The 57671-nt window shown below is 45.7% G+C and carries 20 protein-coding genes and 1 pseudogene (2 of these 21 cut by a window edge); 16 read left to right on the top strand and 5 right to left on the bottom strand.

What is annotated here, in order from left to right; all coding sequences use genetic code 11:
* A protein-coding gene (gene galE, locus AB0756_RS11085) for a UDP-glucose 4-epimerase GalE (protein WP_038071968.1) crosses the window boundary here: on the bottom strand, positions 1-472 show its 5' portion. It extends 527 nt beyond the left edge of the window; only the first 472 of its 999 coding nucleotides appear in the window; the start codon lies at positions 470-472; its stop codon lies off the left edge, out of view.
* Between the two features lie 256 nt (positions 473-728).
* On the opposite strand from galE, the gene AB0756_RS11080 reads away from it, so the two are divergent.
* Both AB0756_RS11080 and AB0756_RS11075 read left to right on the top strand, forming a co-directional pair.
* Positions 729-1412: a hypothetical protein gene (locus AB0756_RS11080; RefSeq protein ID WP_038071969.1), complete on the top strand. Its 684-nt coding sequence runs from the start codon at positions 729-731 to the stop codon at positions 1410-1412.
* Between the two features lie 198 nt (positions 1413-1610).
* A complete protein-coding gene (locus AB0756_RS11075; protein ID WP_038071971.1) occupies positions 1611-3362 on the top strand; it encodes an ABC transporter ATP-binding protein in 1752 nt (583 codons plus the stop codon).
* A gap of 246 nt (positions 3363-3608) precedes the next feature.
* Here AB0756_RS11075 and AB0756_RS11070 read toward each other — a convergent pair whose 3' ends face one another.
* The 3 genes from AB0756_RS11070 to AB0756_RS11060 all read right to left on the bottom strand — a co-directional run bounded on the left by AB0756_RS11070 (position 3609) and on the right by AB0756_RS11060 (position 5830).
* Positions 3609-3989, bottom strand: a complete 381-nt coding sequence (locus AB0756_RS11070; protein WP_038071973.1) for a clan AA aspartic protease — start codon at positions 3987-3989, stop codon at positions 3609-3611.
* Complete coding sequence (locus AB0756_RS11065; RefSeq protein WP_038071998.1) at positions 3986-4261, bottom strand: hypothetical protein; 276 nt, start codon at positions 4259-4261, stop codon at positions 3986-3988. The genes AB0756_RS11070 and AB0756_RS11065 overlap by 4 nt, the downstream gene beginning before the upstream one ends.
* A 306-nt stretch (positions 4262-4567) precedes the next feature.
* A complete protein-coding gene (locus tag AB0756_RS11060; protein WP_038071975.1) occupies positions 4568-5830 on the bottom strand; it encodes an MFS transporter in 1263 nt (420 codons plus the stop codon).
* A 273-nt stretch (positions 5831-6103) separates the two neighbouring features.
* Here AB0756_RS11060 and AB0756_RS11055 point away from each other — a divergent pair, with 273 nt between their 5' ends.
* The gene (locus tag AB0756_RS11055) at positions 6104-11575 is read left to right on the top strand and encodes a trifunctional serine/threonine-protein kinase/ATP-binding protein/sensor histidine kinase (protein WP_038071977.1); all 5472 of its coding nucleotides are present in this window, start codon (positions 6104-6106) and stop codon (positions 11573-11575) included.
* Between the two features lie 112 nt (positions 11576-11687).
* Here the strand turns inward: AB0756_RS11055 and AB0756_RS11050 are convergent, their stop codons facing one another.
* Positions 11688-14498, bottom strand: a complete 2811-nt coding sequence (locus tag AB0756_RS11050) for a TIGR02921 family PEP-CTERM protein (RefSeq protein WP_038071999.1) — start codon at positions 14496-14498, stop codon at positions 11688-11690.
* Between the two features lie 1655 nt (positions 14499-16153).
* Here AB0756_RS11050 and AB0756_RS11045 point away from each other — a divergent pair.
* The 13 genes and pseudogenes from AB0756_RS11045 to AB0756_RS10985 form a co-directional block, all read left to right on the top strand.
* Positions 16154-16516, top strand: coding sequence for an AMP-binding protein (locus AB0756_RS11045; RefSeq protein WP_038071979.1), 363 nt, complete (start codon positions 16154-16156; stop codon positions 16514-16516).
* A gap of 528 nt (positions 16517-17044) precedes the next feature.
* The gene (locus tag AB0756_RS11040; RefSeq protein ID WP_038071981.1) at positions 17045-18853 is read left to right on the top strand and encodes a fatty acyl-AMP ligase; all 1809 of its coding nucleotides are present in this window, start codon (positions 17045-17047) and stop codon (positions 18851-18853) included.
* Between the two features lie 100 nt (positions 18854-18953).
* Positions 18954-19268 (top strand): acyl carrier protein, encoded by a 315-nt coding sequence (locus AB0756_RS11035; RefSeq protein WP_038072000.1) that lies wholly within the window; start codon positions 18954-18956, stop codon positions 19266-19268.
* Between the two features lie 45 nt (positions 19269-19313).
* Positions 19314-24161, top strand: a complete 4848-nt coding sequence (locus AB0756_RS11030; protein WP_408103992.1) for an SDR family NAD(P)-dependent oxidoreductase — start codon at positions 19314-19316, stop codon at positions 24159-24161.
* Between the two features lie 17 nt (positions 24162-24178).
* Positions 24179-29068 (top strand): type I polyketide synthase, encoded by a 4890-nt coding sequence (locus AB0756_RS11025; RefSeq protein ID WP_038071985.1) that lies wholly within the window; start codon positions 24179-24181, stop codon positions 29066-29068.
* Positions 29065-32496, top strand: a complete 3432-nt coding sequence (locus AB0756_RS11020) for a non-ribosomal peptide synthetase (RefSeq protein WP_167844604.1) — start codon at positions 29065-29067, stop codon at positions 32494-32496. Before AB0756_RS11025 ends, AB0756_RS11020 begins: the two co-directional genes overlap by 4 nt.
* Positions 32489-32644, top strand: a complete 156-nt coding sequence (locus tag AB0756_RS11015; RefSeq protein ID WP_137986076.1) for a beta-ketoacyl synthase N-terminal-like domain-containing protein — start codon at positions 32489-32491, stop codon at positions 32642-32644. Before AB0756_RS11020 ends, AB0756_RS11015 begins: the two co-directional genes overlap by 8 nt.
* On the top strand, positions 32641-36108 hold the full coding sequence (locus AB0756_RS11010; protein WP_408103991.1) for a non-ribosomal peptide synthetase: 3468 nt from the start codon (positions 32641-32643) through the stop codon (positions 36106-36108). The genes AB0756_RS11015 and AB0756_RS11010 overlap by 4 nt, the downstream gene beginning before the upstream one ends.
* The gene (locus AB0756_RS11005) at positions 36101-40741 is read left to right on the top strand and encodes a type I polyketide synthase (RefSeq protein WP_038071988.1); all 4641 of its coding nucleotides are present in this window, start codon (positions 36101-36103) and stop codon (positions 40739-40741) included. The genes AB0756_RS11010 and AB0756_RS11005 overlap by 8 nt, the downstream gene beginning before the upstream one ends.
* The gene (locus AB0756_RS11000) at positions 40738-53250 is read left to right on the top strand and encodes a non-ribosomal peptide synthase/polyketide synthase (protein ID WP_408103990.1); all 12513 of its coding nucleotides are present in this window, start codon (positions 40738-40740) and stop codon (positions 53248-53250) included. The genes AB0756_RS11005 and AB0756_RS11000 overlap by 4 nt, the downstream gene beginning before the upstream one ends.
* 94 nt (positions 53251-53344) lie before the next feature.
* Positions 53345-54631 carry an MFS transporter gene (locus AB0756_RS10995; protein WP_050045146.1) on the top strand — a complete coding sequence of 429 codons (1287 nt, stop codon included), beginning with the start codon at positions 53345-53347 and terminating at the stop codon, positions 54629-54631.
* 80 nt (positions 54632-54711) lie between these two features.
* Positions 54712-54936 (top strand): MbtH family protein, encoded by a 225-nt coding sequence (locus AB0756_RS10990; protein ID WP_038092767.1) that lies wholly within the window; start codon positions 54712-54714, stop codon positions 54934-54936.
* Between the two features lie 123 nt (positions 54937-55059).
* A pseudogene (locus tag AB0756_RS10985) lies at positions 55060-57671 on the top strand (amino acid adenylation domain-containing protein); its annotated part runs 6370 nt beyond the window's last position; the annotation flags it as partial.

The raw sequence follows: 57671 nt of genomic DNA, 5'->3' as shown, positions 1-57671 counted from the left end.
TTCTTTCTACCATGAGTTTGGTTGCACCGTAAGGATTGATGGGGTTTTGGGGATGGTCTTCTGGAATAGGTACAACTTGGGGTACACCATAAGTTGCACAAGTAGAAGAAAATACAAATTTTTTAACAGACGCTGCTAGCATCGCTTCCAACAGAGTGAGAGTGCCAGTAACGTTGTTCCGGTAGTATTTTGCAGGATCGGTCACTGATTCGCCTACGTAGGCGTAGGCTGAAAAATGCATAACTGCTGCAATGTCATGTGTTTTAAATAAATTATTTAACAATGCTTGGTCGTTTGTGTCTCCCTCAATAAGTTTGACCTGTAAAACTTGTTCTACCAGATCGCGGTGACCGTAAACCAAATTATCGAGTACTATAACGTCAAAACCCGCAAGCTTGAGGGCAAGCACTGTGTGGGAACCAATGTATCCGGCTCCCCCTGTCACCAAAATAGTGGGTTTTCCTTGCGACATAAGTTTTCCTTGTATATCGTGAAACTACTAACTAAGTTAACTCAATCTACAGGAGGCAAATTACTGATGAGGAAAATTACAGATTCATTGTTCCATTTGAAAGAATTTGCTCTAAAATCACTACGACGGTAGTCGTTGTTTTGTGGATGTGAGGTATTTGATGTCAAGTAACAGTGCTTTTACAATTTGGCAGTACAATAACCCCACTACCTAAAACCTAAGGCTGACCGAAAAATTAAGATTTGAGAGTCAATCTATGTTTGTACTGTTAAGCCGAGTATTACTGTGGCTGCTTGTGGGAGCCATTATATACTCTCTGTTTCAGAGGTTTTATCCTCAAGGAAATTTCGTTGCTCGATTATTCTTGGTTGTTCTGTTCGTTGTGGTCTTGCTATCTTTTATCAACCCCAACGAACCTGCTATTGCCTCCTTGTGGAGAGTGGTGTCTTTCCCTCTCAAACCTCTAGGAGCCTCCATTTTGCTGATGATTCTGGCAGCACAAAATATGGACAAGGGTGGGTTAAAACAACCAGGAGGATATTTACTAGGTTGGGCGTTGGTGATTTTGTTATTGGCGAGTACACCAGCTGTTGCTTATTTTCTAGTGCGATCGCCAGTCGCAGCGATGGTGGTCGATCCATCCATCACCAGTCAAATGGTGTTTCAAAATAATCGGTTAACTGCTTCGGTGGCAGATTCCTTCACACCCCAAAATGAAACACTTGTAGCATCAGCATACAATGCAACAGCAGGTGTCTCAGATGTCGGAAATGGGATTGTTAGCGGAGCACCCTACTTGGCGCAAACCCCGGCTGATACTACCAGACGTGGATTGCGACTTGAAGACTTTGTGCCTAATGCCGAAACGCTGTCAATCACGTCTCGAGTGTGGGAAACTTACCTCAACTATATTTCTGGCTTCTTGCGTGGTGGAAGGTAATTTTTCGTAAAAGGATAAAGTGTGAAGTATGAAGTATAAAGTACGCCCTATCAATTGAGTTGGGGAATTCCATCGGAATACGATTCTTTTTTCATCCTTTATCCTTCATCCTTCAAACTTTATTCAAATTGCCCTACAGTAAGAAGACGGCTATATTTGGGTTTGATATAACATAAAAGAGTTGCTTTCTGGGCTTGAATGGCAAAATCACGACGGCTTGCTAAACTTGGTGCATACCTGCGTCCTCATTGGCGGGATGCAACTTTAGGGATTATCTCTTTATTGATCGTCAACGGGTTGGGCGTTTACATCCCTTTATTGATCCGTGACACCATAGAGAAGCTCTCTACAGACTTTAGTGCGAGCCAAATATCATATTTTGTTATAAGAATAGTATTGTTTACTTCAGCCATGTGGCTGATCCGTATGGCTTCTCGCATATGGATATTTGGTGTGGGACGTCAGGTTGAATTTGACCTGAAACAAAAGATTTTTGAGCACTTACTGAAATTAGAACCATCATATTTTGCCAGTCATACTGCAGGGGATCTGATTAGTCGGGCAACAAGCGATCTAGATAACATTCGTCGGTTATTGGGTTTTGCGGTTCTCAGTTTGGCAAATACCCTATTTGCTTACACGCTCACTTTACCAGTGATGATAGCAATTAGTGTGGATCTGACATTAGCATCATTGGCAATATATCCCTTGATGTTTTTGTTGGTTCATTTGTTTAGCAATCGCCTTCGGAACGAGCAACTTGCCGTACAAGAGAAACTTTCTAATATGAGCGAACTGATCCAAGAGGATATCAGCGGAATTGCGCTGATAAAAATCTACGCTCAAGAAGAAAATGAACGCCGAGCTTTTGCCGAGAGAAACGAAGAGTTATTGCAAGCTAACCTAAGCCTCGCAAAAAGCAGGAATACATTGTTTCCACTCATTGGCGGTCTGGCGACTATTAGTTCTTTAATTATTATTTGGCTGGGAGCAAACCGGATAGCAGCCGGAACTCTTGCTGTTGGTGATTTTGTTGCGCTGTTACTCTATGTTGAACGTCTCGTTTTTCCCACCGCATTGTTAGGCTTTACCATCACGACATACCAGAGGGGGGAAGTCAGTATCGATCGCATTGAAACAATTTTCACCGTTCAACCCAAAATTAAAGACACCTCAGACGCTATTCGTTTGCCAAAAGAGAAAGTTCAGGGACAACTAACAGCTAAAAATTTAAGTTTTACCTATCCTGGTTACTCCACACCCGCACTAAATGACGTTAACTTTAACATATCCCCTGGTGAATTGGTAGCAATTGTGGGTGCTATTGGTTCGGGCAAATCCACTTTAGCAAATGCTTTGCCAAGACTGTTAGATATTGAACCGGGGCAACTATTTTTAGATGGTGTAGATATTACTAAAATAGCCTTGAGCGATTTAAGAAGCGCTATTGCTTTTGTTCCCCAAGATAGTTTTCTTTTCAGTACCACTATTAAGAACAACGTTCGTTATGGAGATCCAATTATCGAACAAGTCGAGGTAGAAGCAGCAGCCAAACTCGCACAAATTCATCCAGAAATTATGAACTTTCCCCAACAGTATGAAACAATAGTTGGCGAACGCGGCATAACTTTATCTGGGGGACAGCGTCAAAGGACTGCTTTGTCTAGAGCCTTACTAGTTGATGCTCCTATCTTAGTGTTAGATGATGCCCTTTCTAGTGTTGATAACCAAACCGCTACAAAAATTTTAAATAATCTTTCTAGCGGCACGCAAAAGAAAACAGTCGTTTTTATCACCCATCAGTTGTCTGCGGCGGCGGCGGCTGACCGAATTTTTGTTATGGATAAAGGTAAGATTGTTCAGACAGGAACGCAAGTGCAACTTTTGCAGCAACCCGGTCTTTACAGACAATTATGGAGCCAGCATCAGGTTGAGGAATTGCTGCATTAGAGGCAGAGGTTTTAGTCTTTTTTACCCCACCCTAACCCTCCCCTTGGAAAGGGGAGGGAATTGGAAATCTGGTTTCTCCTTTCCAAAACATTAACGTGCAATTCTGCTAGTTTTATTTCTAGAGAAATAGGAAATTCAGTTTCTGTCAAGGCGTACTATCAAAGTACGAACTCAAAATATTCGCATTGATTTCTTTAACTTGATTTTGAGAGGACAATCGCTATGATATTTATCTAAATAAGAATCTTATGACATTGGAGATTGTATTTTTTCTAACGAAACCACACCATTGTCTTCAAAATCTATCTCTAGATGATATCCTTCCATCATCGCAGTTCCCAGTAAAGGTTTATAACCAGAAGCTAAAATTAGGACTACTTTTTCTACGTCATCCCAAACAATAGTCAATAAATGTATAGCTGATAAAGCTTCGCTACCGTCAGCTAACCTTATAGGTGTACTGGAATATAGAGGAAGATTCATTGCACTAACTGCTTGTGGTGGTAAGGTAAGATAGCCGTTGAATCCAGTATCAATGGCAAAATCCACAGAAAAATCCGGTTGTTGTGGGAAACGGAAAATCACTGGAACTATTGCCTTGTGGTCAATCAATCTTCCGTAAATCATTCAACTGTACGTTTCATAGGAGCATTGCCAAAACTAAATGCAACATCATAACCGATTCGCATAGTAAATAATCTGGCGTTTGGATTCTTCTGCTTTAAGCTTAATACTGATTCTACACCAGTTTTATCAATTCCATATTCGCCAGTTTCAGCATCAATAACAATCATTTTGCCAATATTATCGCGATGCTCGACCTGTTGCCGAATCCCATCTTCATAAAACTGTTTGGCTCTTTGGGCAACTTCCTCTACAGTCCAAAAAATAGCCTGCATAATTACACCTATTTTACCTATCATTTTCCATAGTCTCATTATAGATGCGTGCGCTCAAGTAGGGATTTTTGTAAATTCAGGCACAAATTCATCCAGAAATTATGAACTTTCCCCAACAGTACGAAACAGTAGTTGGTGAACGCGGATGGATGCAGATAAATTTATCTACCAGTATCATAAGAAATGCTCTAGTACAACACGGCGTAAATAAGGTAACCCTTAGTAACAGACAAAAAGCTTAAAATAAAAGCTTTTGTGCCTTCTGCCTTCATGTACTAGTCTTTACCGAAAGTGTTGATTCGGCAATCAGTACTGAATCATCCGTGCCAACAGAAACATTACAGTGGCTGCTAGCAAAGCACCGACAACAATACTTAAAATTGCAGCGTTAAAACTACCAGTTGCCGCCACAATTGAACCAGGAATAAGGGAACCGCCAACACCTCCAAAGAGAACGGAAAGACCATTGTACAGTCCCGTACCAGCACCCACTCGGTTGGGAGGTAACAGGCATTGAACAATTGCGTATTCTTGAGCACCATATGCACTTTGGAAGAAGACTGCGATCGCAAAGAACAGCACTAAGAAACCTAACGCATTAACACTTGATGCAATGTAAACCATAATACCAGCAACAAAAAAACCAATGCTTGCAAGCAGTATTCGGCGCTGAAGTTTATCTCCCAAGTATGCCATGACAACAATACCTGCGATTCCAGCTGCAAAAATGAATGTTAGTGGCCATCCCAATTGCTCGAAGTCAATACCTTTGGCACGGTTAAAGTAAGTTGGCAACCAGTTGAGTGTACCAAAGGCACAGAAGGCATTGAGGGTACCGCCCAAAACAACCAACCAAAATCGGCGATCGCGCAAATAACTTCCTCTTTGTCTTCTCATTCCTGCATTCTCAGCACTTCCCTGTCCGGTGCGAATATATACTAACTCCATATCGTTTACGCTATGGTTTTGATGCGGTTCATCCTGCACAAAAAACCAAACGAGTGGAATTGACACTAGCATCCCGACTGCACCTAATAACGCAAAGGTAGGACGCCAACCAATAGAGTAAATTGACGGAACGATAAGTAGGGGAGCAGATGCGGTAGCAAGGATAATTCCAAGACCCCAAATCGCATTTGCTCGCGATCTCTCCGTGTCTGGAAACCAATGGCTGGTAATTGCACTCAGCATTGGGATATGAACTCCCTCGCCAAACCCCAACAGCAAGCGCAGAACGATCAGTGCAGTGAGGGACTGTCCCAACGGCGCACACAAAATTGTGAATAAAGAAAATGCTGCTATGGCTGCAATTGTGCTGCGTTTGGGACTAAACCGTTCGGCTAGTGGGCTGAGGAGCATATTTGACAATCCATATGATAAAAAGAATGCCCCCAACAGCCATTCACCATTTGAACCAATTTCGCGATCGCTCCAACCAAAATCGCGAGCAATTTGTGGTAGTGCTAGCGAGAGATTGTTGCGATCTAAGTAGTTGACGAATACTGTGACAGCGAGAACTATTGAAATGCGCCACCGTATTTTCCCAACGGATGCTGTGGCTGTTGGCATAGCAACCTCTCTTGCTTAAGGGAACTGCAAAAAATCAATTATCTCATCTTGTGGGATGGGTTTCTGGAGAACTTTAATAGCTGGAGTTACTCGTTGATTTTTCTTAATTACATATTTGGTTTGCGTAAATTTTCCACGAACTATTCCTTCTTTTCCACATATTGCGAAAATTTAGGTAACAATTTATTAAAAAACATATATTTTTGTTTTAAAGATTACAAAACTAAACTTGCACGGGCACATTAAGAGTGCGTATTAACTTGCAAGATAAAAATGACAACAACATTATCTGGTTATCAACTTCTGGAAACCGTTCACTTCGGCAGTAAAACCGTTATTTATCGCGGACGGCGAGATACCGATAACGCATCCGTTATTGTCAAAACTCTTGTTGATGAACATCCATCTTTAGAAGACATTGCACGACTGCGCCACGAATATCAAATTCTCGAGCTGCTGCAAATTCCCGGCATTGTTAAACCCTACGAATTAAAGAATTATCAGCATAGCCTAGCTTTGGTGATGGAAAACGTTCCTGGTAGTTTGCTCAAAGAAGTCATTGCCAATCAAACAACTAACTTGATTACTTTCCTGAAAGTGGCAATTAATCTCGCACACACCTTAGGAGAACTGCACGGTCAACAAATTATTCACAAAGATATTAAGCCACACAATATTCTCATCAATCCTGAATCTGGGGAAGTCAAACTAATTGATTTCAGTATTTCCTCGCGCCTCGATAAAGAAAATCCTACCTTGAGCAATCCAAATTGCCTGGAAGGTACATTGGCCTATATGTCGCCCGAGCAAACAGGCAGAATGAATCGAGCTATTGACTATCGCACTGACTTTTACTCATTGGGGGTGACGTTGTATGAAATGCTGACAGGTACTTTACCATTTCAGACTACCGACCCAATGGAATTGGTACACTGCCACATTGCCAAAATGCCCGCTGTACCTTGTAAAGCAACAGTGTGCCGCGTTCTGGAAAATGTCCCTGAGGCAATTACGGCAATTATTTTAAAGTTGTTAGCGAAAACAGCAGAGGAGCGGTATCAAAGCGCTTGGGGACTGAAAGCCGATTTAGAGGAATGCTTGTTTCAACTACAAACGGTTGGCAAGATTACAAATTTTGTATTGGGAAGGCGGGATAAATCGGGGCAATTTTTGATTCCACAAAAGTTATACGGACGTGAAGCAGAAGTTGCCACCTTGATGGCTGCATTTGAGCGAGTGGCAGACGGTAGAAGCGAAATGATGCTTGTTTCTGGTTATTCAGGGATTGGTAAAACTAGCGTTATCAATGAAGTTCATAAACCGATTGTGGGCGCACGAGGTTATTTTATTGCAGGCAAGTTTGACCAGTTCAAGCGCAATATTCCCTATGCATCCTTAATTCAAGCATTTCGATCTTTGATCGGGCAATTACTTACCGAAAGTGAAGTCCAAATCCAAGCATGGAAAGAGAAACTATTAACTGCTTTGGGAGAAAACGGACAAATAATTATCGATGTAATTCCCGAAGTCGAACTAATTATTGGGACTCAGCCGCCTGTAGCACAGTTGGATGCGGCAGAATCGCAAAATAGGTTCAATCGTGTCTTTAGGCAATTTATCGGCGTATTCACCAGCCAAGACCATCCTTTGGTTGTCTTTCTTGATGATTTGCAGTGGGCAGATTCAGCATCATTGAATTTAATTGAGCTATTGATGACCGATCGCGATCGCCAATACTTATTATTAACTGGAGCATACCGCGATAACGAAGTTTCGCCCACCCATCCACTGATAATGAGTTTGAACAAGATTCAAACAGCGGGTGCTGTGGTGAATAACATTGTCTTATCACCGTTACAGTTAACCGATGTAGAAGCGTTAATTAGCGACACTTTGAATAACACAGAACATACTCAGTCACTAGCAGGATTGCTATTTCACAAAACTGGAGGAAACCCGTTTTTCTTAACACAACTGCTGAAAACTCTACATCAAGAAGACTTGTTAACGTACAACTTCCATTCAGGTTTGTGGCAGTGGAATATCCAACACATTCAAGCAATTGGGATTACTGACCTGAATGTGGTTGAACTGACAGCCAGAAACATTCGCAAACTTTCAATAGAAACGCAAAAAGTATTAAAACTTGCTGCTTGTATTGGCAGCACATTTAACCTAGATGTCTTGGCAATTGTTAACGAATCATCACCGCTAACTACTGCGGCGCAACTGTGGTCTGCTCTGCAAGCTGGATTAATTTTACCATTAACTCAAGACTATAAAATTCCTCTAGTGTTTGGTCAAGAAGAATCAGGCAAGATTAGCTTAACGGATGTCAAAGTTGATTACAAGTTCTTACATGACCGAGTACAGCAAGCTGCATATTCTTTGATTCCTGATGCAGAGAAAAAAGTAACACACCTAAAAATCGGTCAATTATTATTAAATAACACTTCACTAGAAGCACGACAAGAAAATATTTTTGCTCTCGTAAATCAACTTAATTACGGAAATGATTTACTAACAAATGAAAAAGAAAAACATGAAATTGCAGAACTGAATTTGATGGCAGGAGAAAGAGCAAAAGCAGCTACGGCACATGATTCTGCCATTAAATATTTGCAAGCAGGTATAAGACTATTAGCATCTGATAGTTGGGAAAGTCACTATCAACTGACATTAGCATTGTATCAAGAAGCAGCAGAAGTGGCATTTTTAAGCGGTAATTTTGACGAAATGCAGAAATTTGCTACGACGGTGCAACAACAAGCTAAAAACCTGTTAGACACAGTGAAAGTATGTGAAGTCCAGATTCAAGCTTATATTGGGCAAAATAAAATTCAACAAGCAATTAATACGGGGCTACAAGTTTTAAATATGTTGGGGATAGAGTTTCCCGAAAAGGTGGAACCTTCCGATATTGGGGAGGGGCTAGAGGAAACTGCATTACTTTTAAGTGGAAAGGAACCTTCTGACTTAATTAACCTACCTCAAATGACCGAGCCCAAGAAACTTGCAGCTTTGAGGATGTTAACACGTCTATTTAGTGCGGCTTACTTGGGTACTCCAGAGTTGGTTCCTCTAGTGGTCTGCAAACAAGTTAATCTATTGGTTCAATATGGTAATGCTTCTGTATCTCCCTATGCATACTCCCTTTATGGCTTTCTGCTGTGTGGGGTTGTGGGAGATATTGAGCGTGGGTATCAGTTTGGTCAATTAGCTTTGGATTTATGCTCAAAATTGAATGCTAAAGCAGTTTACACAAGAACTTACCAAACGGTAAATCTATTCATTCGCCATTGGCAAGAACATATCAGCAATACTTTAACAACTTTTCAATCAGTTTACTCTAACGGAGTAGAAACGGGAGATTTAGAATGGGCTGCCTATGCTGCATTTCAGTACTGCTTCCAATCATATTTGGTTGGCAAGCAACTTACTGTTGTTGAACGAGACATGGCAAGTTACTGGAATGCTATTGATAAAATCAAGCAAGAAACTGCACTTAATTATCACGAAATCCATTGGCAAGCAGTTTTAAACATCATGGGAAAGTCTGAAAATCCTTGCGTGATGAGCGGTGAAGCCTACGATGAGCAGAAAATGTTACCCATTCATCAGCAAACCAATGACCAAGTAGCTATTCAATTTTTATATTTTCATAAACTTCAGCTTTGTTATTGGTTTGAAAATTACTCTCAAGCGCTGGGACATATTACTCATATCGAAAATTCTTTGGGTGCAGCGGCTGGACAAATAATTTTTGCACTCTTCTATTTCTATGATTCTCTGGTGCGGTTAGCAGTGTATGCTAATATTCCAAAATCGGAGCAACAGGACATTATCGCTCGCGTCCAGGCAAATCAAGAAAAAATACAAAAGTGGGCGCATCATGCCCCAATGAATCATTTACATAAATTCTATTTAGTAGAAGCAGAACGATATCGGGTTTTAGATGAAAAATTAGCAGCAATTGAGATGTACGATAAAGCGATCGCACTTGCTCGAGAAAACGAGTACATCAACGAAGAAGCATTAGCCTGCGAACTAGCAGCTAAATTCTATCTTTCATGGGATAAACAAAGTATTGCCAAAACATACATGACAGATGCTTACTACTGCTATATGCGTTGGGGTGCTGTTGCTAAAGTCAAAGATTTAGAAGCGAAATATCCGTATCTAATTACGCGATCGCAAAACATACAAAACTCAGCAACAAAACATTTAGAACTGGCTCAAACGAGTTCCACAACTACCGGAGACTCTCATCTGCTTGACTTTATGACAGTGATGAAAGCTTCACAAGTGCTGTCAGAAGAAATGATGCTAACTCGCTTGCTAGAAAAATTGCTGAAAAATGTCATCGAAAATGCTGGTGCTGTCCGAGGTTACTTTATTGCTAAGCATGAAAATCAGTGGATGCTAGAAGCAATAGGAATGGTTGAAAGTAAGGACGTTAGTGTTGTCATTAGCTCACAGTTAGAAACAGATTCACCTTTACTACCAATTGCTTTATTCAACTATGTTGAGAGAACTAAAGAAAACCTAGTTTTAGATGAGGCTGTCAAAGACTTGCGTTTTGCAAATGATGCTTATATCATCACACATCAATCTAAATCGATTTTATGTTTGCCACTCATTCATTCTGGCAAGTTTACTGGTATTGTTTACTTGGAAAATAACCTGATTTCTGGTGCTTTTACTCCAGAACGGGTGAAGGTACTGAGTTTATTAACTGCACAAATTTCAATCGCAATTGATAACGCTCGTCTCTATACCAATTTGCAAACTTACTTACAAGAACTCGAAGTTAAAAACGCAGCTTTGCAAGCATCCGAAATGCGAGAGCGAGAAAAAGCTTCTCAACTTCAACAATATCTCGACAAACTCCAAAAAGCACAGGCTCAACTCGTGCAAACAGAGAAAATGTCTAGCTTAGGACAATTAGTTGCTGGCGTTGCTCATGAAATTAACAATCCAGTCAATTTTATATATGGCAACCTCAACCATGCTAACGAATACACCCGAGAGTTACTAGGACTACTGGCGCTCTATCAAACACATTACCCATCTCCTCATCCAGAAATTCAGGAAGAATCAGAAGCAATTGATTTGGAATTTCTGATGGAAGATTTGCCCAAACTACTATCTTCCATGCGAATAGGCGCAGATCGAATTCGTAAAATTGTCGCTTCTCTACGAACCTTCTCGCGCATGGATGAATCTGAAAGAAAAGCAGTGAATATTCATGACGGCATTGACAGTACTTTGATGATCCTGCAACATCGTTTGAAAGCGAAATCAGAGCATCCAGCTATTGAGATTATCAAAGATTATGGCAACCTGCCCCTAGTGGAATGCTATGCAGGAGAATTAAATCAGGTATTTATGAATGTTTTGAGTAATGCTATTGATGCGTTGGAAGATTCATTAGTGAATAATTCAGAAAAAATAACCACTCCAACAATTACTATTCATACTCAACAAGTTAATGCTCATCAAGTGGAAATCCGCATTTCGGACAACGGTATCGGGATGTCAGAGGCTGTTAGACAACGCCTATTCGATCCTTTCTTCACTACAAAACCTGTAGGTAAAGGCACTGGTATGGGCTTGTCGATTAGCTATCAAATTGTCACTGAAAAACACCGTGGTTTACTCTTTTGCAAGTCTGAACTAGGTCAGGGTACAGAATTTACTATCTGTATTCCAATTTCGCAGGAAACCAATAACAACATTCTCTAGAGAGACGGTACATTAATCTCAAAAACTCAATTTTTTCGTAGAGACGCGCCAGCACGCGTTTCTACATTAACGAAATATTTTTTGCTCCCCTTTTGACTGCTGGGCTGGCGTTCTAGTTACCGATCGCTCGCTTAGAGCGCTTAGACAAAAGTAGTAAAGCGATCGCAACAATCCCTATCATCAATCCGCTAGAAGATTCGTTGGTACTGACTTTAAACGGATTATTGGGTTTGCTCAAATCTTCTTTACCATTTTCAATTTTGCGGTTGAAGCGATCGCTTTCTGCTTCTGCTTGTTTCAATAATCTTCTTTGTTCGTCGTTAACCAGTACGAGCATTGAGGAATAGGGAGTGACTAACTCGTACTTTTTAGCTATGGCGTGAATTGCATCCAAAGTCTCCAACTGCTCTAAATTAATTTCCTTGCTCAGCCCCAAGATTAATTGTCGCACTGCCAGTTGCTGGAAATTATCTTCTTTTTGAGATGTAATCTTGCTCTCTTTGGTGTCTGATTCATTTTTATACCAAGCATAACCATCGACTACACTAACAGTAGAAGCTCCCAACACTGCTTTCGTTGCAACTCTTTGCAAAACTTCTGAAACTTGCTGAGATACTCCACCACCACTATCCTGTATTGCCTTTAACGTAGCATCATCATAAGCTGCGGGTAGTGAACCTAAATGTATCATCCATAAAGGTGCAAGTGTTGCTTTGATTTCACTCCCAGGGTTTTGCTTGGCAACTTTATCTTTTGACAACTCATAACTGCCCTCATCAGTTAATAGTAAAACACCATCATAAGCTGTATCACCACGCAACTGGTTAAACTGCTGTAGCATTTCTTGTGGTTGAATTGTGCCATAAAAAGTCATTTTTTCAGCTAAAAATTGCCCGATGTCATCTAATCGTTTAGGAACAGCACCTTTAGAAGCAGTGATGTATAAGTCAGCGTCATTATTTGCCAAGTCTTTATCTGCAAAGCCATGTTTTTGCAGCCACGTGAAAACTTGTGACAGTTCTTTCACGTGGGAATTCATACTGAAAGAACTATCTAGAACTAAGGCAAATCGTTTTGCTTGAGGTAAGGAATAATCCTTGTTTAAGAGCGGCTTGACTAAAATGCTGTGACCTTCAGGAAAGTTAACTTGATGCAACGTTGGCAGAAATTTTCCAGTTGCTGGCAAAAATGGTTCTAACCAAGGCTCGTCTTTGAGTGCTACCTCTTTACCGTTACGGATGCGCTTGGTTTCATGAGTCCAAAAGATGTTGCGTTTTTCCCCTAGAACGGGTAAAGCCCAACCGCTTTCTTGTCGCATCACTTTATAAGTGAGCCATAAATGCATTTCAGTTGGTCTTTGTTGGGGTACGCTTTGCAAGACTGGTGCTTGTGGAGGAATGGGAAATGCTCGCAAGCGATATTGACGCGGTCCGACTTGTTCGAGTAACGCCGGGTCTACTGGGCGTTCTCGTCTTACTTGTGAATTGTAAACTTTCTGAGCAGCACCGCGAGGCGCGATAACAAAGGGGAAACGTTTTTGCAAATCACCTGTATCGCCCAACCACAATCCTGTAATGACGGCGCTTTCTGGTAAGGAAAAGGAGTAGAAAATTTCTTGAACTTCAGGTGTCTGGTTTTTGTAGACTTCATAAAGTTCTAAATCCGCCCAATCACCATGTTCTGTGACTTTGATTTGTTGCGATCGCAGCCACACTTTTTTCTCATTAATATTGAGTAGCCCTGCTTTGACTTCTTGTCGGTTAAACGTGGATTGCACTGCGTGACTGACTAATTGTCGTTCTGCTTTTTGAAGTGGTGTATCAAAAAACTCGGCATAAAGTTTTTCGGCTTTCTCGGCGTCTTTGTCAGACCCATTGTACAGAAATGGCGACATGAAGGAGTTATAACTTTCTTGTACTGTATTGGCAACAGTTTGGCTCAATCCAAAGACACTGCGATACATCTCGCTAATATGATTGTTTTCTTCTTTAGTACTGAGGTAGCGATAAGAGGATAGGTAAGCGTTCACCAAACCCTCACGGATGGTATTTGACTTTGCCAAAAGTGCTTGGCGGGTACTGTCATTTGATGCTGGATGAGCTAAAAGCGAAAAGGCTTGGACTTGCGGCTGTTGTTGTAAAATGATGAATGCCGTCATCCAAGCGATCGCAACGGCACTAGCGCCAGTGAAAGTAGATTTTTTTCCCTTCTGTGAAGCAAATGCCTGTAAAATTCTTCGTCCGGAGTTAATATAGAGTGCCGCTAGTGCCAAAGGCATAACAACAAATAACGCTGTACTGAGTATCCAGAGAATTAAAAATAACAGGAAATACCATACCCCTTGTACCCACCATCCAGAAACTAAAATCTGCCAAAGACCACGCGCCCAATCGAATTTGAAAAATTCCTGTACTAAAAATGCTCCTAAAGGTAAGGCATAAAACAGCAGCACTGCACTTGCGTAGATACCAAATAACAACATCAAGCTGTGTGCTAACATTTGCAGCCACTGCAATCCACTTTTGCGGGTTGACGCATAGCCAAACAGCATTTCTAGAAAGAATGCTACGATACAGATTCCTATTGTGGCTAAAATTTGAGTACTAGCGGGAGTCAGTTCCCGAATGAGAAATAACCGCAACAGACACAGCAGAAACAGTGGCGCTTCAACTCCATAAAATAAGCGAAGGAGTTTTATGGGCTGTCGTCGAAAGTGGAAGGCTCCTAGGAAAGTACACACAGTTGGTACTGCAACTAAACCAACCAATGTTAAAAAGAACTCACTAGGGATTTCACCTGCTACCGTAGCCAGTACTAACGGTACACCAACAACAGGTAGTATCCCCATACAGACAGTTAACAAAAAAGTGACGTTCCAAACCCAGAATATAGTTTGAATTAGCCCGTTCCAAAACCACCTCACAGCTACCCTCCCTTCAAGCGCTACAGACAACCACTGCTAGACTTCTACACAAGTGTTATGTGGAATTCCGAACAAAGTCATCAGTACTCGTACTTAGCAATCCTTGAGCGATCGCTTTATGCTTTTGCTTGTTTTAACGATCTTCTTTGTTGATTGCTAGTTGAGCGGAAGCCACGTAATGGGTTGAAGCTTCTACCATATTGCATACCTTTTGACATCTGCCTTCTTCACACTTTGTTGTTCAACTTCTTCCATCTTTTTTTAGCTCATCGTCTTCAAAAGCTTACGGAGTCAGATTTTTAGCTTGCTTGTCATCCTGTTATATATTTTTCAGGATAGATAAATTAATAGTTCATCTATCTATAGACGTAAAAAAAATATGCAAAAACTTACTGCTAAAGGTATAGTAAGGAATTATAAAAATTAACAATAATAAGAATAGAGTGTTCCCAAAACAGCCATGAGTTTTGACAAAAGCTCATGCAGATCTGTTTGATTATCTATTCGACTATAAAGATGAAAAGCAAGTATCCGGTTAAAATTAAAAGTTAACTGTTACTTGATGTTCATTTATACATATAAGCTGGTCTAAAGCTAGAGGGTATGTCAATTGAAAAAATTGTTCGGATCGCTAGTAAATGTGGTTTGCTAGTGTGTCTGTGAATGGCGTATATGCAATACATATATGCAATTGTGATTGGTATCCATATTTACTGGAACGACCAAGGTTCTCAACTGAATCCAACAGTTCATACTTAGTGTGAAGAATTGGATAAATTTTAAGAAAAATCGGAGAGTATTAAATATGCCATGTTTTTTTATTTGGCATTTACTTAACCAACTTCAGATAAGATAATTTTATTGACTCCTTTTCCGCTTTAAAATTACCGAGCCTTGTAGGGTAGGCATTTCCTATCATCCTGTTTGGGTAATCTTTTCGCGTGAAGAGAGTAATAACTTAAAAATTAAGGTACAGATCCTTCTATCATCGGTATTTTAGAGTGTCAAAGATGTTTGCTCTGTCAAGGCAGCTTTGACAATAAAAGGAATAAAAACTTTACTGAGGTGGAACTAAAAATTTTCTTAGTTCTACCTTTTCTCATAGCGTTCGCACGCACAGCAATCCATTAATAAATAATCTTGCAAGCCCTACATATTAATAGTAGGTATTAACTCAAAAAGTAAGATAAGTAAGATAAGTAGAAAGAAATGAGAAAAGCTTTTATGAGTTCCCTTATCTGGGTTAAAATTTTTCAAAATTACTCTTACAACTATGCATTACGAGTTTTTTCCAAATAAATCTCGATTGCAAGAGTATTCTGAAGATACAAAACCTACTTTTCATACTATTGATTGAAAATTTAATTTAAAGTGAATTAAGAAAGTCAATTAAGAAAAATTTTAAAAAGAATAGGAAAAAATAGTATGTTTTATAGTTGCAAAATCAAGAGAAAATGATATTGTAAAATACAGGGGATTGTGATTGAGGTAAGTGTAAGAGCTTATTAACTAGCTTGGCACAACTACCATATCAACAGCCCTAAATTTTAGTTAATAGCGCACAGCAAAAGAATAATATCGTTGAACTATTTGGTTGAGATAACTTTACGCAATAAAAAACTGATAACACATAAACCTGGAGTAACACAAAGTAAATGTTGCGACAATTTTATAATATCGTAGGTGTCTTAAGGGAAAGAGCCCTATATCAAAACGACCAAAGAGCTTATAGCTTTATAAAAAATGCAGACACAGAATTAGCTAGTTTGACTTATGAGGAATTAGAGCGACTGTCACGAGCGATCGCGGCAAAACTGCAGAGCATAGGAGCTAGCAGACAACGAGCCTTCCTGGTATATCCATCGGGGCTAAAATTTATTACTGCCTTTTTTAAATGTCTGTATGCAGGAGTGGTAGCGGTTCTAGCTTATCCATCCAGACGCAATCAAAAAATGTCGCGACCCGAAGCAATTGTCGCGGATGTCCAGCTTCAGGTGTTAGTAAAAATTGAGATTTAGACTCTACAAAACCCACTTTTTTACTGGTTTCTAAAATGGAATTTAGAGTACACAAAACCTACTTCTCGTACAAAAAGGTTGAAATTTCATTTACCAGACTAAAAACAAATTTCTTAGAAAGGACTATACTTTAAGAAGTAAATATTTATCTACTTTAAGAGGTAGTTTCTAAATTAAAGTACAATGATAATGTTTACTTTAGGTGACATACATTAAGTGAATGTAAACTTAATACCGCTCGTTTAATGTGTGTCTTGACGTTAGTTACATCTAATGTCAAAGCAAGAGTTTTGCATTAGTTTACAGTCTTGTACCGTTTCCATATGAAGATGCATAAAAAGAACTCCACCGCTTGCGGCATATGCGCGAAGAGCGGAGGGGTTAGGAGGGGTAAAAATCTTGTACAGCTTCATAGAAAATTGGTATTAAGCAAGCGCTATTGAGTGTAGAGCTTGTTACTTAAATAAGAGCATTTACCATATGGCTCCACTAAATTTTTAATGTCAAATAAATTACAAGAGTGAAACAATGTTACAGAAATTTTGTACTATAGTAGACGTGTTAAGGGAAAGAGCTTTAGAGCAGAAAAGCCAAAGAGCTTATACCTTTATAAAAGATGCAGACACAGAATTAGCTAGTCTAACTTATGAAGAATTAGACCGACTGTCACGAGCGATCGCGGCAAAATTGCAGAGCATAGGAGCTAGCGGACAACGAGCCTTGCTGCTATATCCATCGGGGCTGGAATTTATTGCTGCCTTTTTCGGATGTCTGTATGCAGGAGTGGTGGCGGTTCCAGCTTATCCACCCAGACGCAATCAAAAAATGTCCCGGCTTGAGGCAATTGTCGCGGATGCCCAGCCTCAGGTGTTACTGACAACAGAGGCTTTATTAAGTAACATCAAGAGTCGCTTTTCTGAGAATGAAGGACTAGCCGACTTGCAGTGTTTTGCTACAGATAGCATCGACCGCTCTCAAGCAGAATCATGGCAAGAAACAGCTTTGTCCAGCAATACTCTAGCCTTTCTCCAGTACACTTCTGGCTCTACAGGAACTCCAAAAGGAGTGATGGTCAGTCACGGTAATGTGCTGCACAACGAACAGCTGATTCAGAAGGGATTTGAACAGAATTCACAATCTATTGTCGTTGGCTGGTTGCCTCTTTTTCATGACATGGGTCTTATTGGGAATTTACTTCAGCCTTTGTACTTGGGTATTCCATGCATTCTCATGTCTCCAGAGGCTTTTTTCCAACGCCCTTTGCGTTGGCTCCAGGCTATTTCCCACTACAAAGCTACTACCAGTGGCGGACCTAATTTTGCCTATGACTTGTGCGTACACAAGATTACTCCCGAAGAGAAGGCAACTCTCGACCTCAGTAGTTGGCAAGTGGCTTTCAACGGAGCCGAACCAGTCCGCGCCGAGACAATGAAAAAATTTGCAGAGGCTTTTGCATCTTGTGGCTTTCGTCACGAAGCATTTTACCCATGTTATGGTATGGCGGAAACGACTTTAATTGTTTCTGGTGGTTGTGCAAGCGCTCCGCCCGTCTTACAAACTGTCCAAAAAGCAGCACTAGAGAAAAATCAGGTGGTTTTAGCTGACAGCACAAAAGACAATTTCACTCAAACAATAGTTGGTTGCGGTCAACCGTTGGAGGATCTAAAGGTTGTTATTGCCCATCCGGAAACTATGACCCGCTGCAAACCTAATGAGGTGGGTGAAATTTGGGTATCTGGTTCTAGCGTTGCCCAAGGCTATTGGAATCGACCAGAACAGACCGAGGAAACGTTTCGAGCACAATTGCAAGATACTGGAGAAGGACCTTTTTTACGGACGGGGGACTTGGGATTTTTGCACGATGGCGAACTATTCGTCACCGGGCGTGTCAAAGATATGATTATCATCCGAGGGCAAAACCATTATCCTCAAGACATTGAACTGACCGTAGAAAAGAGCCATCCGGCACTACGCGCTGGTTGTGGAGCGGTGTTTACAGTCGAGGTTAAGGGTGAAGAGCGATTGGTCGTTGTTCAAGAGGTAGAGCGTAATTATTTGAGAAAACTCAATGTGAATGAGGTAGTTGGAAGTATTAATCAGGCTGTAGCGGCGGAACACGGTCTACAGGTTTATGCCACCGTACTGGTTAAGACCGGGAGTATCCCTAAAACTTCCAGTGGTAAAATACAGCGCAATACCTGTCGGTCTGAGTTCCTTCGTGGAAGTTTGAATGTCTTGGAAGATTGGAGTGAGAATCCAGAGAGCAAAACGAAATTCTTGCATTTGCATACTGAAATTGAATCACTGTTGCAACAATTGCAAGCTTCCAAGCAATAAGATCTGTGTTAGCACATCAAAGTTTGTAAAAGTCAAACATCTATCAAACACCCTGTGAAAAAACGTTTTAGTTAAACCTGTAGAGACACGAGCGATGGAAATGCTAAATGTTGAAGTCAAAGAGAATCTAACGATTTCTCCTAAAAAGGATGCACAAAAGGAGCTACTAACTGTCAAAAAAATTCAAGCTTGGCTTGTATCTCGTTTAGCAGAACAACTGGAAATTAACTCAAATCAGATTGATGTCACGATTCCTTTTGAGCAGTATGGTGTGGATTCCTTGACAGCAGTCAGTTTGACTGGTGACTTAGAAAAGTGGCTTGGATGCGAGATCGATCCTACTCTACTCTACGATTACCCAACTATTAAGGCTCTGGCGCAGCATTTATTTGAGGAAGTCGCAGTCAAGGTGTAAGCCGTAATTCGTTGGCTGACACATTAGTAATGATATGTAAAGGAAATGGAACCCATAGCAATTATCGGTATTGGCTGTCGTTTTCCCAGTGCTGACAACCCAGAAGTCTTTTGGCAAATCTTGCATAACAAAGTCGATGCCATCACTGAAGTACCAAAAGAGCGTTGGGATGTTGATGCCCTGTACGATCCAAAGCCAGCGACTCCAGAAAAAATGAATACCCGTTGGGGTGGCTTTTTGGAGCAGGTAGATCGATTTGAACCCAGTTTCTTTAACATTTCCCCTCGTGAGGCAGAGCCAATAGACCCCCAACAAAGATTGTTGTTGGAGGTGGCTTGGGAAGCTCTAGAAAACGCGGGAATTGCACCACAAAAGTTAGCTGGCAGCAAGACTGGAGTTTTTATTGGCATCTGCAACGCTGACTATCACAGGCTTCTCTATCAAAATTCCTCCTGCATAAATGCATATAGCGGCACGGGTACTGCTTCCTCCATTTCAGCTAACCGTATATCCTACGTGCTGGATTTAAGAGGTCCAAGTGTCGCAATAGATACTGCTTGCTCTTCGTCCTTGGTCGCAGTCCACTTTGCCTGTCAAAGTTTGCGGAGTGGCGAGTCCAGTATGTGCTTGGTTGGAGGGGTCAACTTGATTTTGTCCCCCGATATGGGCATAACTTTTTCTCAAGCGCAGATGATGGCATCTGACGGTCGGTGTAAAACTTTTGATGCTAAGGCTGACGGTTATGTACGGGGGGAGGGCTGCGGTGTAGTCGTTCTGAAACTCCTAAAAGATGCAATTCGGGATAAAGACAATATTCGGGCGATCGTCAAAGGCTCAGCAATTAACCAAGATGGTCTGAGCAATGGACTGACAGCACCCAATGCACTTGCCCAACAAGCGGTCATCCGTGAAGCTTTGAAAAATGCAGAAGTGACACCAGCGCAAATTAGCTACATTGAAGCTCACGGTAGTGCCACTTCTTTAGGAGATCCAATTGAATTTAAATCTTTAAAAGCTGTGCTCATGAAGGATCGTCAGCCAGACCAACCTTGTTGGATTGGCTCGGTTAAAACCAATATTGGTCATTTAGAAGCAGCGGCTGGAATTGCTGGGCTCATCAAAGTGGTACTTTCACTGCAACACGGGGAAATACTACCGAATCTACATTTGGTGCAGTTAAATCCTTATATTTCCCTCAAAGGAACAACTTTTTCTATCCCTACTGAATGCCAGCCTTGGGTTGCTGGTACAGAAAAACGTTTGGCTGGGGTCAGCGCCTTTGGCTTTGGGGGTACAAATTGTCACGTCATTCTAGAAGAAGCACCTATCGATTTTAGATTGAGCGATGCTGGTAAGAATCCAAAATCTGAAATCCAAAATCCAAAATCCACAGAATGCCCCCTGCACCTTTTGACGCTTTCGGCAAAAAGTGAGAAGGCGCTTGTGGAACTGGCCCAAAAGTATGTAAATTTCTTTGCATCTCATCCTGAAGTATCGCTTTTTGATGTTTGCTATACAGCCAATACGGGGCGATCGCATTTTAACCACCGCCTTGCTGTGATGGCTTCTTCTTGTGTACAAGCGCGAGAAAAACTAACAAACTTCTGCACTAAACAAGAATCAGCACAAGTCTTCAAGGGACAGGGCAGTAGTTTACCAAAAGTAGCCTTTCTCTTCACGGGTCAGGGGTCTCAATATGTGGGTATGGGACGCCAACTCTACGAAACTGCGCCCGTCTTCCGCGCCGCCATCGATCGCTGCGATGAAATTTTGCGTTCCTATCTGGAAAAGCCTTTGCTATCGGTTCTTTACCCGGAACCAGGTCAGACTTCACCAATTAACCAAACCGCTTACACTCAACCCGCTCTATTTGCCATAGAGTATGCGTTGGTGCAATTGTGGCAATCCTGGGGAATTCACCCTGATGCTGTCATGGGTCATAGTGTCGGGGAATACGTTGCCGCCACTGTAGCGGGAGTCTTGAGTTTGGAAGATGGTTTAAAGCTGATTGCTAACAGAAGCCGCCTGATGCAGAGTCTACCGACCGGCGGTGAAATGGTAGCAGTGTTTGCTGATGAAAAATATATCCGTTTTGTTACTGAGATTGATAACAAAAGAGTCTCATTTGCTGCTTTTAATGGAGGGGGAAACACGGTAATTTCCGGTCAATCACAAGCAGTCCAAGAAATTTGTGCTGACCTAGAAGCAGCAGGAATACCGACCAAAAAGCTACAAACCTCTCACGCCTTCCACTCACCACTGATGGAACCGATACTGGCTCAATTTCGGGAGGTTGCCGATCGGATAACCTATGGTGTTCCCGACATAACCATTATCTCCAATCTTACAGGAGAGCCACTCACTCAGGAGGAGATATCAGCTGATTACTGGTGTCGCCATTTGCGCTACCCAGTACAATTTGCCAAAAGTCTCAAAGCACTTCACGCGGAAGGATACGAGGTGTTTGTGGAGATAGGGCCAAAACCAACATTGTTGGGGATGGGGCGTAACTGTTTGCCAGACAAGGTAGGAGTTTGGTTGCCTTCGTTGCGTCCGGGGCAAGAAGATTGGCAGGTATTACTCCAGAGTTTAGGGGAATTATACGTGCGTGGAGCAGAGGTAGATTGGTCTGGTTTTGACTGGGACTGCGGTCGTCGTCTGCAATTACCAACTTATCCTTTCCAACGACAGCGCTATTGGGTGGAGAGCGCCGCAAACGATAGTTCCCAAGCAGACAACTTATCCCAAGACAAGATTCAAAGCCCCATCGTGCAACTCCTAAACCAAGGAGATACCCAACACATAGTTCAAAATTTAGAAAAGACAGGAGAACTTTCAGAAGACGAGTTAAGAATGTTGCCAAAGCTATTAGAACTGTTAGTCAAACAAGACCGACAGTTGCTAGGAGCAGCATCTGTTAAAGATTGGCTTTACGAAGTAGAGTGGAAACAGTTGCCGCCTCAGGTAAAGGCTCAAGAGAAAAGCGGAATTCAAAAAATCGGTACTTGGCTAATTTTTGCTGACTTGGAGGGTGTGGGACAAAACCTGGCCAAACTTTTGCGATCGCAAGGTCACACCTGTATTTTAGTTCATCCGGGGAATACCTGTAATTTAAGAAAGGACGGAACTTGGTGCATTAGCCCTTCTAGCCCAGCAGATTTTAAATGTCTTTTCCAAGAAGTTTTAGAAACTCTAGAGCGTCCTTTACAAGGAATTATCCACCTGTGGAGTTTAGAGGCACAATCGGCTTCATCTCTGACAATCTCCTCTCTAGAACAAGCTCAGACCCTTGGTGTTGGTAGCGTATTGTATTTGCTACAAGCTCTCATCAAAGAACTGGAAACTAAAAAGAATAGGGATTTTCCCGCATCAGTTTCCCCCCTACCCCAATTGTGGTTGGTGACACGGGGAGCGGTACCAGTCGGTTCGGAACTTCCTGGGGTGGCGCAATCTTCTTTATGGGGATTGGGCAAAGTCGTGGCTCTAGAACATCCCGAACTGTGGGGCGGAATGCTCGATTTAGCCCCAGAATTTACTGGTGATGAGGCAATAGAACTGCTAGCAGAAATTGAGAATTCTTGTGGGGAAGACCATATCGCCTTTCGCAACGGCAATCGCTATGTCGCTCGCTTGGTGCCCAAACAACTGTCAGAATCCAAACAAGTGGCACTCCGCTCAGATAGCACTTACCTAATTACTGGAGGTTTGGGGGCTTTGGGATTGAGAGTAGCCCGTTGGATGGTGGCACAGGGGGCAAGACAATTGGTACTCACTGGACGCAGCAAAGCTTCAGATGAAGCGCAATCAATCCTCCGACAACTCGAACAACTTGGAGCCAAGGTTTTCGTTGCTCAAGCAGATGTGTCTGATGAAGCGGATGTACTGAAGTTGCTTGAAGCGATCGACACATCAATGTCACCCCTGCGGGGAATTGTTCATGCTGCTGGAGTTTTAGATGACGGCATCTTGCTACAGCACTCCTGGGAGCGTTATAGTAAAGTGATGGCTCCAAAAGTGAAAGGGGCATGGAATCTACACGCGTTGACCCAAGGTCTGCCGTTAGACTTCTTTGTTTTATTTTCTTCAGCAGCTTCATTACTAGGCTCGCCCGGTCAAGGGAATTACGTTGCTGCCAACAGTTTCATGGATGCCCTAGCTCATCATCGCCGATTCCAAGGACTACCGGGATTAAGCATCAACTGGGGACTTTGGGCTGATGTGGGGATGGCAACTGGTTTGGTAAACCGTTACCAGGCTGCCAATGCGATGGGATTAAAGAGCATCGCTCCAGAGCAAGGATTGCAAGTTCTAGAACAAGTTCTGGGACAAGCGACTTCACAGATTGGGGTATTACCAATCGATTGGTCGGTTTTGAGACAGCAATTAAGGGTTAGCGGTCAACTGCCATCGTTACTTGTTGAATTTGCTAACACAGAAGACCGGGCAGAAACTGCTCAGTCATCGGCTCTGCAGTCCGATATTCTACAAAAATTACAGGCGGCGGCGGCAAACGAACGCCTCTCCCTATTAACGACCCACATTCAAGGAGAAGTCGCCAAGGTTCTGGGGCTTCCACCATCTGAATTGCCCGATCCAAAACAAAACTTCTTTGATATGGGTATGGATTCTCTGATAGCAGTTGAGCTAAAAAACCAGTTGCAAAACCATTTAGGGCAATTCCTTCCCTCAACTCTAGCCTTTAACTATCCCAACATCAATTCCCTTGCTCAATACCTATCTCAAGATGTTCTTTCTCTAGATATTTCTGCTCAGACAAGTCAGGATTTACCACAAAATCAAGAAGAACTGACTACTTCTTTGGAAGAAATTAAACAACTTTCAGAAAGGGAGGTTATGGCTTTAATAGCTCAAGAATTTGAAGCGTATAGATAAGGAGATTTTCTGTTGATATGAGTCAGTTGCCGTCAGATACCAGTCAACTCTCTGCACTGCAACAATCGCTTTTTGTAGTGCAGAAGTTAAAATCCAAACTTACTGAGATTGAGAATGCAAAAACAGAGCCAATTGCTATTATCGGCATGAGTTGTCGCTTTCCTGGGGGAGCGAATGACCCGGAGAGATTCTGGCAGCTATTGCATGAAGGTGCAGACACCATCTCTGAGGTACCAGCCCAGAGGTGGAACATTAACGATTATTACGATCCAAACCCCGATGCACTGGGGAAAATGTACACTCGGACTGCGGGTTTTTTAAATGAGGTAGACCAGTTCGATCCCTTGTTCTTTGGGATTTCCCCTCGGGAAGCAGTCAGCTTAGACCCCCAGCAGCGCCTGCTACTAGAGGTGAGCTGGGAAGCTTTGGAAAATGCCGCACAGCCATCAAACCAGTTAAGTAGCAGTCAAACTGGCATTTTTGTGGGCATTGGACAAAATGACTACGCCCAATTGCAAATAAAGTTGGGTGACCCCACACGCATCGACGCTTACACCGGCACTGGAAATGGTTTTTGCTTTGCCTCTGGTCGGTTGTCCTACGTTCTGGGGCTACAGGGTCCCAACATGGCGATTGATACCGCTTGCTCTTCTTCCTTAGTCGCCGTTCATTTGGCTTGTCAGAGCCTGCGTGCAGGAGAATGCAATTTGGCGTTAGCAGGCGGCGTGCAGTTAATATTATCGCCAGAAACCACCATTTTTCTCTCTAAAGCACGCGCTCTTTCCCCAGACGGTCGATGCAAGACTTTTGATGCTGCTGCTGATGGCTTTGGTCGGGGTGAGGGCTGCGGAGTGGTGGTGCTCAAACGCCTCTCGGATGCGATCGCCAACAAAGATAACATCTTAGCTGTGATTCGAGGTTCAGCAATCAACCACGATGGTCCTAGCAGTGGTCTAACAGTTCCCAATGGATTGGCTCAGCAAAAACTCATTCTTAAGGCTCTGGAGAATGCTAAGGTAGAACCTTCCCAAGTGAGTTATGTAGAAACTCACGGCACGGGAACGGCACTGGGTGACCCCATTGAAGTGGAAAGTTTAGGGGCTATCTTTGGCAAAGGTCGTCAAGACAACCCTCTGATAATTGGTTCGGTAAAAACCAACATCGGTCACCTAGAACCAGCAGCAGGAGTTGCTGGTTTAATGAAGGTAGTGCTTTCTTTCCAACACAACGAAATTCCACCACACCCGCACTTTAAACAGCCCAATCCTTACATCAACTGGGATGAACTACCAGTGGTGGTACCAACCTCATCAATACCTTGGTTTTCAGGAGAAAAGCGGCGGTTGGCTGGAGTCAGTTCTTTTGGTATGGGCGGTACGAATGCCCATATTGTGTTGGAAGAGCCACCGATACTAGAGACTGTGAGAGCGGAAGTAGAACGCCCGGTGCATCTGCTGACACTATCGGCAAAGACTGAAGTTGCCCTCAAGCAATTAGCACTTCGCTATAATAATTACCTAGCTGTCAATCCATCTGCAGACATAGGAGACATTTGCTATACCGCTAATGCAGGTCGAACTCATTTTCCCCATCGGTTGAGTGTAGTTGCCTCTTCTGGAGCACAGTTGCGTGAAAAGCTAGCGAATTTCTCTGCCGGACAGACAACAGCAGAGGTATTTCAGGGACAAAGCAACAGTTTACCGAAGATAGCCTTTCTCTTCACGGGTCAGGGGTCTCAATATGTGGGTATGGGACGCCAACTCTACGAAACTGCGCCCGTCTTCCGCGCCGCCATCGATCGCTGCGATGAAATTTTGCGTTCCTATCTGGAAAAGCCTTTGCTATCGGTTCTTTACCCGGAACCAGGTCAGACTTCACCAATTAACCAAACCGCTTACACTCAACCCGCTCTATTTGCCATAGAGTATGCGTTGGTGCAATTGTGGCAATCCTGGGGAATTCACCCTGATGCTGTCATGGGTCATAGTGTCGGGGAATACGTTGCCGCCACTGTAGCGGGAGTCTTGAGTTTGGAGGATGGCTTAAAACTGATTGCCAACAGAAGCCGCCTGATGCAGACTCTACCTCCAGGTGGTGAAATGGTGGCAGTGTTTTCTGATGAAGCTTATATAAGTAAATTTATTGATATATATACTAGAAAAGTATCATTTGCTGCTTTTAATGGAGATTCCAACACGGTAATTTCCGGCGACACACAAGCAATTCAAGCAATTTGTGCTGACTTACAAGCAGCAGGAATATCGACTAAAAAGCTACAAACATCCCACGCCTTCCACTCACCACTGATGGAACCGATACTGGCTGAATTCCGTGAAGTAGCTGAACAAGTCACCTATGGTGCTCCTCAATTGACCATTATCTCCAATCTCACAGGAGAGCGACTGACTCCACAGGAAATATCGTCTGATTACTGGTGTCTCCATTTGCGCTGTCCGGTACAATTTGGCAAAAGTCTCAAAGCACTTCACGCAGAGGGATATGAGGTATTTGTGGAGATAGGACCAAAACCAACATTGTTGGGGATGGGGCGCAACTGTTTGCCAGATAAGATAGGAGCTTGGCTGCCTTCATTACGTCCGGGACAAGAAGATTGGCGGGTATTACTCCAGAGTTTGGGAGAACTATACGTGCGCGGAGCAGAGGTAGACTGGTCTGGCTTCGACCGGGGCTACGAGCGTCGGCGTGTAATGTTGCCCACCTATCCCTTCCAACGACAGCGCTATTGGGTGCAAAAGGCTGAGAGCGAGCATCAACAAACAGAATTATCATCTCAACAGACAATCCAAACCTCTATTGTTAACCTTCTGCAGCAAGGAAACATAGCACAGTTAACAAAGCAGCTGGAGACGGCAGGTAAGTTCTCACAAGAGCAGATGAAAATACTGCCCCAGATGCTAGAAGTTTTGGTTAAGCAACACCAACAAGAAATACAAACTACCGCTATCAAAGATTGGCTCTACGAAATAGAGTGGCAGCAGATGCCGCAGCAGACGGTGCAACAGAACACCCAAAGACAGGCACCAGGAACCTGGGTGGTTTTTGCCGATGCTAGCGGTGTCGGACAAGCACTGGGAGAACTTTTACAACAGCACGGACAGAGTTGTATTCTAGTTTACAATGGAAAAGCCTATCAAAACTTAAAACCGGGAATTTGGAGCATCAACCCCACCAGCCCTAAGGACTTTGAGCGTCTGTTTCAAGAGGTTTTAAGGGCTGAATTGCCACCGTTAAAGGGAATAGTCCATCTGTGGAGTTTAGAAGCAATGCCACCAAATGCCCTGACTATCCCAACTCTTGAGTCGGCTCAAAACCTTGGTTGCCTTAACGTATTGCATCTGGTGCAAACCCTGAGCCAGTACAATGAGTTAGCTTCATGCCAATTGTGGTTGGTGACTCGGGGAGCGATACCAGTCAAAGGCGATGTTACCTTGGCCGTTGCTCAAGCTCCATTATGGGGACTGGGTAAAGTTATTGCCCTGGAATATCCCGAACTCTGGGGCGGAATGTTTGATTTAGCACCGGAATCCACTGGTGATGAAGCAACACAACTGTTAGCAGAAATTGAGAATTCTCTTGGTGAAGACCATATCGCCTTTCGCGAGCGCAAACGGTATGTTCCTCGGTTAATACTTAAAGAAATATCAAAATTCAAACAAGTGGAGCTTTCCTCAGATAGCACTTACCTAATTACCGGGGGTTTGGGTGCTTTGGGACTGAGAGTAGCTCGTTGGATGGTGTCTCAGGGGGCGAGACAGTTGGTTTTGGTTGGACGAAGTGCGGCTTCAGATGCAGTGCAATCAACCCTCAGGCAACTCGAACAACTTGGAGCCAAGGTTTTCGTTGCTCAAGCAGATGTGTCTGATGAAGCGGATGTGGTGAAACTGCTTGCAACAATGAACGCATCCATGCCACCTCTCCGAGGAATTGTTCATGCTGCGGGGGTTTCTGGTTACAAACCCATCAAAGATATGGATTCGGATACCTTTGAATCAGTGGTGCGTCCTAAAGTGTTGGGGACATGGATACTGCATCAACTGACGCAGGACATGAAATTGGACTTTTTCGTCAACTTCTCCTCCATTGCATCAGTGTGGGGTTCCAAGGGACAGGCGCACTACGCAGCGGCAAACCACTTCCTTGATGTGTTGGCCCATCACCGTCAAGGACTCGGATTGCCTGGATTAACTGTGAATTGGGGTCCTTGGGCTGATGGTGGTATGGTCGTAGAGGAATTCCAGAGGTGGATGTCTCGAATGGGTGTAAGCGGCTTGCAGCCGGAGAATGCGATCGCTGCTTTGGAATACCTAATGGCAGAGGGGTCTGTTCAGACAACGGTGGCTAATATCGATTGGAGTTTGTTCAAAGAGGTATATGAAGCCAGGGGAAAACGCCCACTCCTAGAACTGCTTGCAGGACAATCGCAGAAAGGGCAACAGCAGCCGTCAGTGCGACATTCCGATATCTTACCGCGATTGTTGCAAGCTCAAAGTGACGAGCGCTTGCATCTGTTGGTAGTTTATTTACAAGAGCAAATAACTAAAGTGTTGGGGTTTGACGAATCGTTAGTTTTAAATCCGCACCAAAGCTTGCTGGAATTAGGTCTTGATTCTTTAATGGCTGTTCAACTCAAAAATGCGATCGCAACCGACCTTGAGGTGAATGCTCCTGTAGAAAAAATCATTGATGGCTCCAGCATTATGCAACTGGCAGAACTATTACTGCAGGAATTAGCCATAGCAAACACAACACCGCCAGCACCCCCTTCTTCCTTAGAAAATGAATTAGAACTTATTAAACTACCAATAGAAGATGGTTCTACCTCCTTTGCATCTCTTGCATCAGCAACTAAATTAAGCCAGGACAATTGGATAGAGGGGGAATTATGAATTTAGTTGAGTTTTTACAAGAGCTTTCGGCAAAGAATGTAGAATTGTGGGTCGATGGTGGTAAACTGCGCTATCGAGGTCCTCAAGATGTATTAACCCCAGAATTATTAAACGATATTAAGCGTTTTAAGGAAAAAATTATACTGCTGCTGCAAAAGGGCACCGAAACTGCTCAAACCATTAGCCTGCGCCCTATGGAACGGAACGGGCATATACCGCTGTCCTTTGCCCAACAGCGTATGTGGTTTCTACAGCAGTTAGATGTGAATACTAGCTTTTACAACCTTCCTGCGGCTATGCGTTTTGTAGGGACCCTCGATGTCACTGCTCTAGAATACAGTTTCAATTACATCATCAGCCGTCACGAAACCCTACGTACTAACTTTATTCAGGTAAACGGGCAACCCTTTCAAGTCATCCACCCCAGACTTTCCTTGAAACTCACTGTTGTGGATTTGCGATCGGAAAGCGAACGAGAAAGCTATTGCCAGCAACTAGCCGTAGAAGAAACCCAACGCCCATTTGACTTGGCAACTGACCCATTGGTGCGGGCTAGTTTGTTCAAGCTGACAGAGACAGAACACATTTTGCTACTGGTTATCCATCACATAGTATCAGATGGTTGGTCAATGGGCGTACTTATCCGTGAGATAGCAGCAGCCTATCAAGCTGTATGCAGTCAAAAGCCAATTGCACTACCAAAGTTGTCGGTTCAATATGCTGATTTTGCTATATGGCAGCAGCAGTGGTTGCAGCGGGAGGAACTGGCAAAGCAGCTAGCATACTGGAAGGAAAAACTGGCGGGTGCGACTGCTTTATTGGAACTGCCCACCGACCGACCGCGACCTGCGATTCAAACTTACCGGGGGAAAACCGAGAAATTTGCGCTTACAAAAGAACTGAGATCGGCGTTAGCGGTACTGAGTCAGCAACAGGGTGTGACGCTGTTCATGATGTTACTGGCAGCGTTTCAAACTTTACTCTATCGCTACAGCAACCAGACTGATATCTGCGTTGGCACACCCATTGGCAACCGCAATGGTAAAGAAATCGAGGGGTTAATTGGGTTATTCCTCAACACTTTAGTGCTGCGGAGCGATTTGTCTGCTAACCCAAGTTTTAGCGATTTACTGTCACAAGTGCGTCAAGTTGCACTTGACGCCTACGCCCATCAAGACCTGCCCTTTGAGCAGTTGGTGGAACAATTGCAGCCAGAGCGTTCTTTAAGTTATGCACCACTTTTCCAAGTGATGTTTGTGCTTCTCGTTGCGCCAACGTCACAGTTGCAACTTCCAGGCTTAACGCTGTCTCCGTTTCCCATCGAAAGCTTGACAGCCAAGTTTGATTTGACTTTATCACTAGAGAACACAGGCACTGGATTGATTGGTTATCTGGAATACAATACTGACCTGTTTGACGCAGCTACCATTGCGCGGATGGTAGAGCACTATCAAACTCTACTTGAGGCGGTGGTTGCTAATCCCCATCAGAAGATATCAGAACTCCCACTGCTTACTGCCAAAGAAAAACACCAGATACTGGTGGAGTGGAACGATACTCAACTAGACTACCCCAAACAATTGTGTTTGCACTCTTTGTTTGAGCAACAAGTTGAAAAAACACCAGACGCTGTAGCCGTGGTGTTTGAAAATGAACAACTCACCTACACTCAGTTAAACGCCAAAGCCAATCAACTCGCACATCACCTACTCCAGTTGGGTGTCGGACCGGAAGTGTTGGTCGCCATTTGTGTCGAACGCTCAATCGAGATGTTAGTGGGACTGGTGGCAATTCTCAAAGCCGGTGGGGCCTATGTCCCCCTCGACCCCATTTACCCACCAGAGCGATTGGCGTACATCCTGGAAGACTCGGGTGCCAAAGTACTGCTCGCTCAGCAGGCGGTAGCAGAGCTTCTGCCAGAGACACACGGGCATGTTGTCTACTTAGACACAGATTGGCCAATTCACCAAAGTTCATCCAACCCCAACACTCATGTTTGCGCCGATAATTTAGCGTATGCCATTTACACGAGTGGTTCTACCGGACGACCTAAAGGAGTGCAAATTCCCCACAGGGCGGTAGTGAACTTTTTAAACTCAATGTCGGCTCAACCGGGGATAGGGTCAGAAGATGTACTGGTAGCGGTGACGACCATTACCTTTGATATTGCAGCGTTGGAGTTGTTCCTACCATTGAGTAGGGGCGCATGGGTCGTCCTCACCCGCGATTTGATTGCCGATGGCGGTCAAAGCACTGCGGCTTTGGGAACATCCAGCGCTACAGTTATGCAAGGCACTCCAGCCACTTGGCGAGCCCTCATGCAAGCAGGCTTCCTTGGCAATCCTCAATTGAAAATCCTTTGTGGTGGTGAAGCTCTCGATCGCGAACTCGCAGCACAATTGCTCGAGCGTGCCGATAGCTTGTGGAATATGTACGGTCCAACGGAGACCACCATTTGGTCAGCCGTTTCTCAGGTGCAGCCCGATTCTGGCGCGGTGTCCATCGGCAGAGCGATCGCCAACACCCAATTCTACATCCTCGATGTCAATTTACAACCAGTACCAGTGGGTGTGGCTGGGGAATTGCACATTGGCGGTGATGGCTTGGCGCGGGGCTATCTCAGCCGCCCTGAATTGACAGCCGAAAAGTTCATTCCCAACCCCTTTAGCAAAAAGCCCGGTGAAAGGCTCTACAAAACTGGAGATTTAGTTCGCTACCTAAAAGATGGTAATATTGAGTATATCGGACGTATTGACCATCAGGTGAAAGTGCGCGGTTTCCGCATTGAATTAGCCGAAATTGAAGCACTCCTGAGCCAGCACCCAACTGTACAACATACCGTTGTCATAGCTAAAGACATTGCAGGGGACAAGCGCTTGGTTGCTTACTTAGTACCCCAGGCTCAGACAACACCAGCCCTTAGTGAGTTGCGCTCCTTCCTCAAACAGCAACTGCCCGAGTACATGGTGCCGTCTTATTTTATGGTGCTCGATGCCTTTCCGCTCACACCCAATGGCAAAGTTGACCGTAAAGCCCTGCCTACCCCCGACCAAACCCGAATAGAGGCCCAAGCATACGTTGCACCGCGAAACGAGGTGGAGCGAATTCTCAGCCATGTCTGGCAAGAGGTGCTGAATCTCGAAAGAGTCGGTGTAAACGACAACTTCTTTGAACTCGGCGGTCATTCACTTCTGGTCGTTCAAGTCCATAGCAAACTCAATCAAAAGTTACTTGGAAACATTAACAAAGAAATCTCAGTAGTTGACTTATTTAAATATCCAACTATAAGTACCTTGGCGCAATATCTCCGACAGGAGCAAAATGGGGCAACACCTGCAAGGCAGAAAATCAATGACCGCGCCAGCAAGCAAATAGAAGCTCTGAAACGACAACCACTGATGAAACAAAGGAAGAAGAACAATGGATAACCAGGAAACCAATGATGAAATGGAAGTGCTCGCCAGCATTGCTGGTCGTTTTCCAGGAGCCAAAAACGTTGATGAGTTTTGGCAGAATCTGCGCGACGGTGTTGAGTTCATTTCATCAGTCGGTGAACAAGAGGAGATACAGCTATGAAAACTATTGAGGAGTTTTTGTCTGACCTCTGCACATTAGATGTAAAGCTGTGGGTGGATGGCGACCGTCTGCGGTGTAGCGCCCCTGAGGGAATACTCACACCGTCTCTGCGCCTTCAGTTACAAGAGCGCAAAGTAGAAATTCTCGCGTTTTTACAAAAAGCTAGTCTGACCTCAAGTTCCGCTCTAGCGACAATTCAGCCCGTTTCGCGATCGCTCAAACTACCACTGTCCTTTGCCCAACAACGCTTGTGGTTCCTGCAGCAATTAGAGCCTGAGAGTGGCTTTTACAACATTCACGTGCAAGTCCGTTTTCAGGGGAACCTCAATGTCACTGCTCTAGAATACAGTCTCAATCACATCATCAGCCGCCACGAAGTCCTACGTACCAACTTTGTTGTAGTAGATGGGCAACCGATACAAGTTATTGCTGACAGCAAGACCATAACCCTGGCAACTGTAGACTTGCAACACTTAGAGCCAACACAGCGAGAAAGCACCTGCCGCCAATTAATCCTTGAAGAAGCCGCACAACCTTTTGACTTGACAACTGACTCACTGGTGCGGGCGAGTTTGTTCAAGCTGACAGAGACAGAACACGTTCTGCTACTGATGATGCACCATATGGTTTCAGATTGGTGGTCAATGGGGGTATTGGTAAACGAGTTAGCAGCAATCTATCAAGCTGCGTATAACAATGTACCCATCGCCCTACCAAAGTTGCCGATTCAGTATGCTGACTTTGCTGTTTGGCAGCGACAGTGGTTGCAGGGAGAGGAACTGACAAAGCAGGTGGGATACTGGAAGGAAAAACTCGCAGGTGCTCCCGCTTTGTTGGAAATGCCCACCGATAGACCGCGACCCGCTATTCAAACATATAAGGGGGCGACTGAGAAATTTAAACTTTCTCAAGAGTTATGTGAAGCGCTAACTGCCCTAAGTCAGCGACAGGGCGTGACACTGTTCATGACGCTTTTAGCAGCATTTCAAATATTGCTGTATCGCTATAGCGGTCAGACTGACATTTGTGTGGGTACACCAATAGCTAACCGCAATCGTGCCGAAACAGAGGGGTTATTCGGGTTATTCCTCAACACTCTAGTGCTGCGGGGCAATTTGTCTGGCAATCCCAGTTTTGTTGATTTCCTCTTGCAAGTGCGCTCAGTTGCCCTTGGTGCTTACGCCCATCAAGACCTGCCCTTTGAGCAGTTGGTGGAACAATTGCAGCCAGAGCGTTCTTTAAGCCACACACCACTTTTCCAAGTGATGTTTGTGCTCCACAATACACCAATGCAAGTGTTGCAACTTCCCAACTTAACGCTCTCGCCATTGGAACTTGAAAGCTCAACTGCCAAGTTTGATTTGAACCTCACCTTAAAGAACACTGCCCAAGGATTCAGTGAAAATACAGATGTTGGATTGAGCGGCTTTCTTGATTACAACACTGACTTGTTTGATGCTACTACCATTGCGCGGATGGCAGAGCACTATCTAACTCTACTCGAGGCGGTGGTTGCTAATCCCCATCAGAAGATATCAGAACTCCCACTGCTAAGCGATCGCGAACAACGCCAGATACTAGTGGAGTGGAACGATACTCAAGCAAACTACCCCAAACAATTGTGTTTGCATCAGTTGTTTGAACAACAAGTTGAAAAAACACCAGACGCTGTGGCAGTGGTGTTTGAAAATGAACAACTCACCTACACTCAGTTAAACGCCAAAGCCAATCAACTCGCACATCACCTACTCCAGTTGGGTGTCGGACCGGAAGTGTTGGTCGCCATTTGTGTCGAACGCTCAATCGAGATGTTAGTGGGACTGGTGGCAATTCTCAAAGCCGGTGGGGCCTATGTCCCCCTCGACCCCATTTACCCACCAGAGCGATTGGCGTACATCCTGGAAGACTCGGGTGCCAAAGTACTGCTCGCTCAGCAGGCGGTAGCAGAGCTTCTGCCAGAGACACACGGGCATGTTGTCTACTTAGACACAGATTGGCCAATTCACCAAAGTTCATCCAACCCCAACACTCATGTTTGCGCCGATAATTTAGCGTATGCCATTTACACGAGTGGTTCTACCGGACGACCTAAAGGAGTGCAAATTCCCCACAGGGCGGTAGTGAACTTTTTAAACTCAATGTCGGCTCAACCGGGGATAGTATCAGAAGATGTACTGGTAGCAGTGACGACCATTACCTTTGATATTGCGGCGTTGGAGTTGTTCTTACCATTGAGCAGGGGCGCACGCCTCGTTCTCACCCGCGATTTGATTGCTGATGGCGGTCAAAGCACTGCTGCCTTGGGAACATCCAGCGCTACAGTTATGCAAGGCACTCCAGCCACTTGGCGAGCCCTCATGCAAGCAGGTTTTGTGGGCAATCCCCAATTGAAAATCCTTTGTGGCGGTGAAGCTCTCGATCGCGAACTCGCAGCACAATTGCTCGAGCGTGCAGATAGTTTGTGGAATATGTACGGTCCAACGGAGACCACCATTTGGTCAGCGGTGTCTCAGGTGCAACCTGATTCTGGCGCGGTGTCCATCGGCAGAGCGATCGCCAACACCCAATTCTACATCCTGGATGCCAATTTACAACCAGTGCCAGTGGGTGTGGCTGGGGAATTGCACATTGGTGGTGATGGCTTGGCGCGGGGCTACCTCAGCCGCCCTGAGTTGACAGCCGAAAAGTTCATTCCCAACCCCTTTGGTGATGCGAGTTCTCGCTTGTACAAAACCGGAGATTTAGTCCGCTACAAGAGTAATGGTAACATTGAGTACATCGGACGAATTGACCATCAGGTAAAAGTGCGCGGTTTCCGGATTGAATTAGCCGAAATTGAGGCAATCTTAGGTCAGCACCCAACTGTAGAACAAGCCGTTGTCATAGCTAAAGACATTGCAGGGGACAAGCGCTTAGTTGCTTATCTGCTAGCCCAGAGTGAGGCAACACCAGTTGTGAGTGAGCTGCGCTCCTTCCTCAAACAACAACTGCCCGAGTACATGGTGCCATCTTATTTTGTGGTACTTGATGCCTTTCCGCTCACACCCAATGGCAAAGTTGACCGTAAAGCCCTGCCTACCCCCGACCAAACCCGAATAGAGGCCCAAGCATACGTTGCACCGCGAAACGAAGTGGAACGAATTCTCACTCATGTCTGGCAAGAGGTGCTGAATCTGGAAAAAGTCGGTGTGAACGACAACTTCTTTGAACTCGGCGGTCATTCACTTCTGGTCGTTCAAGTTCATAGCAAACTCAATCAAAAATTACTTGGCAACATTAACAAAGAAATTTCGGTAGTTGACTTATTTAAATATCCAACTATAAGTACTTTGGCGCAATATCTCGGACAGGAGCAGAATGGGGCAACACCTGCAAGACAGAAACTCAACGATCGTGCTAGCAAGCAAATAGAAGCTCTGAAACGACAACCACTGATGAAACAAAGGAAGAAGAACAATGGATAACTGGGAAACACACGAGGGAATGGATGCGATCGCGATCGTTGGCATTGCTGGTCGTTTTCCCGGAGCCAAGAACGTTAATGAGTTTTGGCAGAATCTACGCGACGGTGTTGAGTCCATTTCATTTTTTACTGATGAGGAATTAGAAGCTGCAGGCATAGACCGGGCATTATTAAATCATCAAAACTATGTCAAAGCAAATGGTTTGTTAGAAGACGTAGAGATGTTTGATGCGTCATTCTTCGGGTTTACACCCAGAGAAGCGGAAGTTATGGACCCCCAACACCGCCTGTTTCTAGAGTGTGCTTGGGAGGTTTTGGAAAATGCTGGTTATGACCCTGAAATATATGACGGTCAGATTGGTGTTTATGCGGGTGCTGGTCTAAATAGTTACTTACTCTATAACCTCATCTCAAACCGCGATAAAATCGAATCCGTAGGCACATATCAAGTTTTCATCAGTAATGATAAAGATTTTGTACCTACGCGAGTTTCCTACAAACTCAACCTCACCGGACCCAGCGTTAACGTCAGCACTGCCTGCTCTACTTCATTAGTGGCTGTTCAAATGGGGTGCCAGAGCTTGCTGAATTACCAATGTGATATGGTATTGGCTGGTGGAGTTTCTGTTGGCATAACACAAAAAACAGGTTATCTGTACCAAGAAGGCATGATTCTGTCTCCAGATGGACACTGCCGAGCCTTTGATGCCCGCTCTCAGGGAACTATTGGTGGCAACGGTGTCGGAATTGTGCTTCTCAAGCGCCTATCAGATGCCCTTGCTGATGGAGACAACATCCATGCCGTCATCAGGGGAGCGGCTATCAACAACGACGGTTCGTTAAAAGTTGGTTATACCGCCCCCAGCGTGGAAGGTCAAGCAGCCGTGATATCGGAAGCTCAGGCTATAGCTGGGATTGAAGCAGAAACAATTACTTACGTAGAAGCCCACGGAACCGGAACAGTTTTGGGAGACCCAATTGAAATCACCGCCCTAACACAAGCTTTTAGTGGCACAACCCAAAAGAAGGGCTTCTGTGCCATCGGTTCGGTGAAAACAAATATTGGACACTTAGATACAGCTGCTGGTGTAGCCGGTCTCATTAAGACAGTCATGGCACTTAAAAACAAAGCAATACCACCAAGCCTGCATTTTGAAAAGCCCAATCCCAAGATTGATTTTGCCAATAGTCCTTTCTTCGTCAATACGACTCTGCGAGAATGGAAAACCAACGGAACTAAGCGTCGGGCTGGGGTCAGTTCTTTTGGTATCGGAGGTACTAATGCCCATGTCATCCTAGAAGAAGCCCCTACTCTTAAGTCTTCTGGAGAATCCAGACCTTGGCAGCTGTTGGTTCTCTCCGCCAAAACTGATTCTGCACTCGCTCGCGCAACTGTCAATCTAGCCGAACACCTAAAAGAGCATCCCGAAGTTAACCTTGCTGATGTTGCCTACACCCAAAGCATCGGTCGCCGTGCTTTCGAGCATCGACGGATGCTGGTGTGTCAAGATATTAACGAAGCAGCGAGCGCACTGAATCCCATAGATCCAAAACAAGTTCTGACGAGCTTTATAGAACCCAAAGCCCGACCCGTGGTATTTATGTTTTCGGGGCAGGGAGCGCAGTATGTTAATATGGGTCGAGAACTTTACCAGACCGAACCGACATTTCGCGATCGGGTAGATACTTGCGCGGAACTCCTCAAGCCTCACCTGGGATTAGACCTGCGCGATGTGCTGTTCCCAAGGGAAGAACTCACCGCAGTTGCTACAGAGCAAATCAGACGGACAGCGATCGCACAACCAGCGCTCTTTGTCATTGAGTACGCCCTAGCACAATTGTGGATGGAATGGGGAGTGCGCCCTCAGGCAGCGATCGGTCATAGCATCGGTGAATACGTTGCTGCATGTTTGGCGGGTGTTTTCTCCTTGGAAGATGCCCTAGCGTTAGTTGCTGCACGGGGACATTTGATGCAACAACTGCCCGCAGGGGCAATGCTTTCGGTTCCCCTGCCAGAAAAGAAGGTGCAAACTCTCTTGGGCAAGGAACTTTCCTTAGCTGCAGTCAACGGACCCAGCTTTTGCGTGGTTGCAGGTACCTTCGAGGCTGTAGAGGCATTAGAGAAGCAGTTAGCAGAACAAGGAGTAGAGTGCCGTCGCCTGCATACCTCCCATGCCTTCCATTCAAAAATGATGGATCCCATACTTGAGTCCTTCACTGAACGGGTCAAAAAAGTCAGCTTAACACCCCCACAAATTCCATATATATCCAACGTCACGGGGACTTGGATTACTGCCGCAGAAGCAACAAATCCAGAGTATTGGGCAAAGCATTTACGCTCTACAGTACGCTTTGCCGAAGGTGTCCAACAGTTATTACATGAATCAGAGCAGATTCTGCTGGAGGTCGGTCCCGGACGCACATTAAGTACCTTAGTCAGACAGCATCCAAATAAGGCAGTTCAGCAAGTCGTGTTGACTTCCTTACGCCATCCCCAAGATCGCCAATCGGATGTTGCTTTCGTGCTGAGTACATTAGGAAAGCTTTGGCTTGCAGGCGTACAGGTGGATTGGTCGGGATTTTATGCCAGCGAGCAGCGTCATCGCCTCCCCTTGCCAACGTATCCTTTTGAGCGTCAGCGTTACTGGATTGAACCCCGAAAACAAGCAGATGTTGTCAAGACCGATGTCGAAATGTTGTCTTCAACATCCATACCAGATAAAAAGCCAATTGCTGATTGGTTTTACATTCCTTCCTGGAAACGCTCTCCGCTTAGCACCCGTAAACTAGATGAGAGACCAGTTCAGTCCAATACACTCGTGTTTATTGATGAGTGTGGCTTGGGTTCTCAACTTGTGAAAAAACTCGAACTTGAGGGACAAAATGTCATTACGGTAAAGGTAGGGTCGGAATTTATCAAGCTGAGGGACGATGTATATACCTTAAACCCCAGAGAAGAAAATAACTACAATGCCCTGCTTAATGAACTACGCACCCAAGGAAAAACGCCACAAACAATTGTTCATTTATGGAATGTCACGTCGGAGGGTGAAGCAGAATCAGGGCCCGAATCGATTGACAAATCTCAAGATTTAGGATTTTACAGTCTGCTGTTTCTAGCACAAGCTCTCGGGCAACAGACTGTCAGTGAGAAGCTACGAATTGCTGTTGTTTCCAACAATATGCAGGAAGTTACGGGCGTTGAGGCGCTGTGTCCGGAGAAAGCAACTCTACTTGGACCGGTTAAGGTGATAGCGCAAGAATACCCAAATATAAGCTGTTGCAGTATTGATATTGCGAGCGCTCCACAAAGAAGTTGGCAAGAGGAAAAACTGATAGACCAGTTGCTGCACGAGCTACAAACTCAATTCAGTGACCGGGTTATTGCTTATCGCGGTTCTCACCGTTGGGTACAAACCTTTGAGCCAGTTCAGTTAGATAAGCCTAACGAAGCGACACCAGGGTTCAGGAAAGGAGGAGTCTATCTGATTACGGGTGGACTTGGGGGCATTGGACTTGTGCTGGCGGAATATTTGGCGACAACCGCACAGGCCAAACTCATCCTTATCGGGCGATCGGCTTTACCCCCCACAGAGGAGTGGGAACAATGGCTTGATAGTCATGAGGCTGAGGATAGCGTGAGTTTAAAGATTCGGAAAGTTCGGAAACTGGAAGAACTGGGTGCTGAAGTTTTGGCGATCGCCGCAGATGTCAGTAATCTTCAACAAATGCAAGAAGCTATTGCAAAGGCAAAGGCGCGATTTGGTCAGATTCATGGAGTGCTCCATGCCGCAGGAGTTCCAGGCGGTGGCGCAATTATAGGCAAAACTCGAGATAGTGTAGAGAAAATCCTAGCACCCAAAGTGAAAGGCACTTTAGTTCTCGATTCAATCTTTAAAGATACTCCTTTAGATTTTTTTGTTCTCACATCATCAATTACTTCAATCATCGGAGGATTTGGTCAGGTAGACTATACTAGTGCAAATGCCTTTCTTGACGCCTTTACTCACTACAAGAATTCCCAAGGTGACAATTTTACCGTATGTACTAATTGGGATACATGGCAAGAAGTAGGTATGGCAGTCAACGTCTCGCTACCCGACGTACTCCAGAAATTGCGTAATGAAATGCTGAAGCTAGCGATATTGCCCGCTGAAGGTGTAGATGCCTTTAGCCGCATTTTAGGAACTCAATTGTCCCAAGTTGTGATATGTCCCCGAGATTTGCACCTTCGGGAAGCCTGGGAAAACACTCCAAAAGATTTCTTGGAACCTTCAGAGAATACAATCTCATCAAGACCATCACATCCAAGACCCGAACTCAGTAATGCTTACGTTGCTCCTCGCAATGAACTCGAGCAAACCATTGCCAACATCTGGCAACAATTACTTGGAATTGAGCAAGTAGGCGTTTACGATAACTTCTTTGAATTAGGGGGGCATTCCTTGCTAGCGACTCAACTCATTTCTAGGATGCGTGAAACTTTCCAAGTTGAGTTACCCTTAAACAGCTTGTTTGAGGAGTCTAGTGTAGCAGGACTGGCAGAGCGCATTGATAAGATTCGTTCGATAGTACAACAAATACATGCTCTTCCCAACGATACAGCAGACAACAGAGAGGAGATAGAGTTATGAAAACTATCGAGGAATTTTTGTCTTACTTATGCAGTTTGGATATAAAACTGTGGGTTGATGGCGAACGCTTGCGGTGTAGCGCCCCCGAAGGAACATTGTCCCCATCCCTGCGCCTTCAGTTACAAGAGCGCAAAGCAGAAATCCTCGCGTTTCTGCAAAAGGCGAACCAGACCTCAAGTGCCCCTCTCCCTCCGATTTCCTCCGTTTCACGAGCAGGAAAGCTGCCTCTGTCCTTTGCCCAACAACGTTTGTGGTTCTTACAGCAGTTAGAAGTTAATAGTGGCTTTTACAACATTGCGGCGGCTGTGCGTTTTGAAGGTCGTCTCCACAACATCGCTGCCCTTGAAAGCAGTCTCAATTACATCATCAACCGCCATGAAGTTCTACGTACCAACTTTATAGGAGTAGATGGGCAACCGATACAGGCGATCGCCAACAGCAAGACTGTAGAATTAGCAGTCATAGACTTACAACAGCTACATCCCACTGAGCGAGAAAGCACTTGCCAACAGTTGAGAATCGAAGAAGTCGCGCAACCGTTTGACCTTGTAAATAACACGTTGTTGCGGGCGAGTTTGTTCAAGCTGACAGAGACAGAACATATCTTGCTACTGGTGATGCACCATATCGTATCAGATTGGTGGTCAATGAGCGTACTGGTACGCGAGCTAGCAGCAGTTTACCACGCTAAGTGCAACGATCTACCACTCGCGCTGCCAGAATTGCCGATTCAGTATGCCGATTTTGCTCATTGGCAGCAGCAATGGTTGCAGGAGGAGGTACTAACAAAGCAGCTAGTATACTGGAAAGAACAACTGGCAGGTGTTCCCGCTTTGTTGGAACTGCCTACAGACCGACCGCGACCTGCCATTCAAACTTACAGAGGGGCAATTGAAAAATTCTCACTCTCAAAAGAACTGAGCGAGACGCTGGCTGCTTTGAGTCAGAAACAAGGAGCGACGCTGTTCATGACGCTCTTGGCGGCGTTTCAATCATTGCTGTATCGCTATAGTGGGCAGACCGACATTTGTGTAGGTACGCCGATTGCCAACCGCAATCGTAACGAAATCGAGGGGTTAATTGGGTTATTTGCCAACACTTTAGTGCTGCGGAGTAATTTATCTGGTAACCCCAGTTTTAGCGATTTACTGTCGCAAGTACGAGAAGTTGCCCTTGGTGCTTATGCCCATCAGGACTTGCCCTTTGAGCAGTTGGTCGAGCAATTGCAGCCAGAGCGTTCTTTAAGCCACACGCCACTGTTCCAAGTGATGTTTACTCTGCAAGCGGCGCTATCAGAGTTGCAATTTCCTGGCTTAAAAGGAAGCCTATTACCAGCTGAAAGCTCCACAGCCAAGTTTGATTTGACTCTAGTTCTGGAGAACACAAGCGCTGGATTGATGGGGGTTGTTGAATACAACACCGACTTGTTTGATGCCACTACCATTGCGCGGATGGTAGAGCACTATCAAACTCTACTCGAGGCAGTAGTTGCTAATCCCCATCAGAAACTATCGGAACTCCCACTGCTTGGCGATCGCGAACAACACCAGATGCTAGTGGAGTGGAACGATACTCAAGCAAACTACCCCAAACAATTGTGTTTGCACTCTTTGTTTGAGCAACAAGTTCAGAAAACACCCGATGCTGTGGCAGTGGTGTTTGAAGATAAACAACTCACCTACACTCAGTTAAACGCCAAAGCCAATCAACTCGCACATCACCTACTCCAGTTGGGTGTCGGACCGGAAGTGTTGGTCGCCATTTGTGTCGAACGCTCAATCGAGATGTTAGTGGGACTGGTGGCAATTCTCAAAGCCGGTGGGGCCTATGTCCCCCTCGACCCCATTTACCCACCAGAGCGATTGGCGTACATCCTGGAAGACTCGGGTGCCAAAGTACTGCTCGCTCAGCAGGCGGTAGCAGAGCTTCTGCCAGAGACACACGGGCATGTTGTCTACTTAGACACAGATTGGCCAATTCACCAAAGTTCATCCAACCCCAACACTCATGTTTGCGCCGATAATTTAGCGTATGCCATTTACACGAGTGGTTCTACCGGACGACCTAAAGGAGTGCAAATTCCCCACAGGGCGGTAGTGAACTTTTTAAACTCAATGTCGGCTCAACCGGGGATAGTATCAGAAGATGTACTGGTAGCAGTGACAACCATTACCTTTGATATTGCGGCGTTGGAGTTGTTCTTACCATTAAGCAAAGGCGCACGGGTTGTGCTTACCTGCGATTTGATTGCCGATGGCGGTCGCAGCACTGCGGCTCTGGGAACATCCAGCGCTACAATTATGCAAGGCACTCCAGCCACTTGGCGAGCCCTCATGCAAGCAGGCTTCCTTGGCAATCCTCAATTGAAAATCCTTTGTGGTGGTGAAGCTCTCGATCGCGAACTCGCAGCACAATTGCTCGAGCGTGCCGATAGCTTGTGGAATATGTACGGTCCAACGGAGACCACCATTTGGTCAGCCGTTTCTCAGGTGCAGCCCGATTCTGGCGCGGTGTCCATCGGCAGAGCGATCGCCAACACCCAATTCTACATCCTGGATGCCAATTTACAACCAGTCCCGGTGGGTGTGGCTGGGGAATTGCACATTGGTGGTGATGGCTTGGCGCGGGGCTATCTCAGCCGCCCTGAGTTGACAGCTGAAAAGTTCATTCCCAACCCCTTTAGCAACCAGCCCGGTGAAAGGCTCTACAAAACTGGGGACTTAGTTCGCTACAAAAGCAATGGTACCATTGAATACATCGGACGCATTGACCATCAGGTGAAAGTGCGCGGTTTCCGCATTGAATTGGGTGAAATTGAAGCACTTCTAAGCCAGTACCCAACTGTACAACAAGCTGTTGTCATTGCCAAAGAGATTGGGGGCGACAAGCGCTTGGTTGGCTACCTAGTACCCCAGACTCAGACAACACCAGTCGTGAGTGAGTTGCGCTCCTTCCTCAAACAGCAACTACCCGAGTACATGGTGCCGTCTTATTTTGTGGTGCTCGATGCCTTTCCACTCACACCCAATGGCAAAGTTGACCGTAAAGCACTACCAGACCCCTCTGGACAATCTCAAGTATCGCAGGACTTCGTTGCTCCCAGAACACCCATTGAAGAAATGCTAGCCAGCATTTGGGCTTCCCTGCTGCAACTCGATCGCGTGGGTATTCATGACAACTTTTTTACCTTGGGAGGACATTCCTTACTGGCAACGCAACTGATGTCACGGGTGCAAAGTACTTTTGCAGTGGAGTTACCATTGCGTAGCTTGTTTGAGTTACCGACTGTCGCTACCCTAGCTGAGTCCATTGCCACTGCCCAGCAAAGCGAACCATCTCAACAAACTCTCCCTATCGTGAGAGTGCCACGGCAGATGGAAATGCCAGTGTCATTCGCCCAACAGCGCTTGTGGTTTCTACAGCAGTTTGAACCAGAAAGCGGCTTTTATAATATTCCAGTAGCTGTACGTTTTCAAGGTCAACTCAATATAATAGCACTGGAGCAGAGCCTCAATTACATCATCAGCCGCCACGAAGCCTTGCGAACCAACTTTGTTCGGGTAGATGGGCAACCCATGCAGGTTATTGCTAGCAGTATGCCGCTCTCACTGAGAGTAGTAGACTTGCAGCAGATGGATGCCACCGATGGCGAAATCACTTGTCAGCAATTGATAGCAGTAGACGCAGTGCGTCCGTTTGACTTAGCAACCGATTTGTTAGTGCGGGCTAGTTTGTTCCAGTTTCAACCCACAGAACACGTCCTGCTACTGGTGATGCACCACATAGTTTCGGATGCGTGGTCAATGGGCGTGCTGGTGCGTGAGTTAGCAACAGTCTACCAAGCTATTTGCAACGAGCTACCTATTGCATTGCCCGAGCTACCGATTCAGTATGCCGACTTTACCCTGTGGCAGCAGCAGTGGTTGCAGGGAGAGGTACTGGCAAAGCAGTTAGAATACTGGCAGCAACAACTTGCGGGTGCTCCATCGCTGTTGGAATTACCAACCGACCGATCGCGACCTGCAATTCAAACTTACACTGGAGCAACTGAAAGATTCTTACTCTCTCAACAACTGAGTGAGAAGCTAGTTGTCTTGAGCCAGAAGCAAGAGGTGACGCTGTTTATGACCCTCTTAGCAGCGTTTCAAACATTGCTTTACCGCTACAGCGGACAGACTGACATCTGCGTGGGTACGCCGATTGCCAACCGCAATCGCAAAGAAACCGAGGAGTTAATCGGTTTATTTGTCAACACCCTAGTGCTGCGTAGCAATTTATCTGGTAACCCCAGTTTTAGCGATTTACTATCACGAGTGCGGGAAGTTGCCCTTGGTGCTTACGCCCATCAAGACTTACCCTTTGAACAGTTAGTCGAGCAATTGCAGCCAGAGCGTTCTTTAAGCTATACACCACTATTTCAAGTGATGTTTGTGCTGCAAAATGCGCCGATGCCTGAGTTGGAACTGGCTGATTTAACCTTGGCGAGCTTGGCAATTGAAAGCTCCACAGCTAAGTTTGATTTAACTCTGTTTCTGGAGAATACAAATGCCGGATTGATGGGGGCGATCGAATACAACACTGATTTGTTTGATGCTAGTACCATTGCGCGGATGGTAGAGCACTATCAGACTTTACTAGAAGCAGTCGTTGCCAATGCGGACCAAAAGCTATCAGAACTACCACTGCTAGGAGCGAGGCAACTGCACCAGTATTTGGTGGAATGGAACAAAACCGAAGCGGTTTACCCCCAAAATGTGTGTCTGCACGCTTTGTTTGAGCAGCAAGTTGAGAGAACACCGAATGCGGAGGCACTGGTATATGAAGAGCAACGGCTCACCTACAGCGAACTGAACGCAAAAGCCAATCAATTGGCACACTATTTACTCTCATTGGGCGTGGGACCGGAAGTGTTTGTGGGGGTGTGTGTCGAGCGCTCAGTAGACATGGTGGTAGGATTGCTGGGCATACTCAAGGCGGGTGGGGCTTACGTGCCTCTAGACCCAGCATACCCGAGTGGACGCTTGAGTTACATGCTGTCGGATTCACAGGTGTCGGTGCTACTGACACAAGCGCAATTGCGCTCGCAGTTGCCCGCACACCAAGCCCGTGTGGTAGCTTTGGATACCGACTGGTCGGAGATTGCCCAATACAGCCCGGACAATTGTGCCACCTCAGTCACACCAGACAACTTAGCATACGTCATCTACACTTCTGGCTCTACAGGTAACCCCAAGGGAGTGGCCATCTGCCACCACAGCCCGGTCACCTTGGTACAATGGGCGCAAGAAGTGTTTACGCCACAGCAGTGTGCGGGGGTTCTGGCTTCTACCTCAATTTGCTTTGACCTTTCGGTGTTCGAGTTGTTTGTGCCCCTGAGTTGCGGTGGCAAGATTGTGTTAGCCCAAAATGCTTTGCATCTACCCAATTTAGCTGCATCTGATGAGGTGACCTTAATCAACACCGTACCGAGTGCGATCGCGGAATTACATCGCATCAATGGCATACCAGCCACTGTGCAAACGGTGAACTTGGCGGGTGAGGCGCTGCAAAATCAACTCGTGCAGAAGATTTACGAGCAGCAAACCATCCAACAGGTATTCAATCTCTACGGACCATCGGAAGACACCACTTACTCGACATTTGCCTTGGTAGAAAAAGGCGCAACTGGGACACCCAGCATTGGCAGAGCGATCGCCAACACGCAAGTGTATATACTTGATGCCCAGATGCAACCAGTACCAATCGGTGTGGCGGGAGAGTTGTACATTGCGGGTGAAGGTTTAGCACGGGGCTACCTCAACCGTCCGGAATTGACGGCAGAAAAATTTGTTCCCAACCCCTTTGCTGCGGATAAATCGAGTCAACGGCTTTACAGAACGGGAGATTTAGTTCGCTACCGAGCCGATGGCAACATCGAATACATCGGGCGCATCGACCATCAGGTGAAAGTGCGCGGCTTCCGCATCGAGTTGGGAGAAATTGAGGCGGTACTGAGCCAACACCCAAATGTGCGACAAGTTGTGGTCATCGCCACACAAGAGATGGTAGGGGCGACGCGGTTGGTGGCATACCTGGTGGCAAATCAGCAACCCGCACCCACAATCAGCGAGTTGCGAGCGTTCCTCAAACAAAAGTTGCCAGAATACATGGTACCAAGTGCGTTTGTAGTACTTGATGCCCTACCACTTACACCCAATGGTAAATTAGACCGCAAAGCACTACCCAAACCATCTTGGCAACCCGAACTCTCGAACCGCTTTGTTGCGCCGAGAACACCAATCGAAGAAACACTGGCAAACATTTGGGCAACGGTGTTGGGTCTTGAGTCAGTGGGAATCCATGACAACTTCTTTGAACTCGGTGGTGATTCGATTCTCAGTCTGCAAATCATTGCCAAAGCCAGTAGTGCAGGGGTGCAACTGAGTGCCAAGCAGATGTTTGAGTATCAAACGATTGCTGAGTTGGCAGCAGTCGCCGACACAACTGAGGCAATTACGGCACAACAAGGTGTGGTGAGCGGCACATTGCCACTGACACCGATTCAGCAGTGGTTCTTCCTTGAGAATTTTGCCGTATCGGCATACTGGAACCAAGCAGTACTGCTAGAAATGCCACAGGGTATACAGCCACATCTTTTAGAGCAAGTGGTGCGGGAGTTGTTAGTGCATCATGATGCCTTGCGCTTGCGTTTTGAGAAAACCGATTCTGGTTGGCAACAAATCAATGCAGGAGTTGAGGCTGCTGTACCGTTTACAGTTGTGGATTTATCTGCACTTTCACAAGCGCAACAACAAGCAGCGATTGAAGCAAAAGCCGCCGAACTCCAAGGGAGTTTAAATTTAGCAAGCGGACCACTGCTGCAAGTGGCGTGGTTCAATCTCGGCGAGGAGTTAAACTCAAGAGTGTTGGTGGTCGTTCACCACTTGGCAGTGGATGGGGTGTCATGGCGGATTTTATTAGAAGATTTGCAACTCGCCTACAGGCAACTAAGTGCGGGTAGGGCGATACAACTGCCTGCCAAAACCACATCCTTCAAAGATTGGGCGCAATTGCAGTGGGAGTACGTGCGATCGCAAAACCTGCAACGCCAGTGCGATTTTTGGCTGGTGCAATCACACCAACCAGTGGCAAACATGCCAGTTGACTCTCCAGGCGGTGCAAACACCGAAGCATCCGCACGTACAGTGTCGATGTCGCTGTCAGTTGAAGAAACCCGTGCATTACTCCAAGAAGTGCCACAAGCTTACAACACCCAAATCAACGATGTGTTGCTTGCTGCCTTGGTGCAGGTGTTAGCTCATTGGATGCAATCCACCCACGTGCTGTTCGACCTCGAAGGACACGGACGCGAAGAGATTTTGGAAAATATTAATATCTCGCGCACGGTGGGATGGTTTACCACCATCTTTCCAGTGGTATTGCATCACACCTGTGACCATCCAGGGGAGACTTTAAAGTCAATCAAAGAACAACTTCGTCGCATCCCGAATCAAGGGATAAGCTATGGCTGGTTGCGCTATCTCCTTGATGACCAAGAAACTATCGCCCAACTCTCTGCCCAAAGACCAGCCGAAATCGTCTTCAACCATTTGGGTCAATTTGACTCGGTGCTACAGACAAGTGAGATTTTCCAACTTGCCAACGAATCAACTGGTCCGAGCCGCAGTCCCCTGAATCACCGCACTCATCTGCTTGAGGTCAATAGCATTATCTTTGACTCTCAGTTGCGCGTGGATTGGACCTACAGTCAGAACTTACACCACTCCAGCACCATCGAGCGGATCGCACACGAGTTTTTGCAAGCCTTGCGCGGGTTGATAAATCATTGCTTGGCTCCTGAGGCTGGCGGTTATACTCCTACTGATTTTCCACTCGTACAACTAAATAACATTGAACTTGACAAATTGTTGAGCAATGTTTTGTATACACAAGGGATAACCAAAAATAAGAAACCGATTGCCGATCTCTATCCATTATCCTCAGTGCAGCAGGGGATGCTGTTCCATACCCTTTATACACCTTCTTCAGGGGTGTATTGCCAGCAATTTAGCTGTACTTTTATAGGAGGTCTGGATGTAGGGGCATTCATTGCCGCATGGCAGCAAGTCGTAGAACGACACGTAGTTTTGCGAACTGCTTTCACATGGGAGCACTCCGAGCAGCCGCTACAGGTGGTATTCCGGCAAGTGAAACTACCACTAGAGATTTATTCTTGGACTGGGCTAACGAGCGAACAACAGCAGCAACAATTGGTGAGTTTCATAGAACAAGATCGAAAACTTGGTTTTCAACTGTCTAAAGCACCACTGATGCGTCTGACCCTGATTCAAATGTCTGATGATGTCTACCAGTTTATCTGGAGTTATCATCACATCTTGCTAGATGGGTGGTCGCTGCCGTTGGTATTTAAGGAAGTGCTGGGCTATTATCAAGCATTGTCGGTGGGGCAAGAGTTACAACTGCCATCAAGTCGTTCTTACCGCAAGTACATTGCCTGGTTACAAAAGCAAAACTTGGAAGTTGCCGAACAATTTTGGCGGCAAACACTTCACGGCATAACAGCACCAACGCCACTCGTCGTCGATACACACTACGTATCCGAGCCACAAAGCTACAGCGAGGAAATTCTGACACTATCAAGTGAAACAACTTCCGCGCTGGTGTCGTTCGCACGACAGCATCAACTGACGTTGAACACCTTAGTACAAGCAGCTTGGGCTTTACTGCTCTCACGATACAGTGGAGAAACTGATGTGGTGTTCGGCGTAATTGTCTCGGGTCGTTCCCCAGCTATCAAAGGTGTGGAGTCGATAGTTGGACTATTTATCAATACCCTACCAATGCGGGTGGAAGTCTCTCATGAGGACACAATTCTACCAAAGCTCAAGCAGATACAAAAGCTACAGGTGGAAATGAGTGCTTACGAGTACACCCCACTGCTACAGATTCAGGGCTGGAGTGATGTGCCGAAAGGGCTGCCGTTGTTTGAAAGCATTGTGGTATTTGAGAATTATCCGGTAGATGCGGCTTTAGAGGAGCACTCACAAAACTTACAGATCGGTGATGTTCGTACCTTTGAAAGGACTAACTATCCACTCACTCTTATCGCTCAGCCCGGAGTGGAATTGTCGTTGCGCTTCATCTACGATTCTCAGCGCTTTGAGAGTGAGAGTGTCACAAGAATGATGGGGCATTTCCAAACTCTGCTACAGGGTCTAGTCGCCAATCCCAACCAAAAGCTATCAGAACTACCACTGTTAGGAGCGAGGGAACTGCACCAGTATTTGGTGGAATGGAACAAAACCGAAGCGGTTTACCCCCAAAATGTGTGTCTGCACGCTTTGTTTGAGCAGCAAGTTGAGAGAACACCGAATGCGGAGGCACTGGTATATGAAGAGCAACGGCTCACCTACAGCGAACTGAACGCAAAAGCCAATCAATTGGCACACTATTTACTCTCATTGGGCGTGGGACCGGAAGTGTTTGTGGGGGTGTGTGTCGAGCGCTCAGTAGACATGGTGGTAGGATTGCTGGGCATACTCAAGGCGGGTGGGGCTTACGTGCCTCTAGACCCAGCATACCCGAGTGGACGCTTGAGTTACATGCTGTCGGATTCACAGGTGTCGGTGCTACTGACACAAGCGCAATTGCGCTCGCAGTTGCCCGCACACCAAGCCCGTGTGGTAGCTTTGGATACCGACTGGTCGGAGATTGCCCAATACAGCCCGGACAATTGTGCCACCTCAGTCACACCAGACAACTTAGCATACGTCATCTACACTTCTGGCTCTACAGGTAACCCCAAGGGAGTGGCCATCTGCCACCACAGCCCGGTCACCTTGGTACAATGGGCGCAAGAAGTGTTTACGCCACAGCAGTGTGCGGGGGTTCTGGCTTCTACCTCAATTTGCTTTGACCTTTCGGTGTTCGAGTTGTTTGTGCCCCTGAGTTGCGGTGGCAAGATTGTGTTAGCCCAAAATGCTTTGCATCTACCCAATTTAGCTGCATCTGATGAGGTGACCTTAATCAACACCGTACCGAGTGCGATCGCGGAATTACATCGCATCAATGGCATACCAGCCACTGTGCAAACGGTGAACTTGGCGGGTGAGGCGCTGCAAAATCAACTCGTGCAGAAGATTTATCAGCTTGATAACATCCAACAGGTATTCAATCTCTACGGGCCCTCGGAAGACACCACTTACTCGACATTTGCCTTGGTGGAAAAAGGCGCAACTGAGGAACCCTCAATTGGGCGACCAATTGCCAATACACAAGTGTATATACTGGATGCTCAGATGCAACCAGTACCAATCGGTGTGGCGGGCGAGTTGTATCTCTCTGGAGAGGGTTTAGCAAGAGGCTACCTCAACCGTCCGGAGTTGACAGCAGAAAAATTTGTGTCCAATCCATTTGCCACGGACAAATCGAATCAACGCCTTTACAAAACTGGAGACCTCGCTCGATATTTACCAGATGGTAACATTGGGTACATTGGTAGGATAGACCATCAGGTGAAAGTGCGCGGCTTCCGCATCGAGTTGGGAGAAATTGAGGCGGTACTGAGCCAACACCCAAATGTGCGACAAGTTGTGGTCATCGCCACACAAGAGATGGTAGGGGCGACGCGGTTGGTGGCATACCTGGTGGCAAATCAGCAACCCGCACCCACAATCAGCGAGTTGCGAGCGTTCCTCAAACAAAAGTTGCCAGAATACATGGTACCAAGTGCGTTTGTAGTACTTGATGCCCTACCACTTACACCCAATGGTAAATTAGACCGCAAAGCACTACCCAAACCATCTTGGCAACCCGAACTCTCGAACCGCTTTGTTGCGCCGAGAACACCAATCGAAGAAACACTGGCAAACATTTGGGCATCGGTGTTGGCTGTGGAGTCGGTGGGAATCCATGACAACTTCTTTGAACTCGGTGGCGATTCGATTCTCAGTCTGCAAATCATTGCCAAAGCCAGTAATGCTGGGGTGCAACTGAGTGCCAAGCAGATGTTTGAGTATCAAACAATTGCTGAGTTGGCAGCAGTCGCCGACACAACAGGGGCAATTACGGCACAACAAGGTGTGGTGAGCGGGGTACTACCACTGACACCGATTCAGCAGTGGTTCTTCGAGAAGAATTTTGCCGTATCGGCACACTGGAACCAAGCAGTACTGCTGGAAATGCCACAGGGGATACAGCCACACCTTTTAGAGCCAGTGGTGCGGGAGTTGTTAGTGCATCATGATGCCTTGCGCTTGCGTTTTGAGAAAACCGATTCTGGTTGGCAACAAATCAATGCCCTTGTGGATGAGACGGTGCCATTTACGATGGTAGATTTATCCGCACTCCCACAAGCTCAACAAGTCGCTGCAATCGAAGCAAAAGCCGCCGAACTCCAAGCGAGTTTAGATTTAGCAAGCGGACCACTCGTGCAAGTGGCATGGTTCAATCTCGGCGAGGAGTTAAACTCAAGAGTGTTGGTGGTCGTTCACCACTTGGCAGTGGATGGGGTGTCGTGGCGGATTTTGTTGGAAGATTTGCAAGTTGCCTACGGGCAACTGAGTACTGGTAGGGCGATACAACTGCCTGCCAAAACCACATCGTTTAAAGATTGGGCACAATTGCAGTGGGAGTACGTACAATCGCAAAACCTGCAACGCCAGTACGATTTTTGGCTGGTGCAATCGCACCAGCCAGTAGCAAACATCCCAGTTGACTATCTAGGCGGTGCAAACACCGAAGCATCCGCACGTACAGTGTCGATGTCGCTGTCAGTTGAAGAAACCCGTGCATTACTCCAAGAAGTGCCACAAGCTTACAACACCCAAATCAACGATGTGTTGCTTGCTGCCTTGGTGCAGGTGTTAGCTCATTGGATGCAATCCACCCACGTGCTGTTCGACCTCGAAGGACACGGACGCGAAGAGATTTTGGAAAATATTAATATCTCGCGCACGGTGGGATGGTTTACTACTATCTTTCCGGTAGTATTACATCATACTACAGACGTTTCTGGAGAGGCGTTAAAGTCTGTTAAAGAGCAACTGCGTCGCATTCCGCAACAAGGGATAAGCTATGGCTGGTTGCGCTATCTCCTTGATGACAAAGAAACTATCGCCCAACTCTCTGCCCAAAGACCAGCCGAAATCGTCTTCAACCATTTGGGTCAATTTGACTCGGTGCTACAGACAAGTGAGATTTTCCAACTTGCCAACGAATCAACTGGTCCGAGCCGCAGTCCCCTGAATCACCGCACTCATCTGCTTGAGGTCAATAGCATTATCTTTGACTCTCAGTTGCGCGTGGATTGGACCTACAGTCAGAACTTACACCACTCCAGCACCATCGAGCGGATCGCACACGAGTTTTTGCAAGCCTTGCGCGGGTTGATAAATCATTGCTTGGCTCCTGAGGCTGGCGGTTATACTCCTACTGATTTTCCCGCAGCAGGCTTAAGCCAAACAGACCTTGACGACTTATTTGCACAACTGGAGGAGATAGAAAGCTAAAAAAATAACTAGGCACACCAAACGACCAAGTTCTGGCAGAACATATGAAACGCTGCATTACGCAGGCACGGGCAGATAATTAAGTAACCAAAAAATGCAGACCTTTATCATCCTTTGGTTTGGACAACTGGTATCCCTCCTTGGCTCTGGCTTAACTGGCTTTGCCTTAAGTTTATGGGTCTACAAAAATACCAACTCAGTTACTCAGTTTGCGCTGATTTCTGTGCTAACTATGCTACCAAACATCATCATCTCCCCGCTTGCGGGTGCGCTTGGCGATCGGTGGAACAGGCGCTGGCTAATGATTTTAGGCAATTGCGGAGCTGGGTTGAGCATCCTTTCGATGACACTGCTACTTTTCATTGGACATCTTGAACTTTGGCATATCTACGTCGCTACAACTGCTAGTTCCGCTTTCAACGCCTTGCAGTGGCCTGCTTATGATGCGACGATCGCACAGATTGTACCACCGCAGCATTTAGTTCGTGCCAATGGAATGTTCCAACTAGGGTTAGCTATTGCACAGCTAATTTCGCCAGTGCTAGGAGGCTTTCTGCTAGTAACCATTCAGATTCAAGGTGTCCTCATACTTGACGGAATTAGCTTTGTTTTCTGCCTTGTGATGCTCTTGCTCGTTCGGTTACCCAAACCTGGAACTACAACAAAAGCCGAAGTGTCGAAAAACTTTGTGTGGAAAGATAGCTTGGTAGGGTGGAATTATATCACAACTCGCCCTGGGTTGTTTTGGTTATTAATTCTTAACTGTATCTACCATTTTGTTGAGGGAATTGCTGTTGTGCTATCGACACCGCTGTTCCTTTCCTTTACCTCGACCACCGTACTTGGCACGATGCTGTCCATCGGTGGCAGCGGCATGATACTTGGCACAGCATTCATCAGCACTTGGGGTGGAGGGAAGCGTCGCATCTATAACGTACTCGGGTTTATGCTATTAGGTGGGTTATGCATGCTGCTAGCTGGGTTACGTCGTGATGTTGTGTTGTGTACTGTTGCCATTTTCGTTCACTTTTTCAGTCTGCCGATCGTTGTCAGTTCCAGGCAAGCCATTTTTCAGAGCAAAATTGCGTCTGATGTGCGGGCAAGAGTCTTTGCTGTCAACCGAATGCTGATTAATTTATCCCTGCTGCTTGCTTACCTAGTTGCTGGACCACTAGCTGACCGTGTGTTTGAGCCACTGCTTACCGTTAATGGACCATTAGCTGGAAGTGTTGGAAAGATAATTGGTGTCGGACCGGGACGTGGCATTGGCTTGCTATTCATCATCATGGGAATGCTCTTGATAGCAGCAATTGTTACTAGCTATCTTTCTCCACGCTTGCGACGGGTAGAATCGGATATCCCAAATGTTATCTCCTACTAAATAACTGCCTGTGCATGCAAGTCAATAGCGTACACAGTGCTGAAACAAGCAAACTAACTGTCAATTTTTTTGGAGTGATTATGAATTGGAATGACCTTGAAGACAAAACTATCTACAAAGTTGTTGTCAATCACGAACAACAGTACTCAATTTGGCCGAGCGAGCGGGAAAATGCTTTGGGTTGGAAAGATGTTGGTAAAAGCGGGACAAAGGCAGAATGCCTAGATTACATCAAGGAAGTATGGACTGATATGAGACCACTTAGCTTGCGTCAGCAAATGGAAAAATTAGCACAATCAAGCTAAGTACTACATTTGATAAATTCGTATCGCAATAAAAACCTGTAGTTGCGCTTTAGCGCTAAAGCGCAACTGCGAACTTGTGCAATTTTGTACTAAATATTAAATTTAACTTAAGATAAACGTTAAATGAAAAAGAATAACGTTAAAGATATTTATCAACTATCCCCAACGCAGCAGGGGATGCTGTTCCACACCCTTTACGCTCCTTCTTCTGGGGTGTATTGTCAGCAATTCAGTTGTACTTTTACAGGCTCTCTAGATGTGGAGGCTTTTAACGCAGCATGGCAGCAAGTCGTAGCACGGCATGTCGTCTTGCGAACTGCTTTCATTTGGGAACGCGAAGATGTGCCGCTACAGGTGGTGTACCGACAGGTGAAACTACCACTAGAGATCCATTCTTGGCTGGCACTATCTCCGGATGAACAGCAACAGCAGCTACAAGACTTTCTAGCGTCGGATTGCCAGCACGGCTTTCAACTGACCAAAGCACCACTGATGCGCCTGAGCCTGATTCAAATGTCAGAGGATGTCTACCACTTTGTATGGAGTTATCACCATATACTTCTAGATGGGTGGTCGCTGCCTTTGGTACTTAAAGAAGTGCTGGGCTATTACCAAGCGTTGTCTTTGGGGCAAGAGTTACAACTGCCACCAAGTCGTTCCTACCGCGAGTACATTGCTTGGTTACAGAAGCAGAAATTGGAAGTTGCCGAACAATTCTGGCGACAAACACTTCACGGGGTGAGTACACCAACACCCCTGGGAGTCGATAAACCTCACCACAGCAAGTCTTTGGAACAAAGCTACAGCGAGCATTGTCTTACGCTATCAACTCCAGCAACTTTTGCTCTAGTGTCGTTTGCACGACAGCATCAACTGACGTTGAACACCTTAGTGCAAGCAGCTTGGGCTTTACTGCTATCACGATACAGTGGCGAAAGCGACGTGGTTTTCGGCGTGACTGTCTCAGGTCGTACAACTGCCATCAAAGGTGTGGAGTCCATAGTTGGGCTATTTATCAATACCCTGCCAATGCGGGTGGGAGTGTCTCCTGAGGACACAGTTCTACCAAAGCTCAAGCAGATACAGAAGCTACAGGTGGAAATGAGTACTTACGAGTACACGCCACTGGTAGAGATTCAACGGCTGAGTGATGTGCCGCCAGGGCTGCCGTTGTTTGAAAGCATCGTGGTGTTTGAGAATTATCCGGTAGATGCGGCTTTACAAGAGCATTCACAGAATTTGCACGTTAGTGATGTTCGTGCTTTTGAGAGGAACAACTATCCACTCACTCTCATAGCCCAGCCCGGAGTGCAATTGTCGTTGCGGTTCATCTACGATTCTCAGCGTTTTGATAGTGCAACTGTCACACGGATGATGGGGCATTTCCTTTCTCTGCTACAGGGTTTAGTCGCCAATCCCAACCAAAAGCTGTCGTGCATACCACTGTTAAGTGCCGCCGAACAAAATCAAATACTGAGCGAATGGAACAAAACTCAAGCAAATTATCCCCAAGATTTGTGTCTGCATACTTTGTTTGAGCAACAAGTCCAGAAGACACCCAATGCGGTGGCAGTAGTGTTTGAAGACCAACGCCTCACCTACTGTGAGTTGAACACAAGAGCTAATCAATTGGCGCACTACCTAGTCTCATTGGGAGTGGGACCGGAAGTGTTGGTCGGTGTGTGTCTAGAGCGATCGGTGTCCATGGTTGTAGGATTGCTGGGCATTCTCAAAGCAGGTGGAGCATATGTGCCTTTAGACCCAGAGTATCCGCCAGAACGTTTGGCATATATGCTCGAAGATAGCTGCGTCAAGGTACTGTTAACCCAGGAAAAATTCGTAGCCTCACTGGCACACCAGCAGGCACATTTGGTATGTTTGGATACAGACTGGCAAGCGCTCGCTCACTTTAGCACAGAAAATACACGCTCAGGAGTGTTACCCCATCACCTCGCTTATACGATTTACACTTCGGGATCTACAGGTAAGCCAAAAGGAGCGATGAACACTCATCAAGGAGTTTGCAATCGCCTGCTATGGATGCAGCAAGCTTATCAAATTGCACAGGGCGATCGCGTCTTACAGAAAACCCCCTTCAGCTTTGATGTGTCGGTGTGGGAATTCTTTTGGCCATTAATGACTGGAGCAAGTTTGGTGGTGGCGCAACCAGGAGGACACCGCGACAGTGCTTATCTGGTAAAGCTCATTGCCCAACACCAAATTACCACACTGCATTTCGTCCCCTCAATGCTACGGGTATTCTTAGAAGAACAGAATCTGGAAAGTTGCACGAGCTTGCGGCAAGTATTTTGTAGTGGCGAAGCACTACCAAAAGAACTGCAAGACAGCTTTTTTGCACGGCTCGGATGCAGTTTGCACAATCTCTATGGACCAACAGAAGCAGCAATAGACGTGACATATTGGCAATGCCAACAAGACAGCGAACTATTGAGTGTGCCGATTGGTCGCCCGATCGCCAATACACAAATTTACATCCTCGATCGCTACAATCAACCAGTACCAGTGGGTGTGGCTGGCGAGTTGCACATCTCTGGTGTGGGTTTAGCACGAGGATACCTCAACCGTCCGGAGTTAACGGCAGAAAAATTTGTTCCCAACCCGTTTGTGGGCAAAGGCGAACGCCTTTATAAAACTGGAGATTTAGTCCGCTACAAAGCTGATGGCAACATCGAATACATCGGACGCATCGACCATCAGGTGAAGATCCGTGGCTT

Origin of the sequence: Tolypothrix campylonemoides VB511288_2, assembly GCF_045999855.1 — a bacterium.
Lineage (GTDB): Bacteria > Cyanobacteriota > Cyanobacteriia > Cyanobacteriales > Nostocaceae > Scytonema > Scytonema bouteillei_A.
This window is presented reverse-complemented; position numbering and strand designations above follow the sequence as displayed.

Coding starts and splice junctions, on each gene's coding strand:
- AB0756_RS11000 (WP_408103990.1), top strand. CDS start 40,738: ATGAAAACTATCGAGGAATTTTTGTCTTACTTATGCAGTTTGGATATA.
- AB0756_RS11035 (WP_038072000.1), top strand. CDS start 18,954: ATGCTAAATGTTGAAGTCAAAGAGAATCTAACGATTTCTCCTAAAAAG.
- AB0756_RS11045 (WP_038071979.1), top strand. CDS start 16,154: ATGTTGCGACAATTTTATAATATCGTAGGTGTCTTAAGGGAAAGAGCC.
- AB0756_RS11055 (WP_038071977.1), top strand. CDS start 6,104: ATGACAACAACATTATCTGGTTATCAACTTCTGGAAACCGTTCACTTC.
- AB0756_RS11015 (WP_137986076.1), top strand. CDS start 32,489: ATGGATAACCAGGAAACCAATGATGAAATGGAAGTGCTCGCCAGCATT.
- AB0756_RS11080 (WP_038071969.1), top strand. CDS start 729: ATGTTTGTACTGTTAAGCCGAGTATTACTGTGGCTGCTTGTGGGAGCC.
- AB0756_RS10990 (WP_038092767.1), top strand. CDS start 54,712: ATGAATTGGAATGACCTTGAAGACAAAACTATCTACAAAGTTGTTGTC.
- AB0756_RS11025 (WP_038071985.1), top strand. CDS start 24,179: ATGAGTCAGTTGCCGTCAGATACCAGTCAACTCTCTGCACTGCAACAA.
- AB0756_RS11010 (WP_408103991.1), top strand. CDS start 32,641: ATGAAAACTATTGAGGAGTTTTTGTCTGACCTCTGCACATTAGATGTA.
- AB0756_RS11040 (WP_038071981.1), top strand. CDS start 17,045: ATGTTACAGAAATTTTGTACTATAGTAGACGTGTTAAGGGAAAGAGCT.
- AB0756_RS11060 (WP_038071975.1), bottom strand. CDS start 5,830: ATGCCAACAGCCACAGCATCCGTTGGGAAAATACGGTGGCGCATTTCA.
- AB0756_RS11005 (WP_038071988.1), top strand. CDS start 36,101: ATGGATAACTGGGAAACACACGAGGGAATGGATGCGATCGCGATCGTT.
- AB0756_RS11070 (WP_038071973.1), bottom strand. CDS start 3,989: ATGATTTACGGAAGATTGATTGACCACAAGGCAATAGTTCCAGTGATT.
- AB0756_RS11065 (WP_038071998.1), bottom strand. CDS start 4,261: ATGCAGGCTATTTTTTGGACTGTAGAGGAAGTTGCCCAAAGAGCCAAA.
- AB0756_RS11075 (WP_038071971.1), top strand. CDS start 1,611: ATGGCAAAATCACGACGGCTTGCTAAACTTGGTGCATACCTGCGTCCT.
- AB0756_RS11030 (WP_408103992.1), top strand. CDS start 19,314: ATGGAACCCATAGCAATTATCGGTATTGGCTGTCGTTTTCCCAGTGCT.
- AB0756_RS11020 (WP_167844604.1), top strand. CDS start 29,065: ATGAATTTAGTTGAGTTTTTACAAGAGCTTTCGGCAAAGAATGTAGAA.
- AB0756_RS10995 (WP_050045146.1), top strand. CDS start 53,345: ATGCAGACCTTTATCATCCTTTGGTTTGGACAACTGGTATCCCTCCTT.